Origin of the sequence: Synechocystis sp. FACHB-908 (assembly GCF_014698595.1) — a bacterium.
Lineage (GTDB): Bacteria > Cyanobacteriota > Cyanobacteriia > Cyanobacteriales > Microcystaceae > Synechocystis.
In genome coordinates, this window is sequence record NZ_JACJTH010000035.1 from 57,672 (window position 1) to 115,342 (window position 57,671).

Consider the following 57,671-nt stretch of genomic DNA (forward strand, 5'->3'; position numbering starts at 1 on the left):
GCCATTAGCCTGCTGCAACATTTGGTGCGTCAACCAGAGCATTGCCATGGGCTCAAAGTACACATCATCGACCGCCCCGATCGCCAATTATTAGTTCAAATTCAAAACCATTGGTTGGTGGGGCAAAATCCTCCTGGCAATGGTGAAAGTCAGAAAATTTGGGCTGAATCGATTAATGTGCAGGATTATTGGACTCCAGAAGAGGCCGCCACCGTTGCTAAAAGTGAACCAGGGGACACGCCCAAACTTTTGAAAAAAATTGCCCGTAGGCTAGAGGCAGAAGTGTTGGCAAAACTGGAAGCCAGGGGAGTGGCACAACAAATTCGCTTCAATCCCAAGCTGAAAGAACAAGGGCTGTTGGACATCACCTAGGATTCGCCCATAGCTGTCCATTAAAATATAAGGGGATCCAAGATGACCCTGACTGAAAAAAATGGACATTCGAGAGTTTCAAGAAAGTAATGAGAGGCGCCAGTTGCGTAGTAGTTCTATGTTACCATTGACCCTAAATTCGGCAAATATTGCCATGGTGATATCAACCATGTGGGCTGACCTGGAGACAACTTTCGTGGGGCGATGAAATCTAGCAAACCAATGACGGTTATCTGAGTTGTTTCTCTCAATTCCTACTGTTTCTCTTTTGCTAATCCCATGAAACGCATCGGGATGTTCATCCAGCAGTTGTTGATAGGGCCTCCAGTCATCGGTGCAGTACACCGTCACTTTCCACTTTGCCAGTCTCTCCAGCAAACGACTCAGGGTTTGACTATCACGATTTCCCAGTTCCCAGTTCCCAGTCGATGAGTCTCCCAGTAACACGCTCATATGCCTTATCATTATCTATTTGAAACTCTCCATTATTGATTTACAGAGCTTTCCTTTCTTCGTTTCTGGCCCAGTTTCAGGGATCCGCCTCACTCTTCGTTTCTTCGTTGTTGTGAGTTCACGCTCAGCCGGTACTATTTTTCCCCGTCTTTAGAGGCACGTTCTTTTTCATCTCCATACAAAGGAGAAGTTCCGGTTCCTGTCATTAATAATTGTTGTTGGGGCACCCCAATGGCAATTTCCTGGGATTCAAAGGCCACTTTCACCCGCAGTCGCAATTCTCTGGCCACGTCCCATTGTTCCCCCGGCAGGGTCTTAAGCCAAATACGAATAAGAATACCTTGGTGAGAAACCTCTTCAATACCCTTGAGTTCCGGTGCCTGGAGCATTTTAGGATGCCACCACGGATCGTGGTACAGACCCAGCGCCACCTGTTGCAAAACGGCGATCGCCTTTTTGGGATCAGCATCAGCCGCCACCATAACGGAATAATCTACCCTGGACCAGTCTTTAGTTTGATTACACACTGTGCCAATGGCTCCGTTGGGAATGGTGACTAAATCCCCGTTGGGACAACGGATGCGAGTAACAAATAGGTTTGTATCTTCCACTACTCCTTCAAACTCGCCAATCAGAACGAAATCATTAATGGCGAAGGCATCACTCATCAGATTAGAAATACCGGCAATTAAATCCTTGATCAAGTTTTGGGAACCGAAAGACACCGCAAAACCGATGATCCCTGCCCCAGCCAGTACTGTGGCCACCGGCACATCGAACAAACTAAGGGAAAAGACAAAGGCAGTAAAAATACAGACCACCAGGTTAATGCCCCTGACAGCACTACTGACAGTGTTAATTCTAATTTTTCTTCGTGTATATTTGGCAGTTTGTAAAATAGCATAATCGTTTTCAATGGTATGGAAAAAAGACTCAATTAAAAAATCAGATATTTTAATTAAAATTATTGCCGATAACCAAATTAAAGTTAAAGAAATGGGAGTGCCCGATAACTGTCGTCCTAAACGTCGAGTGTTAGGAAAAACCTGCAGAAAAAAAGCACTACCACGGATCCAGATAATAAACAGGAAAAAAATTAGTATTCTCCGGGTAAATACAACTTGTTTGAGGCGGTTTTTCAGGAAGTCGTAAAAATCCTTGCCTTGGAAAAGTTCAAGAATATTTTCAAAAATTTTCTGGTTATCCAAAGAAAATGTCAGGGGAGGATTTTTTTTACTGTCCCCCCAGCCAACATTTCCGAATAGTATAGTTTTGGAGTAAGCACTTAAATAATAAAGAAAAATAGCTATCCGGTCTAAAATTTGAAAAGCGAAGGAATAGCGGGGAATGGCAGCAATATTTTTAAAAATAGACGCATCAATGTAATTATAATCAAAATTTGGGTCTTCCTCCTCCGCCTTAACTAAACAATTAATAGCCATCTTTAGTAAGTGAATTCTGTGTCCCAGCCACCGATAAATAAATAGCACTACCAACGAAACTGTGACCACAATGGTGACAATTACTAGGGCAACTTTTATTTGTCTTCTCAGGGCTTCTGGTTGTCGTTCCCGCCTCGCTCGCATCAGGGCATTGCGGACTTGATCTACGGTTTCGGACGCTAAATCTTCCGGGGTAAGGGCGTATAAATCAGCATCAGCTTTGGTAATGGTGCGAAGAATTTGTGGCCGGAGATTTTTGTCATCGCTAATTTGAATAATGATCGCCCCATTGAGAATAGAACTAGCAACATTTAAGGTTTCTGGATCAAAACCCCGCTGGACAATTTCTTTAAACTTACTTTCAATACGTTGTTGACGATAAACAATTGGACTAAGGGAAGAATCTCCTTCTTTACTAGCATTTCCTGTGGGCACAGCAATCAAAAAAATTGGCTCTCCATCTACCCTAACGGTGGTGTAATCCAAGTTACCAATTCTACCGGATAAATCTGATTCAAAGCCTAGATTAAAAGCTTTATTTTGCAGGGGGAAATCAGACTTGACGGGATCCACTAGGTCAATTTGGGGCGGTAGTTGACTAAGGAGAGTTTGTGCCGACTGGGCTTGGGCAAAACCTAGGCTTAGCAGTAAGGTGAGCAGAGTAAGGGCGATTAATTGACTTAAATTTAATCTTTGATGGCGAAAAATATAATTTTTTCTATTTGTTGGGAGCACTCTGACAACGAATAAATTCCAAAGGGAGGTTATCACTATCGGCAATGAATAAAACTTCATAAATATGATCACCAATTTGTTGTTGCTGGGGATTTAAAAGAATTTTTAACGGCTCAATTTGTTCTGGATTGGTTTGATAGGCTTGGCTAAAACTTTGGCTGAGATTATTCAACCATTCCGGTAAACTTTCTACCTGGTCTGTTAGATCAAAGGAGATATGATAGTAGCCCACGTAATGTTCATCTTTGAAGGCATCAGGGGCGGGTTGGGGTTGGGGAATTTGAATTAATTCAATGCGTCCCCCCAGACCAGTCAACCAGCAAGCTAAGGTATAACCAGTGGTGAACCTTTCCCCCACGGTAAAACCCAATAGCTCATAAAAGGCGATCGCCCGATGGATATTAGCAGTACGAATAGAAACATGGTGCATGATGCTTTATGCTGGGGGAGTTAAGGGGAAATTAACTTTTCAGCGGTGCTCAATTTATTACAACCTTACCAATGTCCGAACTGAAAATCCTAATTGTTGACGACGAACCCCACATTGTAATTCTGCTGGAAGAGGTGTTTGAGCTTTTAGAAGAAGATTACGGGGTGGAGTTATTGACCGCCATGGATGGGGAAAAAGCCTTGGCTTTAGCAGTGGAACATCAACCCCAATTGGTTATTTTAGATGTGATGTTGCCCAAGATTAGTGGTTTAGCAGTTTGTCAACGTATTAAAGAAAATCCTGAGCTAGCTAATACCACGGTGATTTTGCTCACGGCCAAGGGCCAACAGTTCGATCGCCAGGCAGGGTTAGCCGCGGGGGCGGATTGCTACGTAACTAAACCCTTTGGCCCCAGGGATTTATTGGCCCAAGCGAAGGGAATTTTGGGTATTGAAGAAGAGGATTAATAGTCCATTTTAGAAAGATTCAGAGTTAGGGGTATGGTTAATCTCCTGGTCGAGCCAACGTTTTTTCCAGCGGCTGGTGGGCTCCAATGTACTTTTGCTCTGTTCCGCTCGACGACGGGCCAGAATTACTTCCGCTGGATCTGTTCCTGAAGGATCACGGTAGGGGATGGCCGCCTTAGTTTGCAGATGTTCCATTTCCCAGGGGGCAAATATTGATGGGGGTGATGGCTGGTGGCTAGCCAGGGTACCCAGGGGCCGACGACGGGGATGGGGCGGTTGACCGTCTCCCATGGTGGCAATGGACAGTCCGGCCAGTTGTAAACCATGACGCACCGCCGCCGCACTGCAATAGGTGGCTAAACGGCCTGTTGGGGCTAGACGATCGCCTAAATGACAGAGAAATTCCACTGTCCACAGTTGGGGACATTTGGGCGGTGAGAAGGGATCGAGGAAAATAGCATCGACCTTAATATCTCGGGGCACAACGGATAGTAATGTTTGCCGGGCATCCCCGATCGCCAGATGGGCAGTTAAAAATTCCCTGGCAACCATTTCTCTTTGAGCTAGATCCTGCAAAATCTCCTGCACCAAATCCGGCCAACCCTGGAGCAAGCCATTGGCGATCGCCTGGCGGGGCACTTGCAGATCGTTTTCCAAACTGTACAGAGTTACGTGGCAATGGGGATTAATTTGCCAGATGGCTGTTAGGGCCGCCGCTGTGTTGTAGCCCAAGCCATAGCAGACATCAATAATAGTTAACCTGGATTTTTTGGCCGCCAACTGGGGCAAAAGACAGGGATGAACAAACTTTTCGTCCGCCTCCGCCTTAGCACCCCGCTGGGAATGGAACGTTTCCCCAAATTGGGGCGAATAGAACGTAAAAGAACCATCCGCCGTCAACTGGGGAGTAAAAGGGGCCGCACTGGTCAAAAATTAGCCCTCCGTTCCCGGTTTATCCTGGGCCAATTCCCCTTTCAAGGTGGCAATTTCCTCCGTCAGGCGATCGAGTTCCCTTTTCGCCGTCGCAAAATCGATGATGTTATTGGAACCAGTGGCAGTGGTTTTGCTAAGGGGGTTGGGCAGGGATTGTCGCCATTGTGCGAGCAATTGATCCACATACTGACGGGCTTCCGTTTCCGTAGTAGTGCCCTTTTGGGCCCATTGGCTGGCCCGTTGGTCCCATTCCTGTTGCAAATCCTGGAAAGTACCCTGGCGTTTTTGCGGATCCTGCAATGTTTCCACCAAACTAGCGGTGGCTCCCACCGTAATCCGAAAACCTTGCTGGATAGTGTCTAACAAAGTGCTGTTGTTGGTAGTCATCGTTAAAACTTAAGGTAGTTGAAGGTCAGGATTGAGTTCTCCAATGGTCGTTGCATTCAACAAGAACACCGTGGGTGAACCACGTTTGACCCTAAGCTAAACCAAAATGTCCTGTTTCCGCCACTGGACGGGGCACCAAGCCAGTTTCCCAACAGAGTTTCTGGAAATCTTTGATCAACCCACTGCGCTCAATTTGCGAGTACCTATTCAGGTGACCTTTTTGGTTATAGACCAGCAACAGATCAAGTTCCGGTAGGGTGGCAAAATGCAACAATAAATTAAAAATGTCGATGGACCTAATTTGATATTCCTCCTTGGCAAAATTGGGGTGTCTTTGGGCATCCTGTTTATTACTAAAGCAAAATATGGCGGCCGCAGTTTTATTGCCCCCTTGGGCGCTCAGGGTGAGTTTGACTAGATTGTCATTGTGGCGACCAGTCCAAATATAAAGCGTATCCACATTCAGCTTTTTGCCGATTTCTTCAAACAGGGGAGTCATCACCAACTGCACCGCTTTTTTCTCTTCCTCGCTCCCTTGCGCTTGTTGGGACTGTTGTAGGAATTCTTCCTTAAATTTTTTCAGGCTCATAGCTTTTTCAATTTCCAGAGGGTTTAAGACGGTCGGCGATCGCCGTGAGGAACTGATTGCTTAATTCGGGCAACTGGGCTAAATTCTTCACCAGCCGAGTTTTCTCCCCCAAGGACAAATCCATAATCATGCTAACAATTTGTTGAACTTGGTCCACTGTGGGCACCGTGTCTTTGGCTTCACTCGGTCCTTCTTGGTAAGAGTCGCCGTGGTCGGTGGCAAAGGGATCGGAGGCGGTGGAGGCCATGGCTGGTTCAACAAGGCCAGGCTCTGTGGGGGAAAAACCTTGCCTAGTTAACAGATTTCCTTCTTCCAAGGGCGCAAAAAATGGCGGTGGTGGAGGGGGCACAAACTCAATATGACCAAGGTGCTCCCTCGCATCGGTAAGTTTCTGGGCAGTGAAATCCCCAGGGTGGGGAGTCATTTGGCTCAGTAACTGGTCTTCCCAGGGTAATTTCTGCTGCCGGCCGGGGGCTAGGGCTTCTAGCTGAAATTTGCGGACAATGAAGTCCGGAGGCAGTCCCCTTAAATACCAGCGATACATCTCCGCTAACTGGGACTCATCACCATTCCACTCCAAAGCCAATCTGTCCTGTACCTGCACCGGAATGCGGCGACGCAGGGTGGAGAGAGATTGCTGAGAAAATTCGTCAAACTTACCCTGTAACGCCTGAAAATCCTTGGCCGTGGCCTGACTGCCTAATTTGATTAATCGCACAATTTCCGGGGCGATCGGTCTGGGTAACCCATCGACTTTGGGGGAACGGGCCGCTGTTGCCAAACATTTTTGCACGGTCTGGTAGGCTGGACGGTTTTGATCCAGGGGAATCCATTCCACCATCACCCGCTCAAATTGCTTCATCACTGTCATCACCTCCCGATGGAGATGACGCAGGGGAGGTTGGTCAATTTCCTCTAGTCCGTTGACCTGGTCAAAGACCTTTTCATTGTGGCCCTTGACTTCAATGTTGTGGATGCCCAATTGCCGCGCTTTTTGCAAACCAATTAATAAGGCTCGATAGGACGCTTCTGTGCCGGTGGCCGAGGCCAGTAACTGTTTAACGCTGGTTCTTTTCCCCGTGGGCAATAGCAAAATGGCCACTGCGGCCCCTTGACCTTTTTGTCCTAGGGCTTCCCCGGCATAGAACAAAATTGGTATCGAATTACCTGTGCCATTGGGGGGAGAAGAATTAGCCATTGCTGGTGGTGTGGGGTGTTTACAATAACAGGGCAACCAGTTGGAGTAATTGACCGATGTTGGAAAGAATTCTGGAGCCAGAGGTAATGGACACCGAAGCAGAAGCAATGGACTACGATGCCATGGACTTTCAAGCGGTTAATCTGGCTTTTGCCCAGAGAGCTTGCCAACTCGGCCCAAGCAAAGCCACAGTGTTAGATGCCGGTACTGGTACGGCCCGTATTCCCATTCTACTCGCCCAGTTACGTCCTGCATGGCAAATCACTGCCATCGATTTTGCTCGTTCTATGTTGGCGATCGCCAAGGAAAATGTGATCGCAGCGGGGTGTGAAACTCAAATTTGCCTGGAATTTGTCGATGCAAAACAATTGCCCTACGCCAATGGTTCCTTTGACGGAGTGATTGCCAATAGCCTCTGTCATCATTTGCCCAGGCCGCTGGATTTTTTGCGGGAGGTAAAACGGGTGCTCAAGCCCCACGGTTTCCTATTAATTAGGGATTTAATTCGCCCCGAATCCCCGGAAAAATTAGCTGATTTCGTAACGGCGATCGGCTCCGACTACAACGACCAGCAGAGGAAACTTTTTGCTGATTCCCTCCACGCTTCCCTAACTATCGCTGAAATACAAGACTATCTCCAGCATTTGGGTTGGGTCGGTGATGATGGTCCCAACCTGGAGTTACACCTTTACCAGTCTTCCGATCGCCATTGGACATTGGAGAAGAAGTTCCAAAGTTCAACCATAGTACAGCGATAGGACTGCAACGAAGGGAATCAGGTTTCCGCTGATTTGCGTTAAAATTCTCGTAAGCTTTCCCCATCAGGGATTTTTCTCTCGATCCATATGCTACTTTTTTTGGCCCATCCGGCACCAACCTCCCACCAGTACCCTCCAAGACGGATACCCTAAGGCCCTGTTTCGCCCCGTCCCGTCCTCCCACTGCTATCTAGGAGCTTGCCCATGCTACACCGGAAAATCTATCAACTTTGTACCGATGGCCACGAAGTCAGTCTTTACCTGAGGGACCAACAAAGGTGGGTAGAAAATGCCAAAATTCTGACACTGGAGGGGGATTTGGTCACTTTCCGCTATGAGACCGAAGAAGAGGATGAGGTCTGTGCCTGGGAAGAAATGGTGCGCCTGGAAAGCATTGGCTCCGTTAACCGTAAGTTGGCCTCCGTTTCCCGCCTTGGTCATGAACTGCTAATTTCTGAAGATTGTCCAGAGGCGGAACAGTTACTAGCCCGATCGCCAAAGTCCCACCAGGAAGAAGAAGAGGAAGACTGCGACTAAACTGGAACAGATTAAAATAAATTCCCCTATTTTTCCCGGCCCCACTATGACCGAAAATATTGTCCGCGAAACCAGCAAGAAAAAAGAAAGCCCCCCGGAAAATACCTGGTTAGAGTTGGGCAAAACCATGGTTACCGCGGTTATCCTGGCGATCGGTATTCGGACTTTTGTGGCCGAAGCTCGCTACATTCCCTCTTCCTCCATGGAGCCGACCCTGCAGATTAACGATCGCCTGATCATTGAAAAGATCAGTTACCGATTGCGGGATCCGGAGCGGGGAGAAATTGTGGTCTTTAACCCCACTGACGCCCTAAAAGCAAAAAACTTCCACGATGCTTTTATTAAGCGCATTATCGGTTTACCGGGGGATGAAGTTAGGGTTTCCCAAGGCAACGTTTATGTCAACGGCAAAATGCTGGACGAAAATTACATTGCGGCTCCTCCCGCCTATGAATATGGCCCAGTGAAAGTGCCCGATGATCAGTATTTAGTGTTAGGGGATAACCGCAACAACAGCTATGACTCCCACTATTGGGGCTTTGTCCCCCGGGAAAAATTGCTCGGCCGTGCCTTTGTCCGTTTTTGGCCCGTACCCCGGGTAGGCCTGTTGACTGATGATGCTGAGCGAGAAGCAGTAGAAATTAGCCCCCAAGCATGGGAAAGTCCAGCCATTTCCCCCCAGACAGTGCCGGAGAGTCGTTAGATTATAAGCAATCACCACTGTGCGGAGAGAATCAAATAATTATGGTTACCCCCACCCTCGTTAAAACCATCGCCACTGCTGCTCCCCAAACCTTTGACCAATTTTTGAAGCAATGTCCCGAAGAAGGCCGCTTTGAGTGGGTAAATGGAAAAATCATCGAAATGGTTAACACCCGCGAACATAAACTGATTGCTGAGTTCATTCTTTTCGCTTTCCATGACGAAATACGTCGTCTCTCATTAAACTTTGATGTCACCACCCAGGCCACCATCAGAACTGAGATTAAGACCGGCGGTTTTCATGGACGCATTCCGGATGTGAGTGTTATCGATCGCCATGTATGGCGCTCCGATCCCGGTGACTACAGAGCTTTAACTGAGCCAGTCCAGTTAGCAGTGGAGGTGGTTTCTAGTAACTGGGAAACGGATTATTTTGATAAATTGGATGAGTATCAACGCCTTGGCATCAAAGAATATTGGATTGTCGATTATCTGGCGATCGGTAGTCGGGACATTTTAGGGGAACCAAAGCAGCCCACCGTTTCCATCTATACCCTCAATCCAGAAGGAGTTTACGATCGCCAAGCTTTTCAAGGGCAAGAAACCTTAGTATCCCCCACGTTTGCGGAACTGGTATTGACCCCAGAGCAAATTTTTAACGCTTAGTATTGGCATCAACAAGACAAAAAGTGGGGGTTGTATCGCGTCTCAGCCAGGATGGGGCGGAGAGTTTGGTAGAGGCTTAACTATAAGTCCACCAAAAGATAGAACTTCCTCAATTATTCACCTATGGCGTGAGTCAGCAGAAGAGGAATGTAGCTGACAATACAGAGACTTTACCTGGGATTTCTGTTAGTTTTGAGCAGGGGATAGGGTGGGCACAACTCTCTTCTTTTTTTAAACTCTAACTATCAGAAAACCATTTAGGAGCGCTCTTTACAGATGCAGGATTTTTTGAGTAACACAGTGGCGTTGTCGCGGCTACAATTTGCCGTCACTGCCATTTTCCATATGCTTTGGCCGGTATTAACCACTGGTATGGGCATTTATTTAGTAATTATTGAAGGATTATGGCTGAAAACTCGTAATTTAGACTATTATCACCATGCTCGCTTTTGGGCTCGGCTCTACGTTTTAAATTTCGGTATTGGAGTAGCTACCGGTTTGCCCATGGCCTTTCAATTCGGTCTAAACTGGGCTCCTTTTTCGGAATCCGTAGGGGACTTCTTCGGCACAGTGCTGGGCTTTGAGGGCACCATGGCCTTTATGCTCGAAGCCAGTTTTTTAGGCATTATGCTATTTGGTTGGGACCGGGTTCCGCCCTTAATTCATTACCTCGCCACCATTTTGGTAGCCATTGGAGCAAATCTTTCCACCTTTTGGATTCTTTCGGCTAATTCCTGGTTACAGACCCCCGCTGGGGGCATTTTTGTCGATGGAAAATTTGTGGTGCAGGACTATTTTGCGGCGATCGCCAATCCGTTTATGGTTAATAGTTTCCTGCACATGTTCTTTGCCACTTTAGAAACCTCTATGTTTGTCATTGGGGGTATCAGTGCTTGGTGTATTCTCACCGGTCGTCAACCGCAATTTTTTGCCCGCTCTTTGCAGGTAATTTTAGTGGTGGTGATGGCGGTGGCCCCTCTGCAAATTTTCATTGGTCATTTGAGTGCGGAACAAGTATCAGTGCATCAACCGGCTAAACTTGCGGCCATGGAAGCTCTCTGGGAAACGGTGCCAGCCAAAACCCCCGCGGCTTGGAGTGTGGTGGCTTTACCCAACGATAAAGCAGAAAAAAATGACTGGGAACTGAGCATTCCCGGCGCATTGAGCTACATTTTGGAACTTAAACCCCAACTGGATAAACCCATTCAAGGCCTGAAAGATTGGGCCCCGGTTGATCGCCCGAGGATGGTGGGCTTAATTTACTATTCTTTCCGCATTATGGTGGCCATTGGACTCTTTTTTGCCGCTCTCATGGCCGTGACAGTACTGCAATGGTTGCGGGGGAAATTGAAACCGGAAATTATCAGCCAACAAAAATGGCTACTGCGGGCTTGGGTCTTTGCCGCTCCGTTGGGTTATTTAGCAGTGGAAACGGGCTGGATTGTTCGTTGTGTGGGGCGACAACCCTGGATCGTTTACGGAGAGATGCGGACAGCAGAATCGGCCTCCAACCTGCCCCCCGGTGAAATTCTTTTTTCCCTAACCGGGTTGAGTGTAATGTATATCGTCTTTTTAATTGCCACTCTCTATTTCGGCAGTCGCATTATCCGCAATGGGCCGGATTTAACCTTGCCTGCTCCCCGAGGTTCCGAAGCTTCCCTTTGGGGCACTGTGACCAAGCATGAAACCAACCGCCGTCCCGCTGAAATTGCTGAAGTTAAGGAGTAACCCATGGAACCGTTAGAACCGCTACAACATTTTCTGCCCCAGGTTTGGTTTTTCATTTTGGGGTTATTTCTCTTTCTCTATGTCCTGTTGGATGGGTTTGATCTGGGGGTGGGGATTTTGTCCCTTACGGCTTCCAGCGAAGAACGGCGCAGTATTCTGATGACCAGTTTGGGTAATGTTTGGGATGCCAACGAAACCTGGTTAGTTTTAATGGGCGGCTCTTTATTTGGGGCTTTTCCCCTGGCCTACGCCACCATTTTGAATGCTCTCTATTTACCGGCGGTGATTATGGTGGTGGGGTTAATTCTCCGGGCAGTGTCCTTTGAGTTTCGGGAAAATGCTAATCGTAAATTAGTCTGGAACATCGCCTTTGGGGTCGGTAGTTTCCTCGCCGCCCTAGGTCAAGGTTTTGCCCTTGGCAGTGTGTTTGAAGGCATTACCGTCGATGCCCAGGGACATTTTGCCGGCACCATGTGGGATTGGCTGACTTGGCGATCGGTCATTGTGGCCCTTACCCTCATCCAGGGTTATGTGTTGATCGGCTCCACCTATCTCATTTTGAAGACGGAAGGAGAATTGCAAAAAACCTATTTCAAGACGGCGGCGATCGCCACTTGGACCACTTTGGCGGGGGCGGTGTTTATTACCATTAGCACTCCAGCTTTTTCCGAAGAGGCCAGGGCCCAATTGTTTACCGCTCCGTTGGTGTACATTTTTGCCGCCATTCCCCTGGTGGGCTTACTGTTCATTGGCCTACTGTTGCGGAGTTTGTATCTGCGGGAAGAAAATACCCCGATTATCTGGACATTTTTAGTCTTTTCCCTTTCCTTTATTGGTTTGGGTTTCATTATTTTCCCCAACATCATTCCCCCCAGCGTCACTATTTATGAAGCGGCGGCGGCCCCCAGTTCCCTAGTGTTTATGCTGACTTTCATTGGTTTCCTGATCCCGATCCTGTTGTTCTACAACATCTACAATTACTTAGTTTTCCGGGGCAAAATTGTCACCGACTAGGGAGTTCGTTGCAATAAACAGCGATACACCGGACGTTGCAAATTAAAACAGGCAATTTCCCTTTCTGTGGGTACCCCCAGTGGATTTTCTGCCAACCAAGGGGTGTCATGGGTAAAAACAAAATTGTCATTTTCGGCAAAACGGTCCCTCATATCCTGGGCCACGGGCTCCACATCCGATTGCAGTAAAACTTCCCCTCCTGGAGGCAATGCGTTGGCGATCGCCGTCACTAGTTCTGGTTGGGCCACTCGGCGTTTATTATGTCGTTGCTTAAACCAGGGATCGGGAAATTGGATGCTGACCCGTTGCAGAGTGGGGGGAAAGGCGGAAAAGAATTTTTCTGGCTCCACATTGATGTTGCCAAACAGGTAATGGAGATTTTTTAACCCCAGACGATCGCCGGTTTCGTTGGCCTCTAGCACCAAGGGTTGACGGATTTCCACCCCTAAAAAATTCCAGTCGGGGTGTTGTTGAGCCATTTTGAGGGGAAAGCGACCCCGGGCACAGCCAATATCTAGATGCAATGGTCGTTGGACATCGTCATAAACGGTGGCCCAATCGGGACAGGCCAACACCTGCCGATATTTTTCACTGAGGGGGTTGACGTGTTGGCGGATGCGGACTCTAGCCAAGGAAATTTAGCCTAATTCAACATTTATCTTCACAGCCATTTTCTAACATTTTCGCAATTTACGATTGCTTTCTCTGTCCCTGGCTATGCCACCAGTGCCAACAATCCTGGGCGATCGCCCAATCTTCTTCGGTGTGGACAATCAACACCGTCACCAAGGAGTCGGAGTGAGAAATGACAGTATCCCTTGGCGATCGGTTATTCAACTCTGGATCAAGTTTTAAACCTAGAAATTCAAAAGCTTGGCAAACATCTGCCCGCACAGTGGCGGCATTTTCCCCCACCCCGGCGGTAAACACCAACGTATCCAAACCTTCCAAGGAAGCAATCATTTGCCCCAAACAACTCCGGAAGCGATGGATATACATGACATAAGCCAATTGAGCTTGTTCATTACCCTCTGCTTTGGCCTGCAAAATGGTACGAAGATCCGCCGACAGCCCAGAGACTCCGAGCAAACCGGATTTTTTATTGAGGGTGGTGTTAATTTCCGCCGGGGTTAACCCTTGGGTTTCTTGCAAAAAAAGTAGAATTGCCGGGTCAATGGAACCGCTCCGGGCCCCCATCATCAAGCCTTCTAGGGGAGTGAAGCCCATAGTGGTATCAATGCTGACCCCATTTTTAATCGCCGTTAGGGAGGCACCGTTACCAATGTGGCAGGTGATGAGTTTTAAATCCGCCAAAGGTTTACCTAAAATTTCCGCAGTTTTCTGGGCACAATATTTGTGGCTAGTGCCGTGGAACCCATAGCGACGGATGCCTAAATTAGTCCAGGCTTGAGGAATGGGATATTCGGCAGCAGGGGTGGGAATGGTGCGGTGAAAAGCCGTGTCGAACACAGCGATCTGGGGCACTTCCCCCAACACCAACAGTGCGCTGATTGCTTCAATGCCCTCTAGGTGAGCAGGATTATGGGCTGGAGCCAGGGGAATTAAGTCTGCAATGGCCTGTTGCACTTCCGGCGTGATCAAAGTGGCTTCGGCATGATCCGTTCCTCCATGGACCACTCGATGGCCCACCAGGTCAATCTCTGCCAAACTTTTCAACACTGCATCATCCCCCGTTACCAGGGTGTCCAACATTCGGGCTATACCTTGTTGGCGATCGCCAGTTTCCAGAATGATCACTTGTTTTTGGCCAGCAGTTTCCACCGTTAACCGCCCCTGATTTGCCAACACCGTCCAATCAATGAAAGCCTCCCATAAGGGCTCCGGTATCGTCTCCGGTAGGCGATCGCCAGTCAGCTCATAAAGACAACTTTTTTGACTGCTGGAACCGGCATTGAGAATCAGGAATTTCATTTCAATTCGGTTTGGAAAAGTTGTTTCACTTTTTGCCAAGCATCGGCGGCCGCTTCGGCGTTATAGCTAGCCCTTTGGTCACAGAAAAAGCCATGGTCTGCGCCTGGGTAACGGAAAATTTTATGGTTCACCTGATACTTGGTTAAAGCCTGTTCAATCTGCTCCGTATCTGCCATGGGAATGCTGGTATCTTCCAAGCCGAAGAAGGCGTATAAAGTGCCCTGAATTTTATCGGTATAGGTAATGGGCGGTTCCGCTGTCCCTGGAGCCCAATGGGGAATACCCGCGCCGTAAAAGGAAGCCGTGGCCTTGACTGTGGGTAAACTAGCCCCTAAATAGACAATCCAACCACCAAAACAAAAACCAATTAATCCTACTTCTTCCGGTTTAACGTTGGGTAAAGTTTGGGCGTAGGCAATGGTGGCTTCCAGATCGCTCAAAATTTCTGCACTACTAGTCTGATCTTTGAGCTTTCTACCCGCTTCAATACCTTCTGGGGTATAACCCTCTTCAAAACCTGGCGCTTGCCGTTGATAAATGGCCGGGGCGATCGCCACGTAACCTTCTTTAGCCACCCGTTCTGTCACGTCCCGGATATGGCTATTAACTCCAAAAATTTCCTGAATCACAATCACCACGGGATATTGACCCACGGCCACCGGCTCGGCCAAATAGCCTGCAATTTGCAAATTTTGGTTGGGAATGGTGACCAAGGTGGTCTTGATGTCAACAGTCATAAACTACCCGGAAATAATAACTCCTAGCCTATCTCAAAATCTGTACTGAAAGCCCTGTCTGAGAACGGCGATCGCTTCTGTCGGCTACTAATTCCGCTTGTGGGCCCCATGAAAAAGCAATAGGAGAAATTTACGTCTGCTGGATTTAGGCTCCCAGAGGGAAAACATTATCTGCCAACGCCGGGAAAAACGTTAAAATCACAAATTGTAACTGTTGTTACTTAAAGGTAACCACCGTTGTGTTTTTTGCAATCTAAGGGAATTGAAAATAATGTTTAAACCCAGCTTACTTTTGTCTTTGCTTGTTGTGGGCTGTTTGCTAACGGTTACCGGTTGCGGTGGTGGCAATCAGAGGGAGGAAGGTCAACCCACTCAACAGAACATCGAACAGCAAGAAAATAACAACGGGAATGCCAATACCAATGATGATGATAATGACAATAACGACGACGATGAGGAAGATGACAACAAAGATGGAGATGATTAAGGCGGTTTGATTCCAACTACCCCAGTGAAGATTCTTTTCATTAGCAACGGCCACGGAGAAGACCTCAACGCCGGCCTGATCATCGATGCCCTGCAACGGTGATCGCCGGAATTTGATCTATTTGTTCTGCCTTTGGTGGGAGAAAGTAAAGCCTATCAAAAGGCCCTTTGATCTAAACCATGAAAAGTACGGTTTACATTGAAACTAGTGTGATTAGCTATCTTGCGGCTCGTCCCAGTCGGGATGTCGTTGCGGCTGGACATCAACAGGTCAGCTACGAATGGTGGGATACAGAGCGCACGAAGTTTTCCCTTTACACTTCAACTCTAGTCCTTCGGGAGGCCAGTAGCGGTAACCCAGAGGCCGCATCAGCCCGTTTAGAATGGTTGCAGGGGATTCCCGTTATTGCTATCACCCAAGAGGCTGAGGCTCTTTCTGAATATCTTATTCAAAGAGCAGCCCTTCCCCAGAAAGCAGTGGCAGACGCATTACATATTGCAACGGCGGCTTATCACCAACTTAATTTTTTGCTTACTTGGAATTGTAAGCACATTGCCAACGCAGCTAAACGTCACCGTATTGAATGTGCCTGCCGAGAATTTGGCTTTGAGTCCCCTATCCTTTGTACCCCCGAGGAATTACTCGGAGTTAATTCTGATGTGGAATGACCCTATAGTTGAAGAAACACGACGGTTACGAGACGAGTATGCGGCCAAACATGGTCACAACATCCACGCTATTGTGGCAGATCTCAAGAGTTGGCAAGAGCAAGGCTTTCCCCTTGTAGGCCAGAAAACTGAAGTGCTTCAGCCTAAACTTTTATCCTCCCTAAATCCTCACGATCAAGAGTCAGAATGACCAAAGTGGCTCTATCAGAATTACCCCAGTGAAGATTCTTTTCATTAGCAACGGCCACGGAGAAGACCTCAACGCTGGCCTGATCATCGATGCCCTGCAACGGCGATCACCAGAATTTGAGTTATTTGCTCTGCCCTTGGTGGGGGAAGGTAAAGCCTATCAAAATAGGGGAATTAGCATCATTGCGCCTACCCAACCTTTACCCTCGGGAGGGATCATTTACACTGGCTTTTTAACCTGGTGGCGGGACATTGTTGGGGGTTTAGTGGGTCTAACTATTAAGCAAATTAAGGCCCTACTCAAACAAAAACATCAGTTTGACCTGATTGTGGCGATCGGGGACATTGTGCCCCTGGCTTTCGCCCGTCTAAGTGGGAAACCCTACCTAAGTTTTTTGGTGGCCAATTCCAGTTACTACGAAGGCCGGTTGTCCCTACCCTTTACCGTGACCTGGTGTTTAAAATCTCGTCATTGCCTAGGGGCGATCGCCAAAGATAATTTTACTGCCCAAGATTTAAGTCAACGGGGCATCAACATCCGCTGGTTGGGCTATCCCATTATGGACGCTTTACAACCGACGGGACAGCAGCTACGACGGGACAGCAAAACTCTCATTGCCCTTTTGCCCGGTAGCCGGGTGCCGGAAGCGGTACATAATTTGGCTCAATTATTGCCCTTGTGTGGAGCCATTGCCCAGGAAAAAGCAGTGGATTTTTGGGCTGCCCTCGTGCCGGCAGTGACGGTGGAACATTTACAAAACCTAGCAAGGGAGCATGGTTGGCAATACCACGGCGATCGCCTGGAAAAAGATAATTGCACCATTCATTGCTCCTGGGATCAATTTGCTGACATTTTGCACCAAGCGGATTTAGTGTTGGGTATGGCGGGGACCGCGGTGGAGCAGGCCGTGGGTTTAGGCAAGCCAGTGTTGCAAATCCCTGGTCATGGTCCCCAATTTACCTATGGTTTTGCCGAAGCTCAAATGCGATTATTGGGCTGTTCCGTCACCACCGTCGGCAAAAATCCCCAGGAAGCTAATTTAATCAGTCAAGCTAGTCAGAAAGCGCTGGCAATTCTGGCGGATCAACATTATCAGCAACGCTGTCGGCACAATGGACAAGAGCGCATTGGCTCCCCCGGTGGTTCCCTGGCGATCGCCAACCACATTGCCGCAACTGCCAAAACTTTGGCTGACAAGGGGTAGAATGCGGTCAACATAGCCGTGATTTACTGCCACTAACTGAACAAATCAAGGAAAAGTCTTCCCTTTAACAACCCGAAAATCCCCAAGAAGATTAGGATAAAAACATCTAGGCCAATTTTAATCGTCCTCCGCGTATGAGTATCTACGATCCCAACCCAGATCAGTCTCTAGCCAGAATCGACGCCCTAGAGAAGGAGTTGGCCAACCTCAAAGCCAGTCATAACACCCTGGACATCCAAAATAAAATTCTGAAAGGCTTTATCTCCCTCACCAACGTCTCGGCGGGGCGGATGTTAATTAAGGCCACGTTGCAAAAAACCATGGAAGCCTCCATTCACCAAACGGGGGCCCAATTGGGCAGTCTTTTCTTACTAGATGGGGACGGCAGGGTCACGGAGAGTATTTTAGCCAGGGGAGCCACCGACCAAAGCCAGAAAAAGAATATTGTCGGCCAAGTGCTGGACAAGGGGCTAGCGGGTTGGGTCAGGGAAAATAAAAGAACTGGTCTCATCAACGACACCACCAAGGATTACCGTTGGCTAAAACTGCCCGACGAACCTTACCAGGCCCTGTCCGCCCTGGGGGTCCCTATTGTTTGGGGGGACGAACTGTTGGGGATTTTGACTCTGATGCATTCCCAGGTGAATCATTTCACCCCGGCCTGTGCCACTGCCATGGAAAAAACGGCAGAATTAATTGCTCTAGTCTTGAACAATGCTCGCATTCAAACCAAGCATAAGCAAAATGAAACTCTGATTCAACAGGAAGACGACTTATTAAACCAAGCTATTCTCTGGTTTCCCAGTATAATTTTTATCCTAGATAACCAGGGAGTATTGCTCAAATGTGGGGGCAAATATTTAGCCCAGATTGGTCTTGACCCTAAGGAAAGCATTGGTAAATCAATTTATTATTTATTACCTGAGGCTAATGAACTAAAAAGCCTGACCAGCCATGCCCTAGCTAACAACATTATTGAGTCTGTGAGCGTGCAGATGGAACGAGTCGACCACGGCACTTGGTTCTATGATGCTTGGTTTTCTCCTATCCTAGATAACCATGGCCAGGTTTCTAATGTTGTTTGTATGCTTTTACCAGCCTAAAACAGGGAGTAAAGATCTAGAGTAATCTTTTTCATCATTGTCTATATTTTAGTTATACTTTTGCTGCGCTTTTCTTACCATTTACGTGTATGAAACAAGGTAAACTTTCACAGCTCATTGGGGAGCTGGGATAAATAGAATTACAAGGATAAATTCTAGGAGCAAAACAGTACACATCATGAAGAGTTACCGGCGCTTGAAACAATTACTTTTCTTTACCAATATTGGCGATAAGTCTAAGCAAATTAGACAAAAGACTGGGGCGGGAAAAACAAAAATTTATCTAAGCATGGCGGTGTTTCTCCTCTGTCCCCTCACCCTCTGGGGCACCACCCAGAATTTTAATTTAACTATGATGGCCCTGACTACTTTTACCATAGCTTATCTGGGCAAAGGTCTGCGTCGGACTAAGCCCGGTGCTGGGGAAAATTGGCCTCATTAAATTGACGATCAACATCAAACATCTATACGTAAAAAGTCACTTCTACAGTTTTATCTGGCAACTGTCGAGGATCTTCTCCCTTGGCGATCGCCGTGCGGATAGATTCCACAAAAATATGGATAGTATCGGCGGGGGTATGGTTAAAATTAGTACCGTATTTGGCGATTACTTCCTGTTGAATGGCGAGAATCTTTAGGTCCTGGGCAATAATCCGTTTAGCGGTCCACCAAACTAAGGGAATGGCAAAGAAATTCCACATGCCATAATTGAAAGCAACGTCGGTGTAAACGAGGGTAGATTGTTCTGTTATTGGCACCGATTGACTAGTAATAAATAAATGACGTTGGGAACTAAATTTATATTCCACAGAAGTTACATTCGGCATAATAAATCGGTCAGTATGGCTAATTTCATTGCCCTGGGAATTAAGAAATTTACCCCACCAGCCCAAATTATTATTTTCGTTATAATACTCAGCTTTGACCTGGCCTTGATGGCGATCCACAATCATTTTTATGGCTTGCCGTTGGGCGGTGCGAAAAATGCCTGGGTGCACCGAAGCTGTATGGGGAATGTCGATGAAATTCTCCACGCAGTTGGTGACATTATTAGCAAATCGATGGATTAGTCTGATTCTCTGCCAACCTTTTTTACCATACTGGGGTAACGCAAAAGGGGGTTGTATCGGTTCCCCTAAACAGACATAAATAAAGCCTTCCTGCTCCATTGTTGGGTAACATTTCGTCCGTAAATTTTCCCTTGGTTTAAACTGTTGATCTTCCGCTGGCACACCAATGACTTGACCACGATGATCATAAATCCAACCGTGGTAAGGACAGTGAAGATTTCCTTGCTTGATTAAACCACAGGAAAGGCGACTGTGGCGATGGACACAACGATCTTCCAAGGCGATCGCCATACCATGCTGGTCTCGAAAAATTGCTAGCCATTGCCCCAAAATTTGCCGAGCTAAAACTTTACCAGGCTTCAAATTCCTACTTTCAGCCACCACATACCAAAAATCTTCAAATTTCATCACTTTGATAAGCTCTAATGGCAATATCTCCTGTTAACTTAATTTGACAAGCCAATCTAGCCTGAACATCATCAGGAGCCAGAATAGCCAAAATTTCCCTTTCCTCGGCCTCTGGGGAGAGGATTTCCCCCACGACTTTCACTAGACAGGTACCACATAATCCTGTGCGACAACCGAATAAAATTGGCGAATTGTCTGGGGTTAAATATTCCGCTAGACAAGCGTTAAATTCTAGTGATAGGGGCAAAAATTTAGTTTGAGGAAAAGAAATTACGCAATTATTCATAATTTTCAAGGTCGGCGATCGCCGACATAGAACAATACCGATAATTGTCCGATGGAACCTAAGCAAACATCACGGCAATGGGGGATCAAAAAACTGAAAGGAAATGCTTTTTAGGAGTGATTAGCGTTGGGCAGATTCTGCCAAAAATTGATCGATGGTGCTTAACAATTGATTGGGTTGGAATGGTTTGGTGAGGTAACCATCAGCCCCAAGAGCTTTGGCCCGATTGCGATGGAGGGGATTTTCCCTAGAGGTGAGCATCACTACCGTTAAGCTATGCCAAACTCGGTGAGCCCGCACCAGTTGCAGCAGACTAAACCCATCCATATTGGGCATTTCAATGTCACACAGAGCTAAATCAATGCCTTGGTTTTGCCGGTTGAGTAAATCCCAAGCTTCTTTGCCGTCCCGACATTGGATGAGGCGGAAACTGCCTCCCAGCACCCGTTGTAAAGTTCGCCGCACTGTGACGGAATCGTCAATAACCAGGATTGTGGTCTGACCACCAGCGGATCCCGCCGCATCCTGGGGCAAGGTAGGCTCAGTACGCCAAAGCACAGCAAAATTGTTGGGAATTAATACGGGCACCACTTCTCCAGTACCCAAAACGGTACAGCCCGCCACATAGGAAGGAATGGGGGTAATGGCGTCCAGAGCTTTGACCACCAAGGTCCGTTCATCGACAATTTGCTCCACTGTCAACAATGCCGAGCGATCGCCAAGGTTAACCATCAGTCCGACTTTATGGGGTAAACCGGGGGAAGGACTAAAACCCTGGGGATAAATTTGGGGCAACACTTCATCCAGAGGGCAAGCTTCCATAATTTGGGATTGCCATTCCACCCGACCATTTTTAATCGGGTAATCGTCCAGGGGCAAAATTCGCAACACACTTTCGGAAGGAAACGCCAGTAACCGTTGCTGATAGCGCACCAGCAGTAGGGGCACAATATTCAAACTTAGGGGAATACGGATCAGAAAACGACTGCCTTGGCCCAATTTGGTTTCCACCGTCAAGGTACCCCGCAGGGATTCAATCATTTGCTTGACAATGTCCAGTCCTAATCCCCGCCCGGACAGATTGCTCACTTCCGCTGCGGTGGAAAATCCCGGCTGAAAAAGAAAATCCAACATTTGAGCTTCCCCGATGGTGCCCAACTGCTCTGGGGTTAGCCAACCCAATTCCATTGCTTTGCGGCTAATTTTTTCTGGGTCAATGCCCCGACCGTCGTCACTTACTGTAATTAAAACTTGGTTATTGGCCGTGCTAGCGCTGAGGGTAATGGTCCCTTCGGGAAGTTTGCCCTGGGCTTGGCGTTCTGGCACAAATTCCAAACCGTGGTCAAAGGCGTTGCGAATTAAATGGGTTAGGGGGGTGCGTAACTGGTCCAAAATGGCCACTTCGACTAGGGTGTTTTCCCCTTCAATGACAAACTGCACCGGTTTTTTATGGCGATCGCCTAGCTTTTCCAACGGCTGGGCAAAGGATTGGGCTAGACCCCGAAAGGGCACCAGGCGGGATTGGGTCAATTCACTGTCCAATTGATGGAGGGACTGACTCATCTGGATCAGGGTTTCCTGTAAATCCCGTTCCACTAAATCCACGTCTTCCTGGATTTCCTGCACCTGCACCATCAGTTCCTGGAACCTTTGCAGAATGCCATGGACAGCAGTGTAACTATCCATTTCCAGGGCATCAAAATCCACCAATCCCGCTATGCCCAAACTGCTTTGACTATCACCGTTTTGGTTACCGCCACCGTTACTTGGACTGATCTTGGTTTGGTCGCTGAAAGAAAGTTCATCGTAGAGGGATTCCACTTGCTCCCGCATGGGGATTAACTGTTGCCCCCGCCTTTTTAGGTTCCGACTAGCTTGCCGTAGCTGTTTGTCATATTCCAACAACCTTTCCTGGTTAATTAGCAATTCACTAACTGTATTACTTAATTTATTCAGGCGATCGAGGGGAATCCGTAAAGTCTGCCTGGTGCTGGGGGCAGGGGAAGCTTTGGCGGTCACGACAGCGGGAATTGGAACGCCGGGGACGGGGGGCGCAATTACTGCCGTTACTGGCTTAACCTCTGGTAATGGTTCGGGATCCGGTTCCGCAACAATTTCCGGCGCTGGGGGGGTCAACTCGCCCGCTAAAAACTGCTCCCTTAAAGATCTCAATTCGGCGATCGCCGTGGGTAAAAGGGTGAGCAAATCCACCTGGGGCCGCACCAATTCTCCCCGCCAACGGTTCCCGGCCTCCTCCAACCAATCACAACTAAGAGCTTGGCCTAACAGGGTACATTCCTCTAGCAAAAGACTAAAACTTTCCCGTAGCTCCGTGGCAGTCCCTCCCCGTTCCAGTCGCCGTTCTACCCGCTCTAAACAAGCTTCTAGCTCCACAGTTAAGGAAGTACGCACAAATTGGGACACATCTCCTGCGATCGCCTCCTCTTGGGAAGGTTGAGGTTGACATGTTTCTAAAAACTCCCCCAGGGCCAGGGCAAGTTCCGGCGGCTCATCCGTGTCCTGTAAACGACCACTGTTGGCCAACTCCACCATGGCCTGGGTTTCCTCGATGGTCATGGCAATCAAACCCACTGCCATGGATTTATCTTCCACCCTTCCCTGTTCTAGAGCCTCAAATAAATCCTCCAACCGGTGACAGAGGGTCTGCAGAGGGGTTAAAGCCGACATTCCCGCTCCCCCCTTGAGGGAATGGGCCGCCCGTCCCATATCCTGAATCAGCTTTTGCCGTTGTTGGGAATCCCCAGCGGGGCCTAACACCCGTTCCAAGGACTGGAAACCCACTGTCAACTGTGCTAGACATTCCGGCGCGTCTTCCTCCAAAAAGGCCTGACGGGCTTCGGCGGTAATGGCGGCGAGGGTGGCGGCATCAAACATACGTTGACCAAATTCGGGGTTGGGTGTGTTGACAAGGCATGGAGAAATATTTCCGCTTATTCCACTTTGAATTTACCGGCGGCGGTTTGCAGATCCACAGCGGTTTTGGCCAGGGATTGCAGGGACTGGGACACCAGTTGGGATTTGTCCGACGTGGCTTTGGCGACGCTGGCTACGTTTTGTACAGTTTCCGTCACCATTTGAGATGCTAACCGTTGGGATTCCGTGTTGCGGGAGATGGAATCCAGTACAGTGTCAATTTCCTCACTAATCTGGGCCAGATTTTGCAGGGTTTCCTTGGTTTTTTGTACCAATTGGGTACCGGTGACTACCTCGTTGGTGCTTTCCTCCATCAGTTGGCTCATCTGGGAGGTTTCCTCTTGAATACTGAGAATTACCTGCTCAATTTCCTGGGCGGAGAGGGTTACCATTTCCGCCAATCGTCGTACCTCGTCCGCAACGATCCGGAAACCCTGACCGTTTTCCCCCGCCCTAGCCGCTTCGATGGAGGCGTTAAAGGCCAATAAGTTGGTTTTTTCGGAAATACCGGAGATAATTCCGACGATTTTGGAAATTTCCAAGGAAGATTCCGCCAATCGCTTCGACTTTTTGGAAATTTCTGCCACCCGGCCCCGTACTTTATAAATACTTTCCACCGTTTCGTCCATGGTGTTTTGCCCCTGTTGGGCCGCTTCGTTGCCCTGTTTGGCGATCGCCGCCGCCGTTTGGGCACTTATAGCTACGGACTCAATGGATTGGGCCATTTCTGCTACGGAAGCAGTGGCGAATTCCAGGGCCCGGGCTTGTTCCAGAGCATTGTCAGACAAACTGGTGATTTCTTGGCTATCTTCCTGGGCTTGGCCGCTCACCTCCGTTGCCGTATCCACCACCTGTTTAACCAGTTTTCTCAACCCCGCCAAAGTGGCATTGAACGCATCGGCGATCGCCCCTACGGCCCCAGCTTCCACGGAACTACGTACCGTCAAATCCCCCCGGGAAGATTCTTCAATGTCCGTCAACAACCGCACCACCCCGTCTTGGAGTTCTTCTTTTAGTTGCCGTTGTTTCTCGGCCTCCTGTTGCCGCTCTAGGGACGTTTCCTGTAAAGAACGGGTAGAAGCTTCCACCTGTTCCGCCATGGCGTTGAAGGTGACAGCCAATTGTCCCACCTCGTCTTTGGATTCCACTTCCGCCCGCACACCGGTTTCCCCTTCTCCTAACTTTTGGGCAGTGGTCTGCAAATTTTTCAGCGGCTTGGTCAAGGTTTTACCTAACCAATAGGCAATAATCGCCGCCACCAACAGAGCCACTGCCCCCACACCAATTTGCAGCAGAAGAGTTCTTTCTAGGAGGTCATTAAATTCAACTTCAGAGGTGCCCCGAACAAGCAAAGCGAGGGGTTGGCCTTGAATGTCTTTGATCACTTTAATGGCCACCGTTAAAGGCTCCCCTTCCACGGTAGTTCTCCCCACTAAGGGCATGTCTGGATTTTCTTGGGCCTTTTTCAGTAACTCTAAATCTGGAAAAGCAACATTCTCATAGACTTTGGTATTCTGACCGCTGCCAGTTTTTAGGTTGGAGGTAGCTAGTTGAATTTCCCCATTCGGGTCTATGTAATAAACCGCACTGTAGCCCCCATCAAAGTTGTCCACTGTGTTTTTCACAATGGCGTCTTTGCCATTAACAATGTCTCCAGCAATTAAGGTACCAATATTCTTTTTGGATTGGGGATCTTGCACCGGGGTGACAGTGTAGCGAATGAGGGCATTTTCCTGCTCTAAGTTGTCGATGCCTGGGGGTAGTTCCTTTTCCAGTTCTTCTTTGCTGACAATAGTACTAAATTTAATTTGTCCCGGATAACCCATCCGCAGAGTCACAAGGTTGCTGGGGTCAAATATTTGTCCGTTCCGTTGGGCATTGGCACTGGCAATAATCCTTTGGTCTTGACCCACCAGGGTGGCGTATTCGATATCCCTCGATGCGGTCTCATTTTTTAAAATGTCCCGTACCTGGGCCGCCAAAGGAGCAGGAATAGGTTGCCTTTCGCTGTAGAGTCGAGCCGCTTGAATAATAGCCAGGTTATCGGATTGACCCCGAAAACCAAAACTCATCTGGTCAATTTTGATGTTGTAGTTGCCCTCGGTGACCACCAACTCCGCCAGAGTCTGGTTTTTCAGTTGGAATCTACCCGAAGAAATGGCAATCATCATCCCGGTGCCCACCACTGCAACCACAGTTATGGCACTGGAAACCAACAAAGCGGTGAATTGCTTGGTGGCAATGGGCAAGTTAGCCCAGCGTTTTTGCAATGTTAGGTTAGACCGCTCTTCGTCCAGGGCTAAATCATCGGTGGCGGCGGCGTATTTTAAGGTCCCAGTCCAAGCCATGGCCGGGGTAATGCGATTGGGATCCGCTAGTTGGGCCTCAATGCCGGCGATCGCCTGGTCACAGGTGGCATGGAAAATCCCCTCCTCATCGTTAATTTTTAAATCTTCGTAGGCTTGGAGAGCATCGGTTAAAAATCCCCCCGCTTCTAGGGCACTGGCGAAACTTATTTGGGCCACCAGATCGTCGGGCCTCTCTTGCACCGTCTCCTGGAGCATAAGAATCTCTGGCGGATAGACCTGCTTCTTCTCTTCCTCAGTCAGGGGTTGGGGAATAGCGGGGATTTCCTCCACCGCTGGTAAATTAGGCTGAATTTCCGCTAAAGCCTTACTGATGGTTTCGCCATAAATGCCGTCACTGTCCAACTCCTGGGCTTGACGATAGTATTGGGCCGCTTCCTCCCAAAAACCCTCTTGCTGGAGAGCACCGGCCAGGACGATCTGGGCAAATAGATCATCCGGGGCAGCCATGGCTGCTGCTTGCAGTTCCAGAATCTCTTGGGAAAATTGGGGTTTAGTGGGGGTGCTAACCATGGCGATTAAAAGTAATTAAAAAACAATTGGGCAATGGGTCGGAACAGTTTCAGGATTAACGATGAAAATTAAGACTCTGTTAAGGTGAAAAAGTAAGGATTAAGACCAAGATTAAGTTGAGCAAAAACTTTGGGGAGGCCCGATAACTATTTCTCCAATGGGTGAAGCGGTTTAATGGAACCCCCACCCTGGAGCCAGGCAAAAATTCGATCCACATCCAAAATCAGAATGGTTTCCCCGTCTTTGTTGCCTTCTCCCAATAAAAAGGGCTCCCGCAGTGGCTTAATTTCCTCTGTACTAAAGCTAACAATGCCCTTCAATCCTTCGGCGATCGCCGCCACCTGGGCAGATTCTCCCACCAGTACCACTGCTTTAGTATTGCTCAAGGTACGGTAATTGAGGGGGTTAGCCGTAGCCGGGGACAATAGGCGGGGCAAATCCATCACCCAAAGCAGATTTCCCCGTTGATTGCTCACCCCCAATAACTCCGGTCTTACCCCAGGAATGAGACAAAGGGAACTGAGGGGAAAGGACAACACCTCCCGGGTTTTAGCTAAAGGAATAGCCACCGTCAGGGGCAGACCCAAATCAATCCAAAAATAGTCCTCTACCATAACCTCATCACCGTAGTCAGCATTGGCAAGTTCTAGGAAATATAGGGCTTAACGGTTTTCATCAACTCAATGGGGCTATAGGGCTTAATCAAATAAGCATTACCCCCCTGGCGCAGGGCCCAAAAACGGTCGTAATCCTCATTTTTGGTGGAACAGAAGACAATGGGCACATCTTCTAGGGCCAATTCTCCCCGAATTTTGCGACATAGGTCATAACCACTAATATCCGGCATAACGATGTCCAGCATAATTAGGTCAGGCACCGTATTTTTGTTTAACCATTCCAGGGCTTCATCGGCATTGTTACAAATGACAGCCTCTGTGCCCATGGACTTTAAAAGCCCCTGAACCAATAACTGGTCAGACTTGGTATCTTCCACAACTAAAACAGTTTTCACTGGTATCCCCCTGGGCAATTGCTAACGATGATAATCATAGGATAGAAGAAGCAAATCAGTAATTAAAACTAACTTATACAAACAACTATCAGTAGTAATTAAGTAATTAAACAGCTGCGGAGATAAAGCTCTGCACTGTTTCCACTAATTCCTGGGGCTGGAACGGTTTGCAAATGTAGCCAACGGAGCCGTGCATTTTTGCTTTTACCCGGTCTAAAACTCCACTGCGGCCGGTCAACATGACAATGGGAATATGCTTGAGGGCTTCGGATTTATTGCAAATACTGCACAGTTGATAGCCGTCGATGTCGGGCATATTGATGTCCATTAAAATCAGGGCCGGTTTGGCGTGCATCAAAGTAGTTAGGGCACTAGAGGCTTGTTTGATGTTGATCACCTTAAAACCCGTGGCTTCGAGGGCAAAGCTCACCACCCGTTGAATGGAAGGACTGTCATCCACACAGGCAATGACCGGGCGGTTATCCTCCTGCTCCGGTTCGTAGGGTCCCATGGTGATGAGACCTAGGCCCACTAGGGTTTTGAGAATAATGGCCACACTAAGGCTACTGGTGTGCAGAGACTCGGCAATTTCATACACACACATTTCCTGGGCGATTAATTCCGGCAATTTTTGGTAGCGGTTCAGCAAGTCACTGGTGATGTGTTCGAGCTTACATAGCCCAGGCAAGATGGTATCCACATTCTCGGCGATCGCCCGTTGGAAAGGGGAGTTGATGACAGTACAAATTTTGAGCCAATGTTTGATTTCCTGGGCGGCAGGTTGCATTAACTGCTTGAAGTCCAGATAGAGCAGTAAACGATCTAGCCCCACCGTTTCCTCGAAAGTGCAAACCGGCTGGGACAGGGAAAGAATTTGGATCAAAGCTTCCTGGGTTAACTTGGCCAGAATGGAGCGGATTTCCTGAAAAGAAAACTGCTGGGAATCCCACAACTCACAGAGGTACTGATAATCGCTGGTGATGGGCTGCTCAAGGCGAAGTCTTTTAGTGGGAGTGTAGCGTTGGAACAGATAGTTCAGCCTTTCCGATTGCCCTTGGTCACTTCCGGCATAGTGAATGCGTCCGTTGCCCAGATAGATCCGCCATTGGATGCGGGGATTGCCCTTGCTATGAACGATCAATTTGCCAGAGCTCTCTTTGGCAATGAGGTTCTGTAAAACCTGGTACAAGTTAGGGCTTTCACTGGCGGAGGGGGGAGAAGCTTCCATAGCGTTCGGGGGAGATGGCAGGGGGTAGGCCAACCCTAGTGTGGTCTGATTCGTGGCCGGGGAAGAAGACAGGGGAGATTGCATGGGACAACAATGGCGGTTGAACAAATAAAGTCCATCTAAGGTGAGAGCGAAACCTGTCAATAATTATTAGCCCTAAAGTTAACTATTTTCTTAATCTTAAGTTAACTATAGTTGATCACTTTGCTATGGGAACAATGCAAATTAATGAGTAGAGTTTAACCCCATACTATTTCTAAAATCAAGCACCATTTCATCCCTTATCCCATTTCTTCAACGATCAGCCATGACTAATCGTTTTTGCTCTTCAATCTATGGGAAATCTATCCCTTGGGAAGTATCTATTGTTACATTTGCCATGATCAAATTCCCTTTTTTGATATAGGTTCAACTCTTTTTAGTTAAGTATCCCTAATTACTTAAGTAGGAGGAAAATCCCGAGTCGTCCCTCAAAAAGCTTTACTCTCAGACTGATTTTCGGTCTAATGTTCTTATTATTAAAATAACATTTAAGGTCATTAGCTCTTAATTTTGGAAGTATTCCTATGGCCGGTGATGGAGATGGCAGGATTTTCTGCGGGCCCTGCTTAAGGGTAAGAAAAAACTGTTTGCTCCGTTTAATGAGTTCAAAATAACCGCCAACCCAATAAACTAAATGAGGATTCAATGGTTATTTTGAGTACCAAAAGTCTTTAGTCTAGGCTTCATTGGCCAACAATTCCCGGAAGCGAATTTCGTCTCGATGGGGGTCGGCATTACTAACCTTTAGGCTTAGGCGATCGCCGGGGGAAATGGGACGGTCAAAGCGATGGGGCAATTCAAGACCTAGTTCTTCAAGAAGAATTAAACCCAAGCCATCATCCTCCCGCAACCAACGGAGCATCACCCCCTGCCACACCTCATTAATATTGCGCCGCAGAAACTCCAAGCTCCAGTAACGGTTAGTTTGCCGTTCCACCAACGTAGCTTCCTTGGAAGAGGGCATAACGCTGTATAGAATTTCTTGTACCTGCTCCCCAGAGAAAGGCAACGGCTCCCCCCGTAGGTAGGCCTTCATTTGAAAATGGGTAATCAGATCAGTGTAACGACGGATAGGGGAGGTGGCCTGGGAATACAAATCCAGCCCCAAACTAGCATGGCGACTGGGGGTAATGCCCACTTCACTACGGGGCATACAACGGCGTACCGCACATTCCCGCACAGGGCCCGGCGGTAAAGACAACAACTCTTCATCGGAGGGTAACTCCGGCTGGGGTTGGCCCCGGAAGGGGACTGGGATGCCATGCTCTTGGCAAAAACGCCCCGCCACCTCCCCGGCCAAGATCATCATTTCCGCCACCAGTTGACGAGAAACGGAGGTTTCCTGGAGATAAATTTGCACTTCCTCGTCGGCATTAACTTTAATAATGGCTTCGGGCATTTTGATGGTGATAGCCCCCTGGGATTTACGCCATTGGGCCCGTTTTTTGGCTGCTTCGGCTAGGAGGGGCAATTCCGGTTCCCCTTGAATTTTCAGCACCAACATCTCATCCACATCTTCGTAGGTGAGGCGATAGGTAGGCTTAACCCAACTAGGGGCAATGGTAAAATCCCTCACTGCCCCCACCTCATCCAAAGTCACTCCAAAACTTAAGGCCACACATCTTTGCCCCTGGAGTAAACTCATCGGCCCCGTGGCCAACTCCGGCGGAAACATGGAAATCATGCCCGTGGGCAGGTAAAGACTGGTACTGCGTTTACGGGCTTCTAAATCCAGTTCATCGTTGGGACTCAACAACCGGGTGGGGTCGGCCACATGGATCCAAAGCCGATGGCCGCCGTCCGCCAAGGTTTCCACACTCAGACCGTCGTCAATTTCCGAAGTGCTTTCATCATCGATGGTGTAGGTCTTTAGGGTGGTCAGATCGAAGCGTTCTTGGTCGGGGTCGGGGGGAGGATTGGTTAGGTAAGCATGGGCCACATCGGATACCTTGGCGGGGAATTGGTTGGGGTAAGCACTACGACGCAAAAAGAGATTTTCATGGCGTTGCCAGATGCCTAATTCTATCAGGAGGTTTTGGGTTTCGTCGGTACGGCCAGGTTTACCAAGGGTTTGGAGAATATCCAAAGCCTGGCGATGATTTTGTTCAGGGAAAAGGATAAATTTTTCCAACGCTTCCAACCGTAGGCGATCGCTCCCTTCCCAGGTAACTTTTTCCCCGGCCAGGGCTTGATTTACCCGGTCAATGAAACCCTGTTGCTCCTGTTCTTTTTGGGCTTGCACCCGCATTTGATGTTTAATTTCTTCGATTTGACTACTAGGGCGGGGTTCGTAATGATTGCCTTTTTGTTTGAAATAGAGTTTATCTTCTGCTAGCAGGGCATGGGCAGCATAGCATTGACTAGGACTTTGCTCAGAAAATAGCAATAGGGCCAAATCCGCCGGGGTGATGCTTTCCCCCTCTTCAATCAATAGTTCCCAGGCCACCTCCAAACTAGAGGGGTCGAGATACTGGTCCACTTCCCCTAAAAAACTAGGCAGATCATCGACGGTGTAGGGACCGCCGGGAATTTCATACTCCACCCGCTGGGGCTTCAGTTTATGGCTTTGGCCCTGTTGATCAATAACCACCCAATCTTTTTTGCCGTCCGGGCGATCGACCACCGCCAACCGCCGTTCTCCTTGATGCCGGAATTCAATTAGTTGTCCTTTTTCCACCGGAATGCCTTTGCTCTGTCACAATTACTCTCCCGTTATTTTGGCACAGGGGTTACTCCCCCTTGGGTTTTTGGCTGCCTAATTACTTTGATAATCAGGTTCATTGCCGGGTTTCCATTTAATGTTGCAACCAATGCTGGGCTTTTGTTCCGTCGGCACAGGACTGCCGGCCAGCACTAGATCCATGGCCTGTCTCAGGTCCACTCCGGTAACGGGCAAACCATTGCTAGGGCGACTGTCATCTAACTGGCCCCGGTAGGCCAATTTCCCCTGGGCATCAAACAAAAAGAAGTCGGGGGTGCAGGCTGCTCGGTAGGCCTTGGCGATCGCCTGGGTTTCGTCGTACAGTACCGGGAAGCAATAGTCCCAATCCTGGGCCATTTTTTTCAGGCCTGGGGGAGCGTCATCGGGGTATTTTTCTATATCGTTAGCGCTGATGGCCACCATGGCTAAACCAGAGTTTTGGTAATCCTTCCCCAACTGACTTAACTGGGCCTGGATGTGTTTGACAAAGGGACAATGACAACAGATGAACATTACCAATAGCCCTTTTTCTCCCATGGCTTCCCCTAGGGTGAGGGGCTGTTCCGCAGTCACGTCCCAAAGGGAAAAGTCCGGTGCTTGGGTACCAAGGGCAAGCATGGTGGAGGGAGTTAAAACCATAGTTAGAGCAGTTCGTTACATTTTGTTAATCAAAGACCCAAGCTATCATGGGGGTTGGAGTTTTTCCCCTCTGCTGGAATTTTTTTAGTTTAAAACGTCCATGAGTCATCGTCCCCGTTCCGATCGCCATAGTTTCTCCAGCCCTAGCCGCTTTTGGCACCGTTTGGGGATGGGTTTACTGGTAGCTGGCACCCTAGCCCTACCGGTATCTACCCTGGCCCAGGAAGGGGGAGAAGGGGCCCAACCCAAGGCCAGTCCCAGTCCCATCCAATCCCCTAACTCCAGCAATGGAGAAGCCACACCCCGCTCCTTTTTTAACTCTGGCTCCCCCCGGTCTGCTGAACCGAAAATGAACTATGGGCAGTTGATCGATGCCATTAAAGCTAATCAAGTGGCCAAAGTGGAAGTGGACACTAACCGCCGCCAGGCGATCGTTACCCTCAAGGATGCTCCCCCAGGGTCCAAGCCCCAAACCGTGCAGTTACTAGACAATAATCCAGAGTTGCTCAACCTCCTGCGGAGCCGTTCCGAAACCATCGATTTAGACATCAACCGCACCCCGGATAATTCGGCCCTGTATGGTCTACTAACCAATTTGCTGGTGGTGGCTATTCTGATCGGTTTGGTGGTGATGGTGGTGCGACGTTCTGCCAATGCGTCGGGTCAGGCCATGAGTTTTGGCAAATCCAAGGCCCGGTTCCAAATGGAAGCAAAAACCGGTGTCGGCTTTGACGATGTGGCCGGCATTGACGAAGCGAAGGAAGAATTGCAGGAAGTGGTAACTTTCCTCAAGCAACCGGAAAAATTTACCGCCATCGGCGCAAAAATTCCCCGGGGTGTTCTACTCATCGGCCCTCCCGGTACGGGCAAAACCTTATTAGCTAAGGCGATCGCCGGGGAGGCGGGGGTGCCATTTTTCAGCATTTCCGGTTCAGAATTTGTGGAAATGTTTGTCGGGGTGGGGGCTTCCCGGGTCAGGGATTTATTCAAAAAAGCTAAGGAAAATGCCCCCTGCCTAGTATTTATCGATGAAATTGATGCGGTGGGTCGACAACGGGGTGTGGGCTATGGCGGCGGCAACGATGAACGGGAACAAACCCTCAACCAATTGTTGACGGAAATGGATGGCTTTGAGGGCAACAGCGGCATCATTGTCATTGCGGCCACCAACCGCCCCGATGTGCTGGATTTGGCCCTTTTGCGGCCAGGACGGTTCGATCGCCAGGTGACGGTGGATTACCCCGATGTCCAGGGCCGGGAATTAATTTTGGCAATCCACGCCCAAAACAAAAAATTGCACGAAGAGGTGCAGTTAGCGGCGATCGCCAGGAGAACTCCCGGATTTACGGGGGCAGATTTGGCCAACGTGTTAAATGAAGCGGCCATTTTCACCGCTCGGCGGCGCAAGGAGGCCATCACCATGGCGGAAGTGAATGATGCCATTGACCGGGTGGTGGCGGGGATGGAAGGTACACCCCTAGTGGATAGTAAAAGTAAACGCTTAATTGCTTACCATGAAGTGGGCCACGCCTTGATTGGCACCCTCTGTCCTGGCCACGATCCGGTGGAAAAAGTTACCCTCATTCCCCGGGGCCAAGCCCAAGGTTTGACCTGGTTCACCCCTGATGAAGACCAAAGCCTCATGACCCGCAACCAAATGATTGCCCGCATTGCAGGATTGTTGGGGGGGAGGGTGGCCGAAGAAGTTATTTTTGGCGACGACGAGGTGACCACCGGAGCCGGTAACGACATTGAAAAAATCACCTACCTAGCCCGACAAATGGTGACGAAACTGGGCATGTCTTCCCTGGGTCTAGTGGCCTTGGAAGAGGAAGGCGATCGTAACTTTAGCGGCGGAGATTGGGGCAAGCGTTCCGAATATTCCGAAGACATTGCCGCCCGCATTGACCGGGAAATCCAAGCCATTGTCACCGCTGCCCACCAACGGGCCACCCGCATTATTGAAGAAAATCGTAATTTAATGGATTTACTAGTCGATGCGCTCATCGATCAAGAAACCATTGAAGGGGAGCATTTTCGGCAACTGGTGGAAAGTTATCAACAATCTCAAAAACAGCCTGCTCTAGCCGGTAAGTAGCCCCCTATCTGTGCAATGTCCGATCCTCGTACAATCTATTTTCAACCCAGAAAACCGGAAAACTCCCCCAAGGGCGGTAAATTTTGGGGTGTATTACTATGGCTTAGTTTGCTCAGTATGATGCCGGTGCAGGGTTGTGCCCCTGCTGACCAAGGTTTATCCCCGGAAGGGCAAAACTCCCCTGCCATTGCCACCCCGTCTTCTTCCCCTAGTTCTTTAATTTCCCAATCCCCCATGCTTCCCCAGGCGATCGCCGACAAAATTATTGCTGACCTTGCTCAACGTACCGGCGAACCGGCCAGTGCGTTTGCAGTCCAGTCCTCAGAAAACAAAACCTGGCCCGATAGTTGCCTCGGCTTGGCCCAGGAAGGGCAAATGTGTGCCCAGGTGATGACCCCAGGCTGGCAAGTGACGGTGCAATCGGGGCAAAAAAATTGGGTTTACCGCACTAACCAAAATGGCCGCACTATTTTATTGGAATCCTAGCTCCCAGCAGGGATTTTCTTTAACTCGGTCAACACTAATGATTTAACAAACCGGGGCTTAGGTCCCAAATAGTTGCGGAGATTTTTGGCGATCTACAGCAATGCTCCCAGCATCTGTCTTGGGCAGGACTTTTCCATAGGTTGCATGGAATTTAATCAATGGTAAGTGATTATACTCACAATTATTCCAGTGATTTTTGATATTTATTCTGAACAGATAATGCTAACTTAATAGTTGAGAATTATTTGCAGTTTTGGGAAAACCATGACGTTATTGGATTTATCGGTGGGTCAGTTGGCTTTTGTGGAGAAAATTTTACTAGGAAACCACGGTCAGGGGTTAGTTAATCGCCTAGAAGCAATGGGAATAATTCCTGATAAACCAATTCAATTGCTCCGCAAGGCTGGTTTGGGGGGACCACTCCACCTCCGCATTGGTAGCACCACCGAAGTGGCCATGCGCCGTAGTGAAGCCCAATTGGTGCAGATTACCTTAGGAGAGTAGGGCGGAGATGGTGAGTCATTGCCAAAGGGGGTCAGTCCAGTCCAGTCGTCCAGATGTGAAAAAAAGGGTTGCTTTTATTGGGCAGCCCAATACAGGTAAATCCACTTTCTTCAACCGGATCACCAAAGCCAATGCGGCGATCGCCAACTGGCCGGGGTTGACAGTGGACTTATTCCGGGCGGTGGTGCCGTTACAGGGGGAACTAATCGAGTTTGTTGATCTGCCGGGCATCTATGACCTCAATGGCTTTTCCGAAGATGAACGGGTGGTGCAACGTTTCCTTGCTAACTATGCCGTCAATTTAGTGGTGGTGGTGGTGAACGCTGCCCAAATTGACCGACAAATTCGTCTGCTCCTCCAGGTACAAACCCTAGGCATTCCGGCGATCACCCTCTTAAACCTGGCCGACGAAGCTAAGCGCTACGGAGTGCAAATTGACGTGGCTGCTCTCCAGGAACGGCTTGGTCTGCCGCTCTATCCCATCAGTGCAAAATACGGAACGGGTTGTAGTCGGGCCATGGATGCCATTGGTCGGGCGGTGAAGGATCAACCAGAAGCCTACCAAATCCCCAATCTGGTTAATGTTCTTTCCGATCACCCCGTGGCGATCGCCGACATGGAAACGGCCCTGGCCGGTGTGGTGCAGATGCCATCCCCCAATGCTCGTACCCTCACCAATGTCATTGACGGGGTGATGCTTCATCCCGTTTTTGGCCTACCCATCTTTTTCGCTTCTATGTTTGGGGTATTTTGGGTAATTTGGCATGTGGGTTTGCCCAGCGCCGATCCCGTAGATGCGGTAACGGGTTGGGTGCAAAGCAATATTTTAGAGCCGTTATTTTCCCCCCTACCCACCATCCTGCAAGGACTGCTGTTGGACGGTATTTGGACTGGGTTTGCCGCCCTACTTTCCTTTGTCCCCTTGGTGGCGATCTTTTTCATTGTCATGGGAATCCTAGAGGGCAGTGGCTATCTTTCCCGGGCCGCGTATCTGATGGATGCCCTCATGGGGCGACTGGGGCTAGATGGACGGAGCTTTGTGCTGCAAATGATGGGTTTTGGCTGCAATGTCCCGGCCATTATGGGCACTAGGGTCATGCGTAGCCGGGGAATGCGACTTTTATCTATGTTAGTCATTCCCTTTTCTCTCTGCTCTGCCCGCCTGCAAGTATTTGTTTTTATCCTGGCGGCTGTTATGCCCGGCACCCAAGGGGCGATCGCTCTGTTTTTACTGTACTTAATGAGCTTTGTGGCTGCCTTCACCGTGGCCGCCATTCTAAGTCGTTTTCATTACTTCCAAGCCCGGGACCCCTTCGTATTAGAATTACCCCCCTATCGTTTGCCCACCTTTAAGCAGGTATTTTTGCGAGTGTGGGGAGAAATGCGGGAGTTTGTTGCCCGTTTATCGATGTTTATGGTGATTGGTAGTAGCCTCATTTGGTTTTTAACCAGCTTCCCCCAAGGTAGTACGGGTTTAGAAACCTTTGCGGGACGCATTGGCAGTGTTTTCCAACCATTAATGAATCCCTTGGGCATCAATCCCTTTTTAACGATTTCTTTGATTTTTGGTTTTGTCGCCAAAGAAGTTCAAATAGCAGCCCTAACTGTTATTTATGGTCTCAACAACTCCGAAGCCGTCTCTGACCAAATCCACAGTACAGTAACCTTTGCCCAGGGTTTTAGCTACTGTTTATTTAGTTTGATCTATATTCCTTGCCTTACTACCCTTGGGGCGATTTGGGGTGAAAGTAAATCCCTTGCCTACACTGCTATTTCTGTGGCTACTCCCCTGGTAACGGCCTGGCTATTTAGCTTTATTTTCTACCAAAGCTTTTCCTGGCTTGGTTGGTGAAATTAATCATTAATTCACCCCCTGGGCACTCAAATGACGAGTTTTGTTTGGCAGTTTTCAGTTTAGTAAAGATGCAGGAAAACCTTTGATAAATGGAAGTGTCAACGCTTCAAACTAAGCTTACTTCCGTATCATAATAGTAGTTTTTGCTTGGACAACCGGAGGGGGAGAGACCACTACATTTCCCCCGGTTTTACGTAACGGTTTGATGACCCAGTTGAAAACCCTTGACAGCTCTTCAAGGCATAGCCACCCAATACGGAGGTTTTTTACTTGAGCTTTTGCCCACCTTGGATGGCTTGGGGAGCTTTACTCGGCCTATTCTACAGGCTATTTAACCAACCAATGACGCCGTGCCCTGTGACCACTTCCATAATAAGGAGGGAGGCAAAACCAATCATGGCGAAACGACCATTCATTTTTTCGGCGTATTTAGTCCAACCCGCTTGTACGGAAGAGTCGACGTAAACCTCTGGTTCGATGGCAAAGTTGTTGAGACGGTTGTCCTGATCCAAGCGGAAGCCACGGGTGGTCATAATTGGATTACTCCTAGTAAAAGTCTATGTTAACTATTGTAACACTTTTTTAAGGAATGTAACAATGTCCCCTTCTTCCCATGGCACCGCAGTCCAACAGGCGATCGCCGATCAACTGTTGGAAATGATTCTCCAGTCCCAGGATTTACATAATGCTTATCGACTGGTGGTGGAAGGATTACAGCGGGGTTTGGGGGTAGACCGGGTGTTGTTGGTGCAAAATGCAGTGTTCCCGAACCGTCAATCCCGCCTTGTGGCCCAGGCCATCGCTCCGGCCAGGGATATTATGCTTTTGGATGAACCCTGTGCCGATTGTCGTTGGCTCCATCTGCTGGGGCAGCTTCCCCACTACGGGCTGTGGACAGTGTGGGAGGGGGAAGGTGAATTTGTCCAACTAGATCCGGTCCAGGGGGAATTTTGTCGAACTTTGGGGATTAAAAGTCTATTGCATTTGCCCTTGGTGATTAACCAGCGTCATTGGGGAGTTCTCAGTCTCCAATATCTCCACCAAGCCCGGCCCTGGCCCCTGGAGGATCAACAATTTGCCCAGCGCATTGCCCATCTATTCTGTTTGGGTTTGATGAAAACGGAGCTTTGGATTCATTGTCAGAACCATAAAAATGCGTTGCAGACTGTGGTGGCCGAGGGCCAGGTCCAAAGGGAAACCTACCTTAAATCCGCCCAACGGGAACGGGCCATTGCTGATGTTATCGATAAAATTCGCTTTGCCCTTGATCTACGCTCCCTCTTTCAAACTACGGTGACGGAGGTGCGGAAATTGTTGGTAGCAGACCGGGTAATGATTATTAAAGTTAGGCAGAATAAAAATTTTTCCTGGGGGGAAATTCAGGCGGAAGCCCAAACGGACGACAAGCTATGCCTCTTGCCTCCAAAGGAAAGAGTGCCTTTGTCATCGCGATGGATTGATCATTTTGCCAAGGGATTGATTTTAGCCATGGATGACACCGACGATCAAAGGGCGGATTTCGATCAATCAATGTTGGCACTAGCCAAGGCTAATTTGGTGGTGCCCCTCTTTTCTGGCGATCGCCTCTGGGGGGTATTGTCGGTGCATCAGTGTGATGGGCCCCGGGTGTGGGAAAGTTCGGACATCGAGTTTGCCCTCAAAATTGCCCTCAACTTAGGGGTGGCGTTACAACAGGCAGAATTATTGACCGAGTCCCAACGGCGATCGACCGCTCTCCAAAGTGCCCTGGGGGAAGTGGAAGCCCAAAAGGATTATCTCGCCCGCATTGCGGAGGAAGAACGGGCCCTCACTAGGGTGATTGAAGGCATTCGCCAAACGTTGGAGTTACAGAATATTTTTCGGGCCACCAGTGATGAGGTGCGTCATTTGCTCAGTTGTGACCGGGTGTTGGTCTATCGCTTTAATCCGGACTGGAGCGGGGAATTTATCCATGAGTCGGTGGCCCAAATGTGGGAACCACTGAAAGACTTGCAAAATAATTTCCCCCTCTGGCAAGACACCTATCTCCAGGAAAATGAGGGGGGTCGTTACCGCAACCATGAGAGTTTGGCGGTGGGGGACGTGGAAACAGCCGGTTTTACCGATTGCCATTTGGACAATTTGCGCCGGTTTGAAATTCGTGCCTTTTTAACTGTGCCAGTGTTTGTGGGGGAACAACTCTGGGGCCTGTTGGGGGCCTATCAAAATGGGGCTCCCCGCCATTGGCAAGCGAGGGAAATCCATTTGCTCCATCAAATTGCCAATCAGTTGGGCGTAGCAGTGTACCAAGCCCAGTTGCTGGCCCGCTTCCAAGAGCAGTCTAAAACCATGGAAAATACTCTGGCTGATCTGACGGCGATCGTTGATAACCTGGCCGATGGTCTATTGGTGATTGATCTATTTGGTCGCATTACCCGCTACAATCCGGCCCTGTTGGCCATGTTTGATCTGGAGGGCCTAGAACTATTGGGCGCGGGGGTGGATGCCTATTTCCCCGAGACTTTGAATCAGTTGTTAGCTAAACCGGAAAGGGAAGAGCAAAAACTGGTCACCGCTGATGTGGAATTAAGTCAGGGCCGCCAAGGACAAGCTTTGATCACTAGCATTACTTCCCATGAAAATGGCTGCGAATATCCCCAATGCCTGGGGGCGGTGATTATGATCCGGGATGTGACCCACGAGCGGGAAGTGGAGCGGATGAAAACGGATTTCTTGGCCACGGTGTCCCATGAATTACGTACTCCCCTCACTTCTATTTTGGGTTTTGCCACGGTAATTCAGGATAAATTAAACCGAGTGATTATCCCGGAGTTGGATTTGGCCCAGCCCCACCTTGGCAAGGCTACGGAACGGGTGATGCGGAATTTGGCCATCATTGAGTCGGAGGCCCAGCGCCTAACTGTTTTGATCAATGATGTGCTAGATATTGCCAAAATGGAAGCAGGACAGGAATCCTGGCAGGAACAACCCTGTGCCATTGGCCCCATTATTGAACGGGCGATCGCCACCATTACTCCCCAGGCTCAGAAGAAAAATATTAGTTTGCAAGGGGATTTGGAACCGGGTTTGCCTGATTTTATCGGAGACGAAAACCGGATTTTGCAGGTGGTGCTTAATTTACTCTCCAATGCGGTCAAATTCACCCCTAAGGGTTTAATCACTGCCCGTAGCCACTTTCACCAAAATTATCTCTGGGTAGAAATTATTGACCATGGCCCCGGTATCCATCCAGCGGACCAGGAGAAAATTTTCGAGCCGTTCCAACAGGGAGGGGGAGATGTGCTCACTGATAAACCCCAGGGTACGGGGTTAGGATTGCCCATTTGCAAAAAAATTGTTGAACACCACGGCGGTACCATTGGCGTTAATAGTAGTCTGGGTCGGGGTAGTACTTTCTATTTTTCCTTGCCTGTCCCAGTTCCTGCGGTGGAAACTTCCCCTGCTGTCTGAAGTGGTAATCAGGTTATTTTTCCTTTGGTGCCCCTGGCCAACAACGGCGATCGCCTACGTTTAAGGTATGGTTGATCATGGTAGTCTAGCGAAGCCCGGCCTTCTTCCAGCCCGCATTACCTATGCAAGATTTTGGCGCAGTGTTCCACAACCAAGTGCTTTTGATTTCCCTGGCGGCCTGCTTCCTGGCCCAGGGCATCAAGGCGATCGTGGAAATTTTCCGCAACGGTAAAATCAATCTCCGTTCCCTCGTTTCCACCGGAGGAATGCCTAGTGCCCATTCTGCCTTAGTGGGGGCCTTGGCCACCGGGGTCGGTTTGCAAAAAGGCTGGGGCAGTAATGAATTTGCCATTGCTTGTTTATTTGCCGTCATTGTTATGTACGATGCGGCAGGAGTGAGACAGGCTGCCGGTAAACAGGCCCGTATCCTCAATCAGTTAATTGATGAACTTTTCCAGGAAGATCAAAGCTTGACGGAAGAACGGCTCAAAGAACTGCTGGGCCACACTCCAGTGCAGGTTTTTGCTGGTTTAGCATTGGGCATTGCCATCGCTTTCTTTGCCGTGCCAGCCCAGTGAACGGGAAATTAGGAGAGTAAATGAATGGAAATTGTCCTTTTCCTAGCCACTATTTTAATTATTGGTTTAGTACTAAGATGGTTTTTTAACGTAACAGCGGCAACCCTAAAAAATGGGGCTATTATCGCTATTATTTTGGTGGTGCTTTACGTCGGTTTTAAAATTACTCCCGCTGAAGTGTGGGAACAGGTGCAACAAATTTTCCAGGGCAAACGTTAAAACTTAAATTGTTCGATCTAGGATGCTGTTGATAAAATTTTGCTTCACCGTCTTTATTTGAAAAGGTTGACAGTATTTTTAAAACCATTCTGGGCATCTGTTTAAAAAGCTTTATTTTGCTTCCTAAATCGACCTACTAAAGCTCTGGCAATACTGGGGGACGTTGCCTCTGTTTCCCCCCAAATTTGGGGGGTCAGGGGGGCTTTTAAGACAATTTCTAAGGTTTTCCACTGGTTGATGAATCACATTTTTTCTCCTTTAGCTAACACTCCGTTAAGAAAAATATCTGCTAAACCTTCCGCCATTTCTTGCAAAGCCTGGGGGGAAGCGTGGGGGTCAATCACCGTTTGTTCGGAAAAACCAGCCACCGCAAACATACCCAAAAAAACCTGGGCGACAATTTTGGGATTCATTCGCCGGTAAATGCCTCGGTCCATGGCGGTTTGGAAAAAGGCTTCCGCCACATCGGTCATTTTGTCGATAATTTCCGACTGGATTTTTTCCCGTAGCTCCGGGTGATATTGGGCTTCCACAAAGCACACTTGCAATAGATATTTGTTTTCCCGCAAATGGAACATCCGCCGTTTCATCACCTGGGCGATCGCCTTGTAACTGCCCATCTCGCTTAATTCAGTCAATAAATCGGTGAGAATTTCCACCCAGCCGGCGGTGGCCACTTCCACCAAAATGGCCTTCTTATTGGTGAAATAACGGAATAGCGTTCCTTCGGCCACGTTGGCTGCCTGGGCCAAATCCTTTGTGGTAGTACCTTCGTAACCCTTAGTGCCAAATAATTTCAAAGCTCCCTTCAAAATGCGATCATGGGTGGAAGCTTCGGCCGGATTGGTAAAGGTCGATGGGGCGATTGAATACTTGTTGCTCTGCACGGACTTTACCTCTAAATTCACCGAGCTATTACTGTTATTGTGCGGGAAAAATCCCGATCGCCTCACTGGTCAACAGAAATCTTCATAATTCCGAGCTTTTTCCATGAAACGTCCCACCCTCTACTGTGCAATTACCGGCCATGGTTTTGGCCATGCGGTGCGGACTGCTTGCATTGCCCGCCGGGTCCAGGAACTTTGCCCTGATGCGTTGATAATCATGGCTACCCGTAGCCCCCGTTGGTTGCTGGAGTGTTATTTGGAAAAACCCTTTATTCACCGCCCAGTGGCTTTTGATGTTGGCGTGGTACAGGCAGATAGTTTACAGATGGATGAAAAGGCGACCCTGCAAGCTTTACAGGATATTTACAAGCGGGAAAATGCCCTGGTGGCCACGGAGTCTAACTATTTACGGAACAATCGGGTGGATCTAGTGCTGGCGGACATTCCGGCCCTGGCAGTGGCGATCGCCCATCGAGCAAATATTCCCTGTTGGATGAGTAGTAATTTCGGTTGGAATTTTATCTATCGAGATTTTAGTGATCAATTTGGGGTAGTGATTGAGAAAATTGAACGGGATTATCGCCAATGTGATTTATTATTCCGGTTGCCCTTATCGGAACCGATGGAAATTTTCCCCTATCAAATCCAAGCTGGCTTACTGGGGGGCGGTCCTCAATATGGGGAGCAGAGTTTAAGAAATACCTTTGCCATTAAAACTGCTAAGGAAAAAACTATTTTGCTCACCTTTGGGGGTTTAGGTTTAGAGGCTATTCCCTACCAAGTATTAACTCAATTTCCCGACCATCAATTTATTACCTTTGACATCCAAGCTCCTAAGTTAGATAACCTGACCATTATCAATGATAAAACCTATCGCCCGGTGGATTTAATGCCCCTTTGCGGACGGGTATTTTCCAAGCCTGGTTTTGGTACCTTTGCTGAAGCGTTAAAGTTAGAAGTCCCGATTATTTCCCTCACCAGGGATGGTTTTGCGGAAGCGCAAGTTTTACTGGCAGGTTTGCAGAACTACGGAGAGCACCAAATTGTGCCCCACCAGCAATTTTTCGCCGGCAACTGGGATTTTTTGTTGGAAAGCCCCCAAAAACCTAGGTTGGATCAGAAGTTAGACAAACATGGCGATCGCCAGATAGCAGAAAAAATCGTCGCCCAAATTAGTTGATTTTGTCCCCCAACTCGGAAAAAGTCAGGGGATTTTGGTAAACCATAAACCTGGGGTTAACCTCTGGGAAGCCGTTCATGGTTGTTCATGCCGTATGCTTTTACGATCTAAATGCTATCTGACACCTCCGTTGACTTAATAAAACTTAATCCAAATAATTTGACTTAGTGGTTCTTTTCAGGCATTCTCTCAGCATTAGAAGGCTGAGTATGGGTTTTAATGCTGTTTATCCTTACAAGTTAAGTGATAAATGTGCATTAAGGATTCCCATTGCAGTCTAATTACTGGTTAGCTGCAAATAAAAAATGAAAAAACCAGATATTGATGTGTATTGCAATGTAATGGAAGAAATCAAGCGACGAACAGGCGTTATCGATTTTTTTCTATCTGGTAATGGTCACGCTTTATGTGAACCTACAACACTGGAATCAATTGCGCTGCAAATCAGGAAAATCCTAGAGCTAATAGCTATGGCGTCACTTGTAGCAAACGAAAAAGAATACAAAAAGGTATATTCCAATTTTGCCAGCGCATGGAATGCAGAATATTTACTAAAAGACTTAGGCAGAATTAATCCTGATTTTTACCCTAAACCAGTCGTAGAGAAACTTTCTGATGACCCTAAAGTAAAAAATCGCCTAGCAGATCGTGACGAAGACTATCTAACCAAAAATGAATTTATAAAAGTTTACAAGAAATGTGGCGCAATCATGCATGCGAGCAATCCGATGGGTCGCAAAATAGGCTATGAATACTACAAAAAGAACATTCCAGAATGGAGACAGAAGATAATAAACCTCCTAAACAACCACCAAATTAAGTTATTTAATCACTCTGGCTTTTATCTAATTCATATGAAAGAAGATCGTGATGATAAGGTACATTTTTATGAATTCGACCTTGTGCAAACCACAAGCAGCTAACAAAACGCTCGTTCGAGCGCAAACTACAATGCGCTTCGTTTGCGCTGCACAGCTTCAACGTTCGGCGGGCTTGCTTGCCAGCACTCTTTTCATTAAAATAGTATAGCAGTCTGTATTATCGGCATTCAACTCTGATGGATAATCTAACCGACTTTGCATTCAAGCTCGGGAAGGTCGTTTACAAAGTTATTCGCGATGTCGAGGCATCAAAAGATGATTCGACCAAGCTCATCCAAGACCTTGGCGGCTTAAGCGGTGAAAAGATACTACTTCAGAAAATCGCCAAGTTTTGGAATCAGCAAGACCGCTGGGATAGACCCGATGGCCTCGTCATAGTAACTAGTCACAGACTTGTCTTTTTAGCTAAAATGAAGACGGTCGCATCAACAACAGATTATCTCAGCTTTCCATTGGGGTTGATTGACGAACTTGAAGCTACCACTGTATCTTGGGTCAGTCCAGCAATTGCATTTCACGTTAATTCGACGAAGTATATGTTCACATTCTTTGCCGGATCGGATGAAGTCGTTGATGCGATCCGATCGGCCAAGGTAACACTAGAATCAATATCCATTAATTCGCATTCAGATCCCTCAAGCACTGGGCGAGATATTCCTGTGCAACTCCTACCCGACATGATTCGATTTCTATGCCCAGATTGTGAGGCTTCAGTCAGAGTTAGGCGTAAACAAGCAGGAAGGCTAGGAAAATGCCCCGAATGCGGTGGTGTTTCACGGATCCCAATCGATGGAAGATAGAATGCCTTAGTCAACTTAAAGACATCCCAGATTGTTAGAAAGTCTAACCACCCAATGAGAACTAGGCGAAGGTTTTGTCAAGTCCTGAAGATGCCGTTCACCAGATCTATCTCATCATTGCTGCCGAACAAGCCCCTTGAGTGGACAGTCCGCCACCGGTCTTTTGCATTACAATTTTAGGGTTACCACCTGCCCCTAGGGCCAGCGTTAGCATTCAGAAAATCCACGAGAGGTGCGTCGCCCAATACAAATTCATCCTTTAATACACATTCAAAGCATGAATACTATTGATTTTGAAAGAGTGATCAGAGCACTTATCAAAAGTGGATTTCTCTTTTCAGCTGCCGACTTCAATGAGCGCAGGCGTGCAGCTGATAAAGTAGCTACATCTGGATTGATTGAAAAGACAAATTTTTGGTGCAACGTTGCAATAAAAGGTGCGATACCTGTTATCGAATCATCTTTCGACGTAGACATCCCTTCAAATCAGTTCCGATTCAAGCCTTCTATGCAGGATTTCAATGTTAAAGAAGATGAATTGAGTGCAATGCTCTTAAAACTTGGGATGAATATGGATGCGGTTGCATTTCGATATGCTTACTCCCAGCCAGTATTCGTAGGTGTGAAGTTTGCAGCATCTCTTTCGCCCGAAGCTCGAAGATCTCTTTTTGAGTCGTTTGATCGTCAGATGCTTAACTGTCTCTCCCTTACTTCTTCAATGAAAGCAGGTTTTGGAAGCGTAAAGATGTCAGTAACTGGATTCGTTTTATGGATATTTACGAATCAAAGCGGAGCAAATAATTTCAGCTCTGTGGAAAAGGAAAGCTTGAGAAAGATGCATTTTTGGGAGAAGGTTAATTCACTGTCCTGGGTCGTCGATCTTGAAACGAACTCAATAGCTAAACACAAAGGGCTGCCAATCATTCTTGATTCAGTCTTTAATGTAAAGGCATTTGAGGATTCTCTGAAGCTTGACGAATACTAACAACCGAGCTGCACCGGAACGCCATAAGCTGTTTGGTTGGGTTACAAAGGTTATCTGCGTCTGGTGAGCTTAGTCGTTAGGCCCCATACAAAATTTAAGACCTACCCACCAGAACTTCTTTGTCACCAGATTCTTACTGTAAGCGCCTCCGTGCTTTTGCAATCGTCCATGGCGATCGCCAGCAACGTTATGGTCGCCAGATAGCAGAAAAAATTGTTGCCCAAATTGGCTAATGATATTAGTTGATAAAAACTGATAGCCGTTGCTGTAAATCACAATTGAGCCAGGAAAAATAAGTGGGATAAACTGGAAACCTTGGTTGCAATAAATAGCCATTTTCTTCTAGCAATTGACTTAGTTGATTCACCGATTGGTGATGATAATCAGGGTTAACTTCATCAATGGGTACAATGCCACCTAAATCCCTAACTCCAGCAGCTAAACAAGCTAGTAGATCACTGAAATTTGGCACTAAATTAGGCGGTATTTGTAGGGTAATTTCTGCGGGTAATATTGCCCTTGCTAAGGTAATAACTTGCACCAATTTTTGTGGGCTGTAGGCGGAAATATTATCTGTTTGTTTTTGCCCAGGGCTATGGGGTTGCAAAATCACCTCTTGAATGTGGCCGTATTCTTGTTGAACATTGGCGATCGCCATTAAACTCTCTTCCACTTCCTGGTCAGTTTCCCCAATGCCCAGTAATAAGCCAGTGGTGAAAGGAATACCCAATTCCCCTGCTAATCGTAATTGTTCTAACCTGAGCTGGGGTTCTTTACTGGGGGCTTGACGATGCACTGTGGTTAATAGTCGGGGAGAAACCTGTTCCAGCATCAACCCCAGGGAAAAATTCACTTCCTTTAAACGAGCTATTTCTGATCGACTTAAAGGCCCCGCATTGGTGTGGGGATAAAATCCCAAATCTAGGGCGATTTTGCCTAGGTTATAAATAAGTTCAAACCAAGCTTTTCGGCGGGAAGATTGGGGATGCACTTCCCCCGCCAGAATTAAAATTTCCCTTATCCCCCGCCCTGCCAAACTTTCCAGTCGCTGTTTAGCAACGCTTTCGGTTAACCATTGGTCTTTTCTTGGCTCCTGCCGGAAATTGCAGTAACTACAACGGTTAAAACACTCGTAGGTGGGAACCAGAGTATAGGCGGGACTGTAAGTGATAGACAACACACTTCAACTCAAAAAAGACTTTAACCGAGCCAACGCCATGGGAGGAATGGCATGACCCATGGGAAATTCTTGATATTCCACTGAGGCCCCAATGCTTTCCAGTTCAGCCTTGGCCTGTTGAGCCATCCGCAGTGGTACTACCGGATCTTCGGTGCCATGGATTAACAAGATAGGGGCGATCGCCTGGGGTTGGGATTCCGGCTGGAAATGGAGATAGCCGCTCAGGGAAAAAATTTTAGCCAGGGGCAATGTTAAGCCCACATCCAGAGCCATGGCTCCCCCCTGGGAAAAGCCTCCCAGTATAGTTCTGGCCAGGGGAATGCCCGTTTCCTCTGCTAAACCCAATAAATAGGCTCGTAAACCCTGTCTTGCTTGGGCCAAACCTTCAAAATTTTGACTTTCGAGGTCATACCAAGCCCGGCCCTGGGGAATTTGGGGATGGGTAAAGGGGGCATTAACAAAGCGCCACTGATAATTAGGTAAGTCCAACATGGGAGCCAGGTCTGACAAATCCCGAGCATCAGCCCCCCAACCATGGAGCATCACGAGTAAATAACTAGAATCCGTTGGTGTAACTGCTGGGTCTGGGTAGGCGATCGCCGAAAAATGTAGAGCCATGGCAGGGCAATGCTAACGATTTAACTGGGTGAGGCTGGCGGACTGGTAATAATGGGACAAAATTTGTTGGTAGGGGGTACCTTTTTGGGCTAGACCGTAGGCTCCCCACTGACTTAGGCCAATGCCATGGCCAGAACCACGGCCTGTAATGGTGAAATTATCGCCATTTCTCGACACAGTGAACAGAGTGCTCCGGAGTTTTAATGCCTGACGAATGGCATTGCCAGTTAAAGTTTTGCGCCCCCCGGTGCCATTGACTTGAATGGAAGCAATGCGACCCCTGGGAGTAACTTTGAGAGGGGTTAAACCGGTAACAGTGCCAATGCCCCCAATGTGTCGGCTCAAATCACGGTTACTGAAGGTTTGGTTCCAGCTAAACACCGGCGAACTTTGGTCATAATCCACCACTCCCCGTAGATAGGGCAGGGGCGACATCCATACGTCTTCAACATTTTCCGTATGGCCCCCAGAGGCGGCATGGAACGCAGCCAAAATCACCTTGCCGTTGTAGGTCATTACCTGGCCCGCCGTGGCTTCTACTGCTTCCACCGTGCTGACATATTCGTTATTCATCCCCTTATAAACCTGGGTGGCCGTGGTGGTGTCCAGGTCGTAGTAACGGTTACTGTCCTTGCTAGTTTGATAGATGGCGTAGGTGCGGGCGGCTACAGCTTGGGCTTTTAGGGCTTCCAGGGGCCAGGAGGGAATGGCTTCGGAACCTACCACACTGTATAAATACTCTTCAATATCCACTAGATTAACCGCGCTGACCCCATTGCCTTGGCGGATTAGACGCACCTTGCCCCGATACCAACGATCGCCGATCCAAATGCGGCCGTCTCCACTAGGTTCAATGGTGATTTGGGAAGCCTGCATACCAGCCAGGTTAATGTTGCGACCGGAGGCAGTGGCGTTGGCGGGGACAAGGGAATCTAAGCGGCCAATGGTGGCTCCCCCGGCATTTTTCACCAAGGCTGGGGTGGAACTGCCCACTCCGACATTACTAACACCCTTACTGATGGCAACCCGTAATTCCATCGCCTGGGCGGATAAAGTCCAAGCCAGGGAAATAATTAAACCGAAAAAACTAGATTTACCAATTAGTTGTAACCAGGGGAGGAGAACCCGTAAGTTTGTCGGCAGGGAACCCCCTGTTTTGGTCGTAAATTCCATGACAAATTTCCTCACAGCACAATCTACCGGTCAATCCTAACCAAGGTAGCTGTTGCCGGGGATTTTGCCAAGCCAGTTACAGCGCCGACCAAAGGGGGAAAGATCGTTAAAATAACGGTGGTTATCCACTGGGCAAGTTTTTTGTAGAGGAAATAAACTTCGATGGAATGGCGTGAAATTTCTGGCAGTTGGGTTCTAGTGCCGCCCCAACCGATCGCCGTGGTGCATTTTCTCGGGGGAGCTTTTGTCGGTACGGCCCCCAATGTGGCCTATCGTTGGTTACTAACGGAATTAGGTAAAGCTGGTTATGTGGTGGTGGCCACCCCCTTCGTCAACACCTTCGACCACCAGGCGATCGCCCGTAGTGTGCTGAATCGCTTTGAAATTATTCTGGAAAGATTGCAAAAACAAGGGGAAATTACCACTGGTTTACTGCCGGTATACGGCTTAGGCCATAGCTTGGGTTGTAAACTACATCTACTCATTGGCAGTTTGTACGAGGTGGAGCGGGCCGGCAATATCCTCGTTGCGTTTAATAACTATCCCGTTAAACAGGCTATTCCCTTTGGGGAACAATTAGCCCAACTGCAACTGGATAAATTCCTCACAGGGGTGCAAAAACAATTAAGACAGCTCAATCTCCAGGTGGATTTAAATTTTGAATTTACTCCATCCCCGGAGGAAACCAACCTTTTAATCGCCGAAAATTATCGAGTGCGGCGTAATTTATTAATTAAATTTTCCAACGATGATATTGACCAAACCCTGGGCTTAAGGCCAATTTTAAATCAACAAACCGCTGACCTAGTGGCCTACTGTCCCCTACCTGGCAATCATTTGACTCCTTTGGGGCAAGACATTCAATGGGAAACCGGCCAGGAATTTTCCCCCTTAGACGCAGTGGGGCAATGGTTGAAAAATTCCCTTTCCCAGGATTTGAGGCGACTGCAAAAGGAAATTCTCCGTTGGCTAGAACCGACTCGTTTCTATAGCGGTTTTGATAATCTATAAATGCGAAAGAGGGTGGGTAAAAAAGCGATACTCCTCCACCGGACGGTTTTGCAAAATATGCTCTTGGAGAATTTTTTCCATTACTGTGGGGGTCACGTTCCGGTACCAAATGCCCTCTGGATATACCAGTAAAATTGGCCCCTGCTGGCAAACCCGCAAACAATTAGCCTTAGTGCGGAAAATGTTCCCATCACGACTGGACTGAGTGCAATCCAGCCCCAACTCCGGCAAACGCTTTTTCAGATAATCCCAGGTGGCGAGGCTATCTTCTTTGCTACAGCATTTCGGTTTTGTTTGGTCACAACAGAGAAACAGATGCCGTTGAATGCGCCCAAGGCCTAAACGTTGGCAACTATCGACAATGGTTTCTGAGGGAGTTATGGGGACAGGGTTTTCCATGGAAATGTGCGCGAAAACTGAATAATCGCCTTATAGTTGGAGAGAATAAAGCCCCGTGGCCTTGCCCCACCAAAATCATTATGTTTAAAGATTGGAACTTTGATGACTGGATGAACCATTTAATGATGCTATTGACCCTGTTGGGTTTGGCCATTATTTGGTTTGTGATTTAAGGACTACTTGGCACGTAGTTCCATTCTTCCAAGCATTAGTGGGAGCAACTGTGGAGCAATAAAGAGTTTTGTTAGTCTAAGCTAAAAAACCCCGTTTACCTGCCGTTTTTTGCTTAGTCTCCCAATAATTCAAGGAATTGGGCTTCTGATAACTGCGCGATGCCGAGCTTCTGGGCTTTTTTCAGCTTTGCCCCCGGAGCTTTGCCCACCACAATGTAATCGGTTTTACCGCTGGGAGTGCCAGTGCATTCAGCCCCCACATTTTGGAGTCTGGTTTTAGCTTCCTCTCGGTTCATGGCGTTGAGGGTACCGAGAATGACAACTTTTTTCTCAGCTAGGGGATGGGCACCTTCCTCATTACTGGGGACAGTGGCTACTGGATCGGTGATGGTTTCTGTTTCCACCGTAGGGGCAACATCTTCGCTGGTAGCAACTGGGGCAACTGTTTTATTTTCCCTCGGCGGCTCAGTTTTTTCCACCGCTTTAACTTGCTTTTCCTCTTGGTCCAAAACCTCGTCAACAGCTTTAGCAGTGGATTTTTTCGCTGGAGACGCAGGAGCTTTGGTTGCTTGGGCTGCTGGTGGGACTGGAGTCGGTTCCGGTTCTGGTTCAACCTTTTCCGCTTGAACTGATTTGGGCGATTCTTGTTTAACCTCAACGGTTACCGGAGGAGAAGGGGATACCACAGGTGCTTCCTGGGCTGGTGCAGTTGCAACTGCTTTAGTTTTTTCCGGCACCTCAGAAGGAGGCTCGCCTTTAGCCTTAGCTAAGTTTTCCTGTAGGGCCGCCAATTCTTGTTGAAGTTGGGTTACTTGCCCCTGGGCAGATTGCAGGGCAGCGGCCTGTTCTTTTTTCTCAGTTTTAAGGCGATCGCCTTCGGCCTGGGTAGTTTCCAGTTTGACTTTTAATTCGGCATTGGCCAGGGCTAGTTCTTTTTGCGCTTCCTCTAGTTGATTGAGCTTAGCCGTGAGTTGGCTTCGTTCCCCTTGCCATTGTTCTTCCTGTTGGCCTAGGCGATCGAGGGCGGCCTGTAGATTTTCTGCTTGGGTCTGGGCTGACTGACTTTGTTGCCTTGCGGTCTGTAATTCCTGTTGAACTTGATCCCGTTCCGCAGTCAGTTGTCGTACCTGCTCTTCCCATTGGGACGCCTGACTATTCCATTGAGCTTGTTCTTGCTCATGTCTTTGTTGCCAGAGCTTTTCCTGGGATGCTAAACGTTGCTCGATCGCCTTAGCTTGATTTTGTTCTACATAGCTGAGTTGGTCACTCAACTGTTGATTGCGAGTCACTAAAGAATTCAACTGAACCAGTTTAGGCCGAGTTTCCGCCACTTCATTGACCGCTTGCTTAAGGCGATCGGACAAGTTGGTATTTTCCTGGAGCAATTCTTGATTGAGCTTTTGCAGACCAACAAATTTTTCGCTTTGGATGTCGTCATAGTGGGCCAACTGATGTTGCAGAGCGGCTACCATTTTTTCTTGGGCTTGGTAATTTTCTGTCAACTGATTCCTTTCCGCCAAGGCATTTTCCAAGGAAGCCTGGACGGATTGCAAATCTTTTTCTAAACGACGCAATTTTCCCTTGGCATGGATGACAGCTTCTGGAGATTCCCCATCGTTTTCGGGGGCAACTTCTTTTACCGCCGGAGTTCCAGAGCCAGCGATTAAAGTGGGAGGCTGATCGGAGGGTTGGGATTGGGCCAGTTTTTTTTCTAGGGCGCGACGACTATTCCAGACATATATGCCGCTGCCTAAGGCCAAAACCAATCCGCTTAAGGGGTAGCTCAATTCCAATGGGGTCATCCACCGTCTCCTCGATCAAAAACATCAACGCCAATCGCCACTGGACTGGACTCTAGATCCTCTTATAGCAAGTTTAGGAACCTTTTATGGGACGACGGGGCGAAATAGTCGCAAAACTTAATCGAGGCAGGAGGCCAGGAGCCTTAGCCCACTCTCTAAAATTCCCCGCCATGGGAATTTACTATTTTTTGTCCTATTTCTAGATCAATTAATCCATTGCTCTGTTCAATGTGCTTAATCAATTCCCTATAGGCTGGAGCGAATTGCAACTGGGATGAATTACCTAAAATGACTAGCTTACTTTTTGCCCTGGAAATACTGACCAATAATTTCCGGTCTGTTCCCTGGCGATCGCCATCAGCGATGCTTTGAATATTTTTAACCTGCTTAGACCAAGAAATGGTAGTGGAAAAAATAATTAATTCTCTTTCATCCCCCTGGAATCTTTCCACCGTATCCACCACAATGGAATCCCTTGAAAAATCAGCGCCAGCAAAAATTTTTTCCAATTGTTGATTAATTTCCGCTACCTGAGCCCGAAAAGGAGCAATAATGCCAATTTCTGCCATTGGCAACAGTTTGTTTTCCCAGTAAGTTTTGACGATGGTCGCCGCAATGATGGCTTCGTTAGTATTCTTGCGCTGAATACTAGTTTCCGATGGGGTTTCAATAAAAATAGTTCTACTCTTACTCAATTTACTTAACAAGTCATTGTCATTATTTTCGTAACTTGACTCAATTTTTCGCTGTTCCTGTGTTTGCTCCACCAAAGGGCGATCGTAATGATGGGCTATCAATGAAGCAATATCTCTATGCATACGATAATGCTCAGTTAGTTGTCCGTAACAATGATTCCATCCCTTATTTTTGGCATTATTAATTAATCTTTCAAACAAAGATATTCTCAAATCGCTAATGTTAATGGCATAGCGTCGAAATGGCTCAACTTCAACTCGACATTCCTCTTCATTTTGAGTAATTACTGCTGGCAGTTGCTTTTGATCACCAATCAAGACAAATTTGTTGAATAAGACCACTATTCCGGCTAGATCAGCCTCCGTTAATTGGGAAGCTTCATCAATGATTAGCTGATCAAATTCACCAACAAACTCCCTGAGTAATAAATATTTATCTTTAAACGTGGAAACAGTTGTGACAAATACTTGATTTTCTTGTAAATACTTCCGCCAAAGATCCGCATTATCTCCAGTTAATTTTTCGGCCAGCAAACTTTCATCAACTACAGTTTTGTTACCTAAACGTAGGTAATCTATTAGCTCTCCATAGCGTGGGGATTTAAGGGCTTTACAAATCTGTTCCACTGCCTTATTCGTAAAAGCCAGGATAAAAATATTTTTCTTGTTTAATTTAAGTAAATTTTGTACGTAATTAACCAAAAATATACTAGTCTTCCCCGTACCTGGTGGTCCTTGTAGTAAATAATAATGCTTAGCCTCGAGAGCCTGGCAAATAATTTGATTTTGATCATTGCTCAGGTAAATATTTACCTGATAATCTATTAACGCTTTTTGTGGCTCCAAATGCCCTAAAAGTAATTGTTTTTTCTCCATGGAACAAGACAATACTTCCAACAAACAGACAATACTACTCCAGTAGTTGCGCTCGAAAATATCCGGCTCTAAGGCCCAAAAATTATATTGCTCGATAAATGAATAGTCATTTTGCTTGTTAAATAAAGAAACTATTATTTGATTCTGATTAATTCCCTTGATCGAACCTTTAAAAATATGTTGTTTTAACGGTTCATATACACCATTTATTTTGGGATGAATAATTACTATGTCACCAGAACGGAATGAATGGGGCACATCAGTCTGAGTCAATGCTAATGAAAGATAACTTTTCTCTTTGTCAACCTTGATTAGTTTAAGATCATAAATTAAGCGATAATTATTTTGTTTAACATTAAAATTATCTAGCCACAAACTAGCAAACCCTGTCGATGTTTGATGCTTATCTTCCAACTCAGATTGCTGATGATCTGATATTTTATTGTTAATTAATTCCCGTAGAATGAACGAGAGTAGCTGTTGATAATAGTTTGTCGTCAACTTTTCTGGCTGGTAGTTTTGTTGAAAACGCTTTAATCGTCGTTGATTATATTCTGGTAACTCTCCAGCACCATCAGATTTAAGTTTATCTAAGCTAATAAAGTTGCCCGCAGCTAATTGGTAAATTTTGCTAACAATTTCATTTCTGATTTTAATCAACTCATTTTTTTCTTGAGATTCGCTAACAATATTTCTGCGGGGCTGATCTGATTTTGAGTAAAATATCTCCTTGTTACCCACATAATTTCCGTAGGTACTTTCCAGCATCATGTTATATGCCACCACCTGCATTTTATGATTTTTCCATTCTCTACCTGGATAGGGAGCGCCACCACTTTTTAGCTCAATAATATCCTTAGATCCGTTTGAGTCGATAGTTAATAAATCTAGTCTTCCTTGTAGACCATAATGTTGTGAAAAAAATGTAGGTTCAATCCAAATTCTTAAGTTTTCTGCCTGTAATCTCTGCACTAATTGACTGATGTTAGGTAGATGTTCTTGAACAATCGACGTTTGAATATTTGTCATCTCCTGTTCGCCAAGATAAGCAGATCTCAGAGCATCTGACTTTTTGTAATCTGTAAAAATTTGAGCAATATTAATTTGCTTATTTCTGACTAGCTCATCTAGGCAGTAACCTACAATGGTTCCTTTAAAAGCTGCAGCACCAGCTAATTCTCCTACTAGTTTGGTTAGCCAAAAAATATCACTGCTCGTATTTTTGTTGCCAAAACACTCACTGATGGCGCTGGCATCTACCAGAAAGTCCGGCTCAATAACGATTAATGATTCTGATTTGGCCTGATATTTATTTTCAGCTACTGGCACCAAATTATGGCAAGCGATTAATGTATCTTCCTTCAATATGTCAATCAAATAAAATAAATGGGGAGCATTAAACCAATCACACTCTATGACAATGTTTGTTTGTAGGTTTTCTAAATCAAAACCGTAGAGATGAAATGCCCGCTTTGATTGACTTCTGTGGTGCCCTGTGTATAAAAGCTTCAGGTACTTGGTAGACGGCGATCGCCTTGCTTGAAAAAGCTTGGTAAAATATTGATTGTTATATTTACTATTGTCAAAAGTGAATCCCAGTAGTTCGGAATTTTCAGTTGCTTGCAGGCATAATTTTTGGAGCAACAAGATTCCTTGCTCAATGGCAACTTGGTTGACTTTTTCAGAAAATCCCCTGCGGATAAATTTCCGGAAAGCTTCAAAATTGCTTACATCTTCTTCGTCTAGATTTATTTTGCTAATACAATACCTAAATTTTGCATAAAAATTTCTGAAAACTATATTTTCAGGTTCAGTAAAAGCTTTGATGAACTGATAAAAAAGCTTAGAGATTTCATAAAATTTTTCCTTTAAGCTCAGCTTAGCTTCACCAAGTAAGTATAAACTTTCGCATATTCCTGAAGCTTTTTGCTTATCGTTCATCAACAATGTTCAGTAAGAGAACTGTAAAAACTTAGCATAGTCATATGGGTTATGAGTTCACTCTGAATTAATTAAGGCGGTCGATGATAGACAAAGCCCCTCCTCCTAAGAGTGCTCCAATTGGACTAAATAATTCCCTGAGGGTATCGGTAGCTTGAGTTAAACCACTGGTGTTAACTAAGACTACATCATTGTTTCTTAAAGTTGGATTTTTGTCAGAACTAATGTTAAGACTAAAGTCAGGGGCGATATTAAGTCTCGTAACTGTGCCATCGGGATTTAAACGAATTAGATCAACGCTGGCTTTATCCGCCCGAATCGGGTCAAAGGAACCGGCGGCCAAAATTGCTTGGTTTAAGGTGGAATTAGGCTGTAGCTGGATAGCACCACCTCGTCGCACTTCCCCCACAACGTTAACAGTGATGGAGCGGGGTGAAAAATTGGCAGTGGCAATGGCCTCAAATTCATCTGGTGACACTTCTTTAGCCTGGGGAACTGTAATGACGTCGCCGTTTTGGAGGATAACGTCTTTATCTAGGTTGCCTTCGTCTAAGAGTTCCCAAAGATTGACCACAATCAACTCAAAGTTCCCGTCCCGATTTTCTCGCCGCACTTCCACATTGCGAATATCTGCTTGGGATTTAATACCACCGGCTTCTTGGATTGCTTGGGTCAGGCGCACCGGCTGGGTATTTTCTACGTTGGCACGACTGCTAGTTGCGGCTGTGCTGCTGTTGTCACCACTCACTTCGGTGATACTAGAGGCTCTAATGGCAGGGGAAATTTTGTAAGAACCAGGGCGAAAAATTTCCCCAATCACCGCCACGTTAATTTCTTGCTCAAAACGAATACCAAAATTTGCGTCGGCTAATTGTCGCACTTCCCTCGGATCTGTGGCAGTTTTGCTTGGGATAACCACAATATCACCATCTCTTAGGGTGACGTTTTGACGGGAATTTCCTTTCTGTAGCAGTTCCCACAGGTTGATGCTGTAGTTTTCTTGTTGATTACCCTTTTGCCGCCGCAGCTGCACCCGACTGATGTCTGATACTGGGGTGAGACCGCCAGCCTGTTGAATTACTTGGGTGAGGGTAGGAAATTTCTGCCCGCCTTCGATCGCCAGGGCGTAGGCGCCGGGGGAATTGACCTCACCGGAAAGGGTGATGCTTAGGGGGCGAGGGACAGTCAGAATGGCAGTGACCAAGGGACGGCGAATATATTTTGCGTACTGGCTAACTAAAATTTGGTTTAGTTCTGGGATGGTTAGGCCGGCAACTCTGACAGTGCCAATGAGGGGAAAACCCACTGTGCCGTCCACTAAAACTTGATATTCTCCCGATAACCCTTCCACCTGCAGCACATCGACCCGGAGGCGATCGCCGGGGCCGAGGGTGTATTCACTCTCTGGAGGCAGGATAGAGGGAGCGTTTTGGGGACTGGTCTGCGGTAATAGACTAGGGGAAGGACTACCAATTTGAGCAAATGCTTCCTGTGTCCACAGACCTAAACAGGCCATGGTGGTTACCAGCACTGCACCACCGAGTTTAGAAGGGAAGGATTGACTAGGATTCATAGCATTCATCAAATGGAGAAAAGCCAAAAGTTAAAGATCTGACTGGACTAAAAGAAAGGATTATGTTCCTTTTGGTTTCCAAGTTCAAGGCCACCAGATTATCCCCATAGCCTGGGCACATTGTAGACGGATATCATATGTTCAGGTAGGCACTGTAAAAATTTTGTTCAGCTTTTGGTTAACTTTTCCCATGGCCCGCAAGCAAAAATTTCCCCATCTCCTCGGTTCCAAATGGACAGCCCAACAAAAAACCTGGGGTTGGCGACACTTCCAAGTGGTCAATCGACGGCAGGAGGGTCAGTGGGTTTTTGCGGAAATGGTGGCCAGTTGCGATCCGAAAGTGCGGTTTTGGCTCAATGCCCAACAACTTAAAGAT

At 47.5% G+C, this 57,671-nt stretch carries 53 protein-coding genes and 1 pseudogene (2 of these 54 cut by a window edge); 26 read left to right on the top strand and 28 right to left on the bottom strand.

The genetic code is table 11. The features are described from left to right. A protein-coding gene (locus tag H6G46_RS12210) for a GIY-YIG nuclease family protein (RefSeq protein ID WP_010871801.1) crosses the window boundary here: on the top strand, window positions 1–372 show its 3' portion. Its footprint begins 156 nt before the window's first position; the window shows 372 of its 528 coding nt (coding positions 157–528); its start codon lies off the left edge, out of view; it ends in the stop codon at window positions 370–372. A 78-nt stretch (window positions 373–450) separates the two neighbouring features. On the opposite strand, the pseudogene H6G46_RS12215 reads toward H6G46_RS12210, so the two are convergent. The 3 genes and pseudogenes from H6G46_RS12215 to H6G46_RS12225 all read right to left on the bottom strand — a co-directional run. Then, window positions 451–832, bottom strand: a pseudogene (locus H6G46_RS12215) (IS1 family transposase); the annotation flags it as partial. Between the two features lie 127 nt (window positions 833–959). Next, window positions 960–3,002 (bottom strand): mechanosensitive ion channel family protein, encoded by a 2,043-nt coding sequence (locus H6G46_RS12220; RefSeq protein WP_020861482.1) that lies wholly within the window; start codon window positions 3,000–3,002, stop codon window positions 960–962. Further along, complete coding sequence (locus tag H6G46_RS12225) at window positions 2,986–3,432, bottom strand: VOC family protein (RefSeq protein WP_010871804.1); 447 nt, start codon at window positions 3,430–3,432, stop codon at window positions 2,986–2,988. Before H6G46_RS12225 ends, H6G46_RS12220 begins: the two co-directional genes overlap by 17 nt. Window positions 3,433–3,503: 71 nt before the next feature. On the opposite strand from H6G46_RS12225, the gene H6G46_RS12230 reads away from it, so the two are divergent. Continuing rightward, complete coding sequence (locus tag H6G46_RS12230; RefSeq protein WP_010871805.1) at window positions 3,504–3,899, top strand: response regulator; 396 nt, start codon at window positions 3,504–3,506, stop codon at window positions 3,897–3,899. 9 nt (window positions 3,900–3,908) lie between these two features. On the opposite strand, the gene H6G46_RS12235 is transcribed toward H6G46_RS12230, so the two are convergent. From H6G46_RS12235 to H6G46_RS12250, 4 genes are all read right to left on the bottom strand, one after another. Continuing rightward, window positions 3,909–4,829 (bottom strand): tRNA (5-methylaminomethyl-2-thiouridine)(34)-methyltransferase MnmD, encoded by a 921-nt coding sequence (locus tag H6G46_RS12235; protein WP_020861483.1) that lies wholly within the window; start codon window positions 4,827–4,829, stop codon window positions 3,909–3,911. 3 nt (window positions 4,830–4,832) lie between these two features. Next, the gene (locus H6G46_RS12240) at window positions 4,833–5,219 is read right to left on the bottom strand and encodes a hypothetical protein (RefSeq protein WP_010871807.1); all 387 of its coding nucleotides are present in this window, start codon (window positions 5,217–5,219) and stop codon (window positions 4,833–4,835) included. Window positions 5,220–5,310: 91 nt separating this feature from the next. Further along, window positions 5,311–5,808 carry a hypothetical protein gene (locus H6G46_RS12245; protein ID WP_010871808.1) on the bottom strand — a complete coding sequence of 166 codons (498 nt, stop codon included), beginning with the start codon at window positions 5,806–5,808 and terminating at the stop codon, window positions 5,311–5,313. A gap of 7 nt (window positions 5,809–5,815) precedes the next feature. Next, the gene (locus tag H6G46_RS12250) at window positions 5,816–7,006 is read right to left on the bottom strand and encodes a reverse transcriptase-like protein (protein ID WP_010871809.1); all 1,191 of its coding nucleotides are present in this window, start codon (window positions 7,004–7,006) and stop codon (window positions 5,816–5,818) included. Between the two features lie 56 nt (window positions 7,007–7,062). Between H6G46_RS12250 and H6G46_RS12255 the strand changes: the two genes are divergently transcribed. From H6G46_RS12255 to cydB, 6 genes are all read left to right on the top strand, one after another. After that, entirely contained in the window at window positions 7,063–7,764 is a 702-nt protein-coding gene (locus tag H6G46_RS12255; RefSeq protein WP_010871810.1) for a class I SAM-dependent methyltransferase, read from the top strand. A gap of 204 nt (window positions 7,765–7,968) precedes the next feature. Beyond that, window positions 7,969–8,301 carry a DUF6679 family protein gene (locus H6G46_RS12260; RefSeq protein WP_010871811.1) on the top strand — a complete coding sequence of 111 codons (333 nt, stop codon included), beginning with the start codon at window positions 7,969–7,971 and terminating at the stop codon, window positions 8,299–8,301. A gap of 46 nt (window positions 8,302–8,347) precedes the next feature. Then, entirely contained in the window at window positions 8,348–9,004 is a 657-nt protein-coding gene (lepB, locus tag H6G46_RS12265; protein ID WP_010871812.1) for a signal peptidase I, read from the top strand. A 41-nt stretch (window positions 9,005–9,045) separates the two neighbouring features. Further along, a complete protein-coding gene (locus H6G46_RS12270) occupies window positions 9,046–9,669 on the top strand; it encodes a Uma2 family endonuclease (RefSeq protein WP_020861484.1) in 624 nt (207 codons plus the stop codon). A gap of 276 nt (window positions 9,670–9,945) precedes the next feature. Beyond that, window positions 9,946–11,397: a cytochrome ubiquinol oxidase subunit I gene (locus H6G46_RS12275; RefSeq protein WP_010871814.1), complete on the top strand. Its 1,452-nt coding sequence runs from the start codon at window positions 9,946–9,948 to the stop codon at window positions 11,395–11,397. A gap of 3 nt (window positions 11,398–11,400) precedes the next feature. After that, window positions 11,401–12,411, top strand: coding sequence for a cytochrome d ubiquinol oxidase subunit II (gene cydB / locus H6G46_RS12280; protein WP_010871815.1), 1,011 nt, complete (start codon window positions 11,401–11,403; stop codon window positions 12,409–12,411). On the opposite strand, the gene trmB is transcribed toward cydB, so the two are convergent. The 3 genes from trmB to H6G46_RS12295 are packed head-to-tail and all read right to left on the bottom strand — an operon-like array spanning window position 12,408 to window position 15,080. After that, window positions 12,408–13,043 carry a tRNA (guanosine(46)-N7)-methyltransferase TrmB gene (gene trmB, locus H6G46_RS12285; protein ID WP_010871816.1) on the bottom strand — a complete coding sequence of 212 codons (636 nt, stop codon included), beginning with the start codon at window positions 13,041–13,043 and terminating at the stop codon, window positions 12,408–12,410. The two genes, cydB and trmB, sit on opposite strands and share 4 nt — an antisense overlap. A 58-nt stretch (window positions 13,044–13,101) precedes the next feature. After that, a complete protein-coding gene (locus tag H6G46_RS12290) occupies window positions 13,102–14,343 on the bottom strand; it encodes an acetate/propionate family kinase (RefSeq protein ID WP_010871817.1) in 1,242 nt (413 codons plus the stop codon). After that, a complete protein-coding gene (locus tag H6G46_RS12295; RefSeq protein ID WP_010871818.1) occupies window positions 14,340–15,080 on the bottom strand; it encodes a dienelactone hydrolase family protein in 741 nt (246 codons plus the stop codon). The genes H6G46_RS12290 and H6G46_RS12295 overlap by 4 nt, the downstream gene beginning before the upstream one ends. 271 nt (window positions 15,081–15,351) lie before the next feature. Between H6G46_RS12295 and H6G46_RS12300 the strand changes: the two genes are divergently transcribed. The 5 genes from H6G46_RS12300 (at window position 15,352) to H6G46_RS12320 (ending at window position 19,174) form a co-directional block, all read left to right on the top strand. Then, entirely contained in the window at window positions 15,352–15,567 is a 216-nt protein-coding gene (locus H6G46_RS12300; protein WP_010871819.1) for a hypothetical protein, read from the top strand. 179 nt (window positions 15,568–15,746) lie between these two features. Continuing rightward, on the top strand, window positions 15,747–16,235 hold the full coding sequence (locus tag H6G46_RS12305) for a type II toxin-antitoxin system VapC family toxin (protein ID WP_010871820.1): 489 nt from the start codon (window positions 15,747–15,749) through the stop codon (window positions 16,233–16,235). 218 nt (window positions 16,236–16,453) lie between these two features. After that, on the top strand, window positions 16,454–17,629 hold the full coding sequence (locus H6G46_RS12310) for a lipid-A-disaccharide synthase-related protein (RefSeq protein ID WP_010871822.1): 1,176 nt from the start codon (window positions 16,454–16,456) through the stop codon (window positions 17,627–17,629). A 134-nt stretch (window positions 17,630–17,763) separates the two neighbouring features. Beyond that, window positions 17,764–18,732 carry a GAF domain-containing protein gene (locus H6G46_RS12315; RefSeq protein WP_010871823.1) on the top strand — a complete coding sequence of 323 codons (969 nt, stop codon included), beginning with the start codon at window positions 17,764–17,766 and terminating at the stop codon, window positions 18,730–18,732. 178 nt (window positions 18,733–18,910) lie between these two features. Next, window positions 18,911–19,174: a hypothetical protein gene (locus H6G46_RS12320; RefSeq protein WP_010871824.1), complete on the top strand. Its 264-nt coding sequence runs from the start codon at window positions 18,911–18,913 to the stop codon at window positions 19,172–19,174. 22 nt (window positions 19,175–19,196) lie between these two features. Here H6G46_RS12320 and H6G46_RS12325 read toward each other — a convergent pair whose 3' ends face one another. The 9 genes from H6G46_RS12325 to H6G46_RS12365 all read right to left on the bottom strand — a co-directional run bounded on the left by H6G46_RS12325 (window position 19,197) and on the right by H6G46_RS12365 (window position 31,931). Continuing rightward, window positions 19,197–20,210 (bottom strand): aromatic ring-hydroxylating dioxygenase subunit alpha, encoded by a 1,014-nt coding sequence (locus H6G46_RS12325; protein ID WP_041425777.1) that lies wholly within the window; start codon window positions 20,208–20,210, stop codon window positions 19,197–19,199. Continuing rightward, entirely contained in the window at window positions 20,200–20,496 is a 297-nt protein-coding gene (locus H6G46_RS12330; RefSeq protein WP_010871826.1) for a 2Fe-2S iron-sulfur cluster-binding protein, read from the bottom strand. Before H6G46_RS12330 ends, H6G46_RS12325 begins: the two co-directional genes overlap by 11 nt. A gap of 120 nt (window positions 20,497–20,616) precedes the next feature. Continuing rightward, the gene (locus tag H6G46_RS12335; RefSeq protein ID WP_010871827.1) at window positions 20,617–23,391 is read right to left on the bottom strand and encodes a hybrid sensor histidine kinase/response regulator; all 2,775 of its coding nucleotides are present in this window, start codon (window positions 23,389–23,391) and stop codon (window positions 20,617–20,619) included. Between the two features lie 56 nt (window positions 23,392–23,447). Continuing rightward, the gene (locus tag H6G46_RS12340; protein WP_010871828.1) at window positions 23,448–26,309 is read right to left on the bottom strand and encodes a HAMP domain-containing methyl-accepting chemotaxis protein; all 2,862 of its coding nucleotides are present in this window, start codon (window positions 26,307–26,309) and stop codon (window positions 23,448–23,450) included. Window positions 26,310–26,455: 146 nt separating this feature from the next. Further along, a complete protein-coding gene (locus H6G46_RS12345; RefSeq protein WP_010871829.1) occupies window positions 26,456–26,923 on the bottom strand; it encodes a chemotaxis protein CheW in 468 nt (155 codons plus the stop codon). A gap of 32 nt (window positions 26,924–26,955) precedes the next feature. Beyond that, window positions 26,956–27,321, bottom strand: a complete 366-nt coding sequence (locus H6G46_RS12350; RefSeq protein WP_010871830.1) for a response regulator — start codon at window positions 27,319–27,321, stop codon at window positions 26,956–26,958. A gap of 106 nt (window positions 27,322–27,427) precedes the next feature. Beyond that, window positions 27,428–28,549, bottom strand: coding sequence for a response regulator (locus H6G46_RS12355; protein ID WP_020861489.1), 1,122 nt, complete (start codon window positions 28,547–28,549; stop codon window positions 27,428–27,430). A 718-nt stretch (window positions 28,550–29,267) separates the two neighbouring features. Then, entirely contained in the window at window positions 29,268–31,268 is a 2,001-nt protein-coding gene (locus tag H6G46_RS12360) for a ribonuclease R family protein (RefSeq protein ID WP_010871832.1), read from the bottom strand. A 78-nt stretch (window positions 31,269–31,346) separates the two neighbouring features. After that, entirely contained in the window at window positions 31,347–31,931 is a 585-nt protein-coding gene (locus tag H6G46_RS12365) for a thioredoxin family protein (protein ID WP_010871833.1), read from the bottom strand. A 100-nt stretch (window positions 31,932–32,031) separates the two neighbouring features. On the opposite strand from H6G46_RS12365, the gene ftsH1 reads away from it, so the two are divergent. From ftsH1 to feoB, 4 genes are all read left to right on the top strand, one after another. After that, window positions 32,032–34,029, top strand: coding sequence for an ATP-dependent zinc metalloprotease FtsH1 (ftsH1, locus tag H6G46_RS12370; protein WP_010871834.1), 1,998 nt, complete (start codon window positions 32,032–32,034; stop codon window positions 34,027–34,029). 15 nt (window positions 34,030–34,044) lie between these two features. Next, complete coding sequence (locus H6G46_RS12375; RefSeq protein WP_010871835.1) at window positions 34,045–34,515, top strand: hypothetical protein; 471 nt, start codon at window positions 34,045–34,047, stop codon at window positions 34,513–34,515. A 264-nt stretch (window positions 34,516–34,779) separates the two neighbouring features. Continuing rightward, the gene (locus tag H6G46_RS12380) at window positions 34,780–35,019 is read left to right on the top strand and encodes a ferrous iron transport protein A (protein ID WP_010871836.1); all 240 of its coding nucleotides are present in this window, start codon (window positions 34,780–34,782) and stop codon (window positions 35,017–35,019) included. A 7-nt stretch (window positions 35,020–35,026) separates the two neighbouring features. Beyond that, window positions 35,027–36,871: a ferrous iron transport protein B gene (feoB, locus tag H6G46_RS12385; RefSeq protein WP_010871837.1), complete on the top strand. Its 1,845-nt coding sequence runs from the start codon at window positions 35,027–35,029 to the stop codon at window positions 36,869–36,871. 323 nt (window positions 36,872–37,194) lie between these two features. On the opposite strand, the gene H6G46_RS12390 is transcribed toward feoB, so the two are convergent. After that, window positions 37,195–37,407 (bottom strand): chlorophyll a/b-binding protein, encoded by a 213-nt coding sequence (locus H6G46_RS12390; protein WP_010871838.1) that lies wholly within the window; start codon window positions 37,405–37,407, stop codon window positions 37,195–37,197. Window positions 37,408–37,471: 64 nt separating this feature from the next. Between H6G46_RS12390 and H6G46_RS12395 the strand changes: the two genes are divergently transcribed. From H6G46_RS12395 to H6G46_RS12405, 3 genes are all read left to right on the top strand, one after another. Next, window positions 37,472–40,324, top strand: coding sequence for a GAF domain-containing protein (locus tag H6G46_RS12395; RefSeq protein WP_020861492.1), 2,853 nt, complete (start codon window positions 37,472–37,474; stop codon window positions 40,322–40,324). 122 nt (window positions 40,325–40,446) lie between these two features. Next, entirely contained in the window at window positions 40,447–40,902 is a 456-nt protein-coding gene (locus H6G46_RS12400; protein WP_010871840.1) for a divergent PAP2 family protein, read from the top strand. 24 nt (window positions 40,903–40,926) lie between these two features. After that, entirely contained in the window at window positions 40,927–41,121 is a 195-nt protein-coding gene (locus H6G46_RS12405) for a hypothetical protein (protein ID WP_020861493.1), read from the top strand. A 242-nt stretch (window positions 41,122–41,363) separates the two neighbouring features. Here H6G46_RS12405 and H6G46_RS12410 read toward each other — a convergent pair whose 3' ends face one another. Next, complete coding sequence (locus H6G46_RS12410) at window positions 41,364–42,074, bottom strand: TetR/AcrR family transcriptional regulator (protein WP_010871841.1); 711 nt, start codon at window positions 42,072–42,074, stop codon at window positions 41,364–41,366. A 37-nt stretch (window positions 42,075–42,111) separates the two neighbouring features. On the opposite strand from H6G46_RS12410, the gene H6G46_RS12415 reads away from it, so the two are divergent. The 4 genes from H6G46_RS12415 to H6G46_RS12430 all read left to right on the top strand — a co-directional run bounded on the left by H6G46_RS12415 (window position 42,112) and on the right by H6G46_RS12430 (window position 45,854). Further along, window positions 42,112–43,188 carry a hypothetical protein gene (locus tag H6G46_RS12415; protein ID WP_010871842.1) on the top strand — a complete coding sequence of 359 codons (1,077 nt, stop codon included), beginning with the start codon at window positions 42,112–42,114 and terminating at the stop codon, window positions 43,186–43,188. A 305-nt stretch (window positions 43,189–43,493) separates the two neighbouring features. Beyond that, entirely contained in the window at window positions 43,494–44,111 is a 618-nt protein-coding gene (locus tag H6G46_RS12420) for a hypothetical protein (protein WP_010871843.1), read from the top strand. Window positions 44,112–44,245: 134 nt separating this feature from the next. Further along, complete coding sequence (locus tag H6G46_RS12425; RefSeq protein ID WP_010871844.1) at window positions 44,246–44,869, top strand: hypothetical protein; 624 nt, start codon at window positions 44,246–44,248, stop codon at window positions 44,867–44,869. A gap of 277 nt (window positions 44,870–45,146) precedes the next feature. Next, on the top strand, window positions 45,147–45,854 hold the full coding sequence (locus H6G46_RS12430; protein ID WP_020861495.1) for a hypothetical protein: 708 nt from the start codon (window positions 45,147–45,149) through the stop codon (window positions 45,852–45,854). Between the two features lie 238 nt (window positions 45,855–46,092). Here H6G46_RS12430 and cofG read toward each other — a convergent pair whose 3' ends face one another. From cofG to H6G46_RS12445, 3 genes are read right to left on the bottom strand one after another with little or no spacing between them, the layout of a single operon-like run. Beyond that, entirely contained in the window at window positions 46,093–47,034 is a 942-nt protein-coding gene (gene cofG / locus H6G46_RS12435; RefSeq protein ID WP_010871846.1) for a 7,8-didemethyl-8-hydroxy-5-deazariboflavin synthase subunit CofG, read from the bottom strand. A gap of 3 nt (window positions 47,035–47,037) precedes the next feature. Continuing rightward, complete coding sequence (locus H6G46_RS12440) at window positions 47,038–47,652, bottom strand: alpha/beta hydrolase (protein WP_010871847.1); 615 nt, start codon at window positions 47,650–47,652, stop codon at window positions 47,038–47,040. Between the two features lie 12 nt (window positions 47,653–47,664). Continuing rightward, window positions 47,665–48,825 carry a SpoIID/LytB domain-containing protein gene (locus H6G46_RS12445; RefSeq protein WP_020861496.1) on the bottom strand — a complete coding sequence of 387 codons (1,161 nt, stop codon included), beginning with the start codon at window positions 48,823–48,825 and terminating at the stop codon, window positions 47,665–47,667. A 162-nt stretch (window positions 48,826–48,987) separates the two neighbouring features. Between H6G46_RS12445 and H6G46_RS12450 the strand changes: the two genes are divergently transcribed. Beyond that, window positions 48,988–49,836, top strand: coding sequence for a DUF1350 family protein (locus H6G46_RS12450; RefSeq protein WP_010871849.1), 849 nt, complete (start codon window positions 48,988–48,990; stop codon window positions 49,834–49,836). Here the strand turns inward: H6G46_RS12450 and H6G46_RS12455 are convergent. From H6G46_RS12455 to H6G46_RS12470, 4 genes are all read right to left on the bottom strand, one after another. After that, the gene (locus H6G46_RS12455) at window positions 49,831–50,235 is read right to left on the bottom strand and encodes a ferredoxin (protein ID WP_010871850.1); all 405 of its coding nucleotides are present in this window, start codon (window positions 50,233–50,235) and stop codon (window positions 49,831–49,833) included. The genes H6G46_RS12450 and H6G46_RS12455 overlap by 6 nt on opposite strands. Before the next feature lie 286 nt (window positions 50,236–50,521). Further along, on the bottom strand, window positions 50,522–52,210 hold the full coding sequence (locus H6G46_RS12460; protein ID WP_010871851.1) for a BRCT domain-containing protein: 1,689 nt from the start codon (window positions 52,208–52,210) through the stop codon (window positions 50,522–50,524). 155 nt (window positions 52,211–52,365) lie between these two features. After that, window positions 52,366–55,722, bottom strand: coding sequence for a DEAD/DEAH box helicase (locus H6G46_RS12465; protein WP_010871852.1), 3,357 nt, complete (start codon window positions 55,720–55,722; stop codon window positions 52,366–52,368). Between the two features lie 67 nt (window positions 55,723–55,789). Further along, a complete protein-coding gene (locus H6G46_RS12470; RefSeq protein WP_223211339.1) occupies window positions 55,790–57,295 on the bottom strand; it encodes an SLBB domain-containing protein in 1,506 nt (501 codons plus the stop codon). A gap of 190 nt (window positions 57,296–57,485) precedes the next feature. On the opposite strand from H6G46_RS12470, the gene H6G46_RS12475 reads away from it, so the two are divergent. Next, a protein-coding gene (locus H6G46_RS12475) for a TIGR02450 family Trp-rich protein (RefSeq protein ID WP_010871854.1) crosses the window boundary here: on the top strand, window positions 57,486–57,671 show its 5' portion. 78 nt of this gene lie beyond the right edge of the window; the window shows 186 of its 264 coding nt (coding positions 1–186); it begins with the start codon at window positions 57,486–57,488; its stop codon lies off the right edge, out of view.

Excerpts from the sequence above, each read along its gene's own strand:
- H6G46_RS12225 (WP_010871804.1), bottom strand. The coding sequence starts at position 3,432 with ATGCACCATGTTTCTATTCGTACTGCTAATATCCATCGGGCGATCGCC.
- H6G46_RS12230 (WP_010871805.1), top strand. The coding sequence starts at position 3,504 with ATGTCCGAACTGAAAATCCTAATTGTTGACGACGAACCCCACATTGTA.
- H6G46_RS12240 (WP_010871807.1), bottom strand. The coding sequence starts at position 5,219 with ATGACTACCAACAACAGCACTTTGTTAGACACTATCCAGCAAGGTTTT.
- H6G46_RS12245 (WP_010871808.1), bottom strand. The coding sequence starts at position 5,808 with ATGAGCCTGAAAAAATTTAAGGAAGAATTCCTACAACAGTCCCAACAA.
- H6G46_RS12250 (WP_010871809.1), bottom strand. The coding sequence starts at position 7,006 with ATGGCTAATTCTTCTCCCCCCAATGGCACAGGTAATTCGATACCAATT.
- H6G46_RS12255 (WP_010871810.1), top strand. The coding sequence starts at position 7,063 with ATGTTGGAAAGAATTCTGGAGCCAGAGGTAATGGACACCGAAGCAGAA.
- H6G46_RS12260 (WP_010871811.1), top strand. The coding sequence starts at position 7,969 with ATGCTACACCGGAAAATCTATCAACTTTGTACCGATGGCCACGAAGTC.
- lepB (WP_010871812.1), top strand. The coding sequence starts at position 8,348 with ATGACCGAAAATATTGTCCGCGAAACCAGCAAGAAAAAAGAAAGCCCC.
- H6G46_RS12270 (WP_020861484.1), top strand. The coding sequence starts at position 9,046 with ATGGTTACCCCCACCCTCGTTAAAACCATCGCCACTGCTGCTCCCCAA.
- H6G46_RS12275 (WP_010871814.1), top strand. The coding sequence starts at position 9,946 with ATGCAGGATTTTTTGAGTAACACAGTGGCGTTGTCGCGGCTACAATTT.
- cydB (WP_010871815.1), top strand. The coding sequence starts at position 11,401 with ATGGAACCGTTAGAACCGCTACAACATTTTCTGCCCCAGGTTTGGTTT.
- H6G46_RS12290 (WP_010871817.1), bottom strand. The coding sequence starts at position 14,343 with ATGAAATTCCTGATTCTCAATGCCGGTTCCAGCAGTCAAAAAAGTTGT.
- H6G46_RS12295 (WP_010871818.1), bottom strand. The coding sequence starts at position 15,080 with ATGACTGTTGACATCAAGACCACCTTGGTCACCATTCCCAACCAAAAT.
- H6G46_RS12300 (WP_010871819.1), top strand. The coding sequence starts at position 15,352 with ATGTTTAAACCCAGCTTACTTTTGTCTTTGCTTGTTGTGGGCTGTTTG.
- H6G46_RS12305 (WP_010871820.1), top strand. The coding sequence starts at position 15,747 with ATGAAAAGTACGGTTTACATTGAAACTAGTGTGATTAGCTATCTTGCG.
- H6G46_RS12315 (WP_010871823.1), top strand. The coding sequence starts at position 17,764 with ATGAGTATCTACGATCCCAACCCAGATCAGTCTCTAGCCAGAATCGAC.
- H6G46_RS12320 (WP_010871824.1), top strand. The coding sequence starts at position 18,911 with ATGAAGAGTTACCGGCGCTTGAAACAATTACTTTTCTTTACCAATATT.
- H6G46_RS12325 (WP_041425777.1), bottom strand. The coding sequence starts at position 20,210 with ATGAAATTTGAAGATTTTTGGTATGTGGTGGCTGAAAGTAGGAATTTG.
- H6G46_RS12330 (WP_010871826.1), bottom strand. The coding sequence starts at position 20,496 with ATGAATAATTGCGTAATTTCTTTTCCTCAAACTAAATTTTTGCCCCTA.
- H6G46_RS12335 (WP_010871827.1), bottom strand. The coding sequence starts at position 23,391 with ATGTTTGATGCCGCCACCCTCGCCGCCATTACCGCCGAAGCCCGTCAG.
- H6G46_RS12340 (WP_010871828.1), bottom strand. The coding sequence starts at position 26,309 with ATGGTTAGCACCCCCACTAAACCCCAATTTTCCCAAGAGATTCTGGAA.
- H6G46_RS12345 (WP_010871829.1), bottom strand. The coding sequence starts at position 26,923 with ATGGTAGAGGACTATTTTTGGATTGATTTGGGTCTGCCCCTGACGGTG.
- H6G46_RS12355 (WP_020861489.1), bottom strand. The coding sequence starts at position 28,549 with ATGGAAGCTTCTCCCCCCTCCGCCAGTGAAAGCCCTAACTTGTACCAG.
- H6G46_RS12365 (WP_010871833.1), bottom strand. The coding sequence starts at position 31,931 with ATGGTTTTAACTCCCTCCACCATGCTTGCCCTTGGTACCCAAGCACCG.
- ftsH1 (WP_010871834.1), top strand. The coding sequence starts at position 32,032 with ATGAGTCATCGTCCCCGTTCCGATCGCCATAGTTTCTCCAGCCCTAGC.
- H6G46_RS12375 (WP_010871835.1), top strand. The coding sequence starts at position 34,045 with ATGTCCGATCCTCGTACAATCTATTTTCAACCCAGAAAACCGGAAAAC.
- H6G46_RS12380 (WP_010871836.1), top strand. The coding sequence starts at position 34,780 with ATGACGTTATTGGATTTATCGGTGGGTCAGTTGGCTTTTGTGGAGAAA.
- feoB (WP_010871837.1), top strand. The coding sequence starts at position 35,027 with ATGGTGAGTCATTGCCAAAGGGGGTCAGTCCAGTCCAGTCGTCCAGAT.
- H6G46_RS12390 (WP_010871838.1), bottom strand. The coding sequence starts at position 37,407 with ATGACCACCCGTGGCTTCCGCTTGGATCAGGACAACCGTCTCAACAAC.
- H6G46_RS12395 (WP_020861492.1), top strand. The coding sequence starts at position 37,472 with ATGTCCCCTTCTTCCCATGGCACCGCAGTCCAACAGGCGATCGCCGAT.
- H6G46_RS12400 (WP_010871840.1), top strand. The coding sequence starts at position 40,447 with ATGCAAGATTTTGGCGCAGTGTTCCACAACCAAGTGCTTTTGATTTCC.
- H6G46_RS12405 (WP_020861493.1), top strand. The coding sequence starts at position 40,927 with ATGGAAATTGTCCTTTTCCTAGCCACTATTTTAATTATTGGTTTAGTA.
- H6G46_RS12415 (WP_010871842.1), top strand. The coding sequence starts at position 42,112 with ATGAAACGTCCCACCCTCTACTGTGCAATTACCGGCCATGGTTTTGGC.
- H6G46_RS12420 (WP_010871843.1), top strand. The coding sequence starts at position 43,494 with ATGAAAAAACCAGATATTGATGTGTATTGCAATGTAATGGAAGAAATC.
- H6G46_RS12425 (WP_010871844.1), top strand. The coding sequence starts at position 44,246 with ATGGATAATCTAACCGACTTTGCATTCAAGCTCGGGAAGGTCGTTTAC.
- H6G46_RS12430 (WP_020861495.1), top strand. The coding sequence starts at position 45,147 with ATGAATACTATTGATTTTGAAAGAGTGATCAGAGCACTTATCAAAAGT.
- H6G46_RS12440 (WP_010871847.1), bottom strand. The coding sequence starts at position 47,652 with ATGGCTCTACATTTTTCGGCGATCGCCTACCCAGACCCAGCAGTTACA.
- H6G46_RS12445 (WP_020861496.1), bottom strand. The coding sequence starts at position 48,825 with ATGGAATTTACGACCAAAACAGGGGGTTCCCTGCCGACAAACTTACGG.
- H6G46_RS12450 (WP_010871849.1), top strand. The coding sequence starts at position 48,988 with ATGGAATGGCGTGAAATTTCTGGCAGTTGGGTTCTAGTGCCGCCCCAA.
- H6G46_RS12455 (WP_010871850.1), bottom strand. The coding sequence starts at position 50,235 with ATGGAAAACCCTGTCCCCATAACTCCCTCAGAAACCATTGTCGATAGT.
- H6G46_RS12460 (WP_010871851.1), bottom strand. The coding sequence starts at position 52,210 with ATGACCCCATTGGAATTGAGCTACCCCTTAAGCGGATTGGTTTTGGCC.
- H6G46_RS12465 (WP_010871852.1), bottom strand. The coding sequence starts at position 55,722 with ATGAACGATAAGCAAAAAGCTTCAGGAATATGCGAAAGTTTATACTTA.
- H6G46_RS12470 (WP_223211339.1), bottom strand. The coding sequence starts at position 57,295 with ATGAATCCTAGTCAATCCTTCCCTTCTAAACTCGGTGGTGCAGTGCTG.